50 protein-coding genes and 4 pseudogenes are annotated in these 50,737 nt (G+C 45.8%); 19 read left to right on the top strand and 35 right to left on the bottom strand.

The window, feature by feature from the left end:
* The first annotated feature begins 119 nt into the window (after window positions 1–119).
* Together RIG27_RS05660 and RIG27_RS05655 are read left to right on the top strand one after the other, a co-directional pair.
* Window positions 120–293: a hypothetical protein gene (locus tag RIG27_RS05660; protein WP_446343228.1), complete on the top strand. Its 174-nt coding sequence runs from the start codon at window positions 120–122 to the stop codon at window positions 291–293.
* An 86-nt stretch (window positions 294–379) separates the two neighbouring features.
* Window positions 380–1,462, top strand: a complete 1,083-nt coding sequence (locus RIG27_RS05655; protein ID WP_446343226.1) for an ATP-dependent 6-phosphofructokinase — start codon at window positions 380–382, stop codon at window positions 1,460–1,462.
* A 136-nt stretch (window positions 1,463–1,598) separates the two neighbouring features.
* Here the strand turns inward: RIG27_RS05655 and RIG27_RS05650 are convergent, their stop codons facing one another.
* From RIG27_RS05650 to RIG27_RS05640, 3 genes are all read right to left on the bottom strand, one after another.
* Window positions 1,599–1,889: an RNA recognition motif domain-containing protein gene (locus RIG27_RS05650; RefSeq protein ID WP_446343224.1), complete on the bottom strand. Its 291-nt coding sequence runs from the start codon at window positions 1,887–1,889 to the stop codon at window positions 1,599–1,601.
* A gap of 462 nt (window positions 1,890–2,351) precedes the next feature.
* The gene (locus RIG27_RS05645; RefSeq protein WP_006103018.1) at window positions 2,352–2,570 is read right to left on the bottom strand and encodes a hypothetical protein; all 219 of its coding nucleotides are present in this window, start codon (window positions 2,568–2,570) and stop codon (window positions 2,352–2,354) included.
* 120 nt (window positions 2,571–2,690) lie between these two features.
* Complete coding sequence (locus tag RIG27_RS05640) at window positions 2,691–2,852, bottom strand: hypothetical protein (protein WP_006102969.1); 162 nt, start codon at window positions 2,850–2,852, stop codon at window positions 2,691–2,693.
* 164 nt (window positions 2,853–3,016) lie between these two features.
* Between RIG27_RS05640 and RIG27_RS05635 the strand changes: the two genes are divergently transcribed.
* Both RIG27_RS05635 and cysE read left to right on the top strand, forming a co-directional pair.
* The gene (locus RIG27_RS05635) at window positions 3,017–3,484 is read left to right on the top strand and encodes a hypothetical protein (RefSeq protein WP_446343221.1); all 468 of its coding nucleotides are present in this window, start codon (window positions 3,017–3,019) and stop codon (window positions 3,482–3,484) included.
* A 59-nt stretch (window positions 3,485–3,543) separates the two neighbouring features.
* Window positions 3,544–4,302, top strand: coding sequence for a serine O-acetyltransferase (cysE, locus tag RIG27_RS05630; RefSeq protein ID WP_446343219.1), 759 nt, complete (start codon window positions 3,544–3,546; stop codon window positions 4,300–4,302).
* Between the two features lie 175 nt (window positions 4,303–4,477).
* Here the strand turns inward: cysE and sds are convergent, their stop codons facing one another.
* Entirely contained in the window at window positions 4,478–5,449 is a 972-nt protein-coding gene (gene sds / locus RIG27_RS05625; RefSeq protein ID WP_446339872.1) for a solanesyl diphosphate synthase, read from the bottom strand.
* A gap of 1,096 nt (window positions 5,450–6,545) precedes the next feature.
* Here sds and minC point away from each other — a divergent pair.
* The 3 genes from minC (at window position 6,546) to minE (ending at window position 8,502) form a co-directional block, all read left to right on the top strand.
* Window positions 6,546–7,331 carry a septum site-determining protein MinC gene (gene minC, locus RIG27_RS05620; protein WP_446339868.1) on the top strand — a complete coding sequence of 262 codons (786 nt, stop codon included), beginning with the start codon at window positions 6,546–6,548 and terminating at the stop codon, window positions 7,329–7,331.
* Window positions 7,328–8,125, top strand: coding sequence for a septum site-determining protein MinD (minD, locus tag RIG27_RS05615; RefSeq protein ID WP_044208809.1), 798 nt, complete (start codon window positions 7,328–7,330; stop codon window positions 8,123–8,125). Before minC ends, minD begins: the two co-directional genes overlap by 4 nt.
* 83 nt (window positions 8,126–8,208) lie before the next feature.
* Window positions 8,209–8,502: a cell division topological specificity factor MinE gene (gene minE, locus RIG27_RS05610; RefSeq protein WP_446343216.1), complete on the top strand. Its 294-nt coding sequence runs from the start codon at window positions 8,209–8,211 to the stop codon at window positions 8,500–8,502.
* A gap of 308 nt (window positions 8,503–8,810) precedes the next feature.
* Here the strand turns inward: minE and RIG27_RS05605 are convergent, their stop codons facing one another.
* Both RIG27_RS05605 and RIG27_RS05600 read right to left on the bottom strand, forming a co-directional pair.
* Complete coding sequence (locus tag RIG27_RS05605) at window positions 8,811–9,626, bottom strand: phosphatase PAP2 family protein (RefSeq protein WP_446343214.1); 816 nt, start codon at window positions 9,624–9,626, stop codon at window positions 8,811–8,813.
* 194 nt (window positions 9,627–9,820) lie between these two features.
* Window positions 9,821–10,624 carry a class I SAM-dependent methyltransferase gene (locus RIG27_RS05600; protein WP_446343212.1) on the bottom strand — a complete coding sequence of 268 codons (804 nt, stop codon included), beginning with the start codon at window positions 10,622–10,624 and terminating at the stop codon, window positions 9,821–9,823.
* A gap of 334 nt (window positions 10,625–10,958) precedes the next feature.
* Between RIG27_RS05600 and RIG27_RS05595 the strand changes: the two genes are divergently transcribed.
* Together RIG27_RS05595 and RIG27_RS05590 are read left to right on the top strand one after the other, a co-directional pair.
* On the top strand, window positions 10,959–11,273 hold the full coding sequence (locus RIG27_RS05595; RefSeq protein WP_446343210.1) for a hypothetical protein: 315 nt from the start codon (window positions 10,959–10,961) through the stop codon (window positions 11,271–11,273).
* An 82-nt stretch (window positions 11,274–11,355) separates the two neighbouring features.
* The gene (locus RIG27_RS05590; RefSeq protein WP_446343208.1) at window positions 11,356–13,764 is read left to right on the top strand and encodes a VIT domain-containing protein; all 2,409 of its coding nucleotides are present in this window, start codon (window positions 11,356–11,358) and stop codon (window positions 13,762–13,764) included.
* Window positions 13,765–13,989: 225 nt separating this feature from the next.
* Here the strand turns inward: RIG27_RS05590 and rpsU are convergent, their stop codons facing one another.
* From rpsU to RIG27_RS05570, 4 genes are all read right to left on the bottom strand, one after another.
* Complete coding sequence (gene rpsU / locus RIG27_RS05585) at window positions 13,990–14,181, bottom strand: 30S ribosomal protein S21 (protein WP_006103066.1); 192 nt, start codon at window positions 14,179–14,181, stop codon at window positions 13,990–13,992.
* Window positions 14,182–14,449: 268 nt separating this feature from the next.
* A complete protein-coding gene (locus RIG27_RS05580; protein ID WP_446343206.1) occupies window positions 14,450–14,602 on the bottom strand; it encodes a hypothetical protein in 153 nt (50 codons plus the stop codon).
* A gap of 118 nt (window positions 14,603–14,720) precedes the next feature.
* Window positions 14,721–15,011, bottom strand: a complete 291-nt coding sequence (locus tag RIG27_RS05575) for an RNA recognition motif domain-containing protein (RefSeq protein WP_446339857.1) — start codon at window positions 15,009–15,011, stop codon at window positions 14,721–14,723.
* 787 nt (window positions 15,012–15,798) lie between these two features.
* A complete protein-coding gene (locus RIG27_RS05570) occupies window positions 15,799–16,746 on the bottom strand; it encodes a putative 2-dehydropantoate 2-reductase (RefSeq protein WP_446343204.1) in 948 nt (315 codons plus the stop codon).
* Window positions 16,747–17,421: 675 nt separating this feature from the next.
* On the opposite strand from RIG27_RS05570, the gene RIG27_RS05565 reads away from it, so the two are divergent.
* Window positions 17,422–17,556, top strand: a complete 135-nt coding sequence (locus RIG27_RS05565; RefSeq protein ID WP_446343202.1) for a hypothetical protein — start codon at window positions 17,422–17,424, stop codon at window positions 17,554–17,556.
* Window positions 17,557–17,661: 105 nt separating this feature from the next.
* Here the strand turns inward: RIG27_RS05565 and RIG27_RS05560 are convergent, their stop codons facing one another.
* From RIG27_RS05560 to RIG27_RS05530, 7 genes and pseudogenes are all read right to left on the bottom strand, one after another.
* The gene (locus RIG27_RS05560) at window positions 17,662–18,282 is read right to left on the bottom strand and encodes a restriction endonuclease subunit R (RefSeq protein WP_446343199.1); all 621 of its coding nucleotides are present in this window, start codon (window positions 18,280–18,282) and stop codon (window positions 17,662–17,664) included.
* 192 nt (window positions 18,283–18,474) lie between these two features.
* Entirely contained in the window at window positions 18,475–21,327 is a 2,853-nt protein-coding gene (locus RIG27_RS05555; protein ID WP_446343197.1) for an NACHT domain-containing protein, read from the bottom strand.
* Between the two features lie 458 nt (window positions 21,328–21,785).
* Window positions 21,786–22,076, bottom strand: a complete 291-nt coding sequence (locus tag RIG27_RS05550; protein ID WP_446343195.1) for a GIY-YIG nuclease family protein — start codon at window positions 22,074–22,076, stop codon at window positions 21,786–21,788.
* Window positions 22,077–22,403: 327 nt separating this feature from the next.
* Window positions 22,404–23,039, bottom strand: coding sequence for a hypothetical protein (locus RIG27_RS05545; RefSeq protein WP_446343193.1), 636 nt, complete (start codon window positions 23,037–23,039; stop codon window positions 22,404–22,406).
* 445 nt (window positions 23,040–23,484) lie between these two features.
* Window positions 23,485–24,096: a hypothetical protein gene (locus tag RIG27_RS05540; protein WP_446343191.1), complete on the bottom strand. Its 612-nt coding sequence runs from the start codon at window positions 24,094–24,096 to the stop codon at window positions 23,485–23,487.
* 235 nt (window positions 24,097–24,331) lie between these two features.
* Window positions 24,332–25,516, bottom strand: coding sequence for an NAD(P)H-quinone oxidoreductase subunit H (locus RIG27_RS05535; RefSeq protein WP_446341215.1), 1,185 nt, complete (start codon window positions 25,514–25,516; stop codon window positions 24,332–24,334).
* A pseudogene (locus RIG27_RS05530) lies at window positions 25,497–25,775 on the bottom strand (hypothetical protein); the annotation flags it as partial. The pseudogene RIG27_RS05530 and the gene RIG27_RS05535, both read right to left, overlap by 20 nt.
* A 77-nt stretch (window positions 25,776–25,852) precedes the next feature.
* On the opposite strand from RIG27_RS05530, the gene rsmH reads away from it, so the two are divergent.
* The 4 genes and pseudogenes from rsmH to RIG27_RS05510 form a co-directional block, all read left to right on the top strand.
* Window positions 25,853–26,752 (top strand): 16S rRNA (cytosine(1402)-N(4))-methyltransferase RsmH, encoded by a 900-nt coding sequence (gene rsmH, locus RIG27_RS05525; protein WP_446343188.1) that lies wholly within the window; start codon window positions 25,853–25,855, stop codon window positions 26,750–26,752.
* A gap of 458 nt (window positions 26,753–27,210) precedes the next feature.
* A complete protein-coding gene (locus RIG27_RS05520; RefSeq protein ID WP_446343186.1) occupies window positions 27,211–31,392 on the top strand; it encodes a PAS domain S-box protein in 4,182 nt (1,393 codons plus the stop codon).
* A gap of 733 nt (window positions 31,393–32,125) precedes the next feature.
* A complete protein-coding gene (locus tag RIG27_RS05515; RefSeq protein WP_446343184.1) occupies window positions 32,126–32,356 on the top strand; it encodes a hypothetical protein in 231 nt (76 codons plus the stop codon).
* Window positions 32,353–32,505 (top strand): annotated as a pseudogene (locus tag RIG27_RS05510) (type II toxin-antitoxin system VapC family toxin); the annotation flags it as partial. The gene RIG27_RS05515 and the pseudogene RIG27_RS05510, both read left to right, overlap by 4 nt.
* A gap of 41 nt (window positions 32,506–32,546) precedes the next feature.
* Here the strand turns inward: RIG27_RS05510 and RIG27_RS05505 are convergent.
* The 12 genes from RIG27_RS05505 to RIG27_RS05450 form a co-directional block, all read right to left on the bottom strand.
* Window positions 32,547–33,545 (bottom strand): CobW family GTP-binding protein, encoded by a 999-nt coding sequence (locus RIG27_RS05505; RefSeq protein ID WP_446343182.1) that lies wholly within the window; start codon window positions 33,543–33,545, stop codon window positions 32,547–32,549.
* Window positions 33,546–33,646: 101 nt separating this feature from the next.
* A complete protein-coding gene (locus RIG27_RS05500) occupies window positions 33,647–34,690 on the bottom strand; it encodes a CobW family GTP-binding protein (protein WP_446343180.1) in 1,044 nt (347 codons plus the stop codon).
* A complete protein-coding gene (locus RIG27_RS05495) occupies window positions 34,665–35,036 on the bottom strand; it encodes a DUF1830 domain-containing protein (RefSeq protein ID WP_446343178.1) in 372 nt (123 codons plus the stop codon). The genes RIG27_RS05500 and RIG27_RS05495 overlap by 26 nt, the downstream gene beginning before the upstream one ends.
* A 21-nt stretch (window positions 35,037–35,057) precedes the next feature.
* The gene (locus RIG27_RS05490; RefSeq protein WP_446343176.1) at window positions 35,058–35,960 is read right to left on the bottom strand and encodes an energy-coupling factor ABC transporter ATP-binding protein; all 903 of its coding nucleotides are present in this window, start codon (window positions 35,958–35,960) and stop codon (window positions 35,058–35,060) included.
* An 8-nt stretch (window positions 35,961–35,968) separates the two neighbouring features.
* Window positions 35,969–36,766, bottom strand: coding sequence for a cobalt ECF transporter T component CbiQ (cbiQ, locus tag RIG27_RS05485; RefSeq protein WP_446343175.1), 798 nt, complete (start codon window positions 36,764–36,766; stop codon window positions 35,969–35,971).
* Window positions 36,767–36,770: 4 nt separating this feature from the next.
* Window positions 36,771–36,950 carry a hypothetical protein gene (locus tag RIG27_RS05480; RefSeq protein ID WP_446343173.1) on the bottom strand — a complete coding sequence of 60 codons (180 nt, stop codon included), beginning with the start codon at window positions 36,948–36,950 and terminating at the stop codon, window positions 36,771–36,773.
* A gap of 29 nt (window positions 36,951–36,979) precedes the next feature.
* A complete protein-coding gene (locus RIG27_RS05475; RefSeq protein WP_446343171.1) occupies window positions 36,980–37,282 on the bottom strand; it encodes an energy-coupling factor ABC transporter substrate-binding protein in 303 nt (100 codons plus the stop codon).
* Window positions 37,279–38,037, bottom strand: a complete 759-nt coding sequence (locus RIG27_RS05470) for an energy-coupling factor ABC transporter permease (protein WP_446343169.1) — start codon at window positions 38,035–38,037, stop codon at window positions 37,279–37,281. Before RIG27_RS05470 ends, RIG27_RS05475 begins: the two co-directional genes overlap by 4 nt.
* A gap of 15 nt (window positions 38,038–38,052) precedes the next feature.
* Window positions 38,053–38,310 carry a hypothetical protein gene (locus tag RIG27_RS05465; RefSeq protein WP_446343167.1) on the bottom strand — a complete coding sequence of 86 codons (258 nt, stop codon included), beginning with the start codon at window positions 38,308–38,310 and terminating at the stop codon, window positions 38,053–38,055.
* A 100-nt stretch (window positions 38,311–38,410) separates the two neighbouring features.
* Window positions 38,411–39,487, bottom strand: a complete 1,077-nt coding sequence (locus RIG27_RS05460) for a hypothetical protein (RefSeq protein ID WP_446343165.1) — start codon at window positions 39,485–39,487, stop codon at window positions 38,411–38,413.
* Window positions 39,475–40,446 (bottom strand): CobW family GTP-binding protein, encoded by a 972-nt coding sequence (locus RIG27_RS05455; protein ID WP_446343163.1) that lies wholly within the window; start codon window positions 40,444–40,446, stop codon window positions 39,475–39,477. The genes RIG27_RS05460 and RIG27_RS05455 overlap by 13 nt, the downstream gene beginning before the upstream one ends.
* Before the next feature lie 117 nt (window positions 40,447–40,563).
* On the bottom strand, window positions 40,564–42,258 hold the full coding sequence (locus tag RIG27_RS05450; protein ID WP_446343230.1) for an iron uptake porin: 1,695 nt from the start codon (window positions 42,256–42,258) through the stop codon (window positions 40,564–40,566).
* A 129-nt stretch (window positions 42,259–42,387) separates the two neighbouring features.
* Here RIG27_RS05450 and RIG27_RS05445 point away from each other — a divergent pair, with 129 nt between their 5' ends.
* Complete coding sequence (locus RIG27_RS05445) at window positions 42,388–43,623, top strand: FAD-dependent oxidoreductase (RefSeq protein WP_446343162.1); 1,236 nt, start codon at window positions 42,388–42,390, stop codon at window positions 43,621–43,623.
* On the opposite strand, the gene RIG27_RS05440 is transcribed toward RIG27_RS05445, so the two are convergent.
* Window positions 43,602–44,708, bottom strand: a complete 1,107-nt coding sequence (locus RIG27_RS05440; protein ID WP_446343161.1) for a metal ABC transporter solute-binding protein, Zn/Mn family — start codon at window positions 44,706–44,708, stop codon at window positions 43,602–43,604. The genes RIG27_RS05445 and RIG27_RS05440 overlap by 22 nt on opposite strands.
* Before the next feature lie 32 nt (window positions 44,709–44,740).
* Between RIG27_RS05440 and RIG27_RS05435 the strand changes: the two genes are divergently transcribed.
* The 4 genes from RIG27_RS05435 to RIG27_RS05420 all read left to right on the top strand — a co-directional run bounded on the left by RIG27_RS05435 (window position 44,741) and on the right by RIG27_RS05420 (window position 47,937).
* On the top strand, window positions 44,741–44,905 hold the full coding sequence (locus tag RIG27_RS05435; protein WP_446343160.1) for a hypothetical protein: 165 nt from the start codon (window positions 44,741–44,743) through the stop codon (window positions 44,903–44,905).
* Between the two features lie 74 nt (window positions 44,906–44,979).
* A complete protein-coding gene (locus RIG27_RS05430) occupies window positions 44,980–45,699 on the top strand; it encodes a metal ABC transporter ATP-binding protein (RefSeq protein WP_446341230.1) in 720 nt (239 codons plus the stop codon).
* Window positions 45,700–45,954: 255 nt separating this feature from the next.
* A complete protein-coding gene (locus RIG27_RS05425) occupies window positions 45,955–46,842 on the top strand; it encodes a metal ABC transporter permease (protein ID WP_446343159.1) in 888 nt (295 codons plus the stop codon).
* A 282-nt stretch (window positions 46,843–47,124) separates the two neighbouring features.
* Window positions 47,125–47,937, top strand: coding sequence for a YtxH domain-containing protein (locus RIG27_RS05420; RefSeq protein WP_446343158.1), 813 nt, complete (start codon window positions 47,125–47,127; stop codon window positions 47,935–47,937).
* Between the two features lie 68 nt (window positions 47,938–48,005).
* On the opposite strand, the gene RIG27_RS05415 is transcribed toward RIG27_RS05420, so the two are convergent.
* The 5 genes and pseudogenes from RIG27_RS05415 to RIG27_RS05395 all read right to left on the bottom strand — a co-directional run.
* Complete coding sequence (locus RIG27_RS05415; RefSeq protein WP_446341232.1) at window positions 48,006–48,197, bottom strand: element excision factor XisI family protein; 192 nt, start codon at window positions 48,195–48,197, stop codon at window positions 48,006–48,008.
* 82 nt (window positions 48,198–48,279) lie between these two features.
* Window positions 48,280–48,546: a hypothetical protein gene (locus tag RIG27_RS05410; protein WP_446343157.1), complete on the bottom strand. Its 267-nt coding sequence runs from the start codon at window positions 48,544–48,546 to the stop codon at window positions 48,280–48,282.
* Window positions 48,533–48,809 (bottom strand): annotated as a pseudogene (locus RIG27_RS05405) (BrnT family toxin). Before RIG27_RS05405 ends, RIG27_RS05410 begins: the two are co-directional and overlap by 14 nt.
* Before the next feature lie 130 nt (window positions 48,810–48,939).
* Window positions 48,940–50,580: an ArnT family glycosyltransferase gene (locus RIG27_RS05400; protein WP_446343155.1), complete on the bottom strand. Its 1,641-nt coding sequence runs from the start codon at window positions 50,578–50,580 to the stop codon at window positions 48,940–48,942.
* A gap of 31 nt (window positions 50,581–50,611) precedes the next feature.
* A pseudogene (locus tag RIG27_RS05395) lies at window positions 50,612–50,737 on the bottom strand (RNA-guided endonuclease InsQ/TnpB family protein); the annotation flags it as partial.

Here is a 50,737-nt window from a genome sequence, read left to right as displayed (position 1 = left end):
GTTTTTCCTTGACCCTTAAACTCAAAAACCAGCATTTGACGTGGAAAACTTATGCATCAACATTGTAGCACATAAAAGTCGTCCTGGAAGGTGTTCCTGAGCATGTCGAAGGACGAGGCTTGAGACCCATTTTTTCGGTCACCTTCAGTGTGTCAGGTGTCCAAGTGCATGATGCGCGTCTGGTTGCGGCGATGAAATCAAATGGTCTGACTCACATTCTGACACTCAATTCAACTGATTTTGTTCGCTATGCAAGTGAGGGAATTGTTGCTGTTGATCCGACAACAATTTAGCTGATTCGGCAAGAAGCCCCACGTCCTCATGCTACGTCTGGCACAATCAGGATAAACCGATTCAACGAACCAAACGATAAACAAGTATGGCAGAACACAAACGGATTGGTATTCTCACCAGTGGTGGGGATTGTGCGGGGTTAAATGCGGTGATTCGAGCGGTGGTTCACCGAGCCGTGGGCACCTATAATTGGGAGGTTTGGGGCATTTATCGCGCCACCCAAGGCTTGATGCAGCGTCCCCCCCAAGCGACTCGCCTAGAACCCAAGCAAGTTGATGCGGCGCTAACTTTAGCAGGAACGATTCTGGGAACAACCAATAAAGGCAACCCGTTTGCCTTTCCCCAGTCTGATGGAACCGTGCGCGATCGCTCATCGGAAATTATTGAAGGGTATCATCAGTTAGGACTCGATGCCCTGATTGGAATTGGTGGTGATGGTAGTTTGGCGATTCTGCGTAAACTGGCGGAAGCTGGGGGGATAAATTTGGTGGGGATTCCCAAAACCATTGATAATGATGTGGGGATTACGGAGCGTTCCATCGGATTTGATACGGCGGTAAATATTGCCACCGAAGCCCTAGACCGTTTACAGTTTACCGCTGCGAGCCATGATCGGGTGATGATCCTGGAAGTCATGGGGCGCGATGCGGGTCATATTGCGATTAGTGCCGGAATTGCAGGCGGTGCTGATATTATTCTCATTCCGGAAATCCCTTATACTCTAGAACGAATCTGCCAGCAAATCCAACAGCGCAAACAACAGGGCAACAACTACAGTGTAGCGATAGTTTCCGAAGCGGTTCGCACAGAATCCGGGGAAGTGGTGCAGAATATGCTCAGTTTTGGTGAATGTCGCTATGGCGGGATTGGTCATTATTTGGCAGAACGAATTAGCGCATGCAGTGGTGCAGAAACACGAGTGACGGTGTTGGGACATACCCAGCGAGGTGGAACTCCCTCACCCTTAGATCGTCTCACCGCCTCGGCGTTTGGTGTCGCGGCAGTGGATTTAATTGCTGACAAAGACTACGATAAGATGGTCACCTGGCAAAATCGACAGGTTGTCAGCGTACCGATTTTAGACGCGATCGGTCAGTATAAAGCGGTGGATTCCCAAGGGACTCTGGTGAAAACCGCCAGAGGTTTAGGAATTTGTCTAGGAGATTAATGCACGTTAGAGTCCTGACGTTGTAGCGGCAAATACGGCACTAGAAAAGGGACACAAGGCAAAATCAGGCTTTATGTCCCTTGCTGCGTATAATTTTTTCTGGTTCAAAGAGGGTTAAATCGGGTTCGCTTTAGCGCTACCACGCATTATTTGCGGTATTGCGGCGAGATCCACCACGATTATTCTCCCGGGGTCTGGCTTTATTAACTTTGAGCTGCCGTCCCATCCACTCAGCACCGTCTAGTTGGGAAATAGCAGATTCTTCCTGAGCTTCGTCTGTCATCTCGACAAAAGCAAAACCTCGAACTCGACCTGTTTCCCGATCTGTGGGTAATACGACTCGCTTGACAGTGCCATAATCAGCAAATACTGTTTGTAAGTCGTCTTCGGTAGCTTGGTAAGACAGGTTTCCGATGTAAATGGTCATTTGAAATCGATAAGGCTGAACGAAAGGCTAAAGTTCAGAGCCACAGACGAAAACTCGAAAATGCAAATAGCTTAAAGTCTTGTCTGATAATCCGTGGTTAGTTTCCAGGGTGATCAACTAGGAATGTAGCTGCCCAACCAAAAATCTCACCAAAGGTAGAACTGAACTTACAGATATCGTTAATGATAACCTAGAAATGGTTTTATGTTCGGTTATCTAGCTTACATCCTGGACAGAACGCGATCGCGGCTTAACCCCTAAGTGGTACGATTGTGCATCGGAGCTCTAAGTAGGTTGGTGGAAATAAACTCAACCTTATGAAGTTATGTTAAAAAGCCTCAAACCCTTACGAATGACGAATGACGAATGACGAATGACGAATGACGAATGACGAATGACGAATGACGAATGACGAATGACGAATGACGATCCCCACCGTTAACTTTAATTGTCCCCACCTACTTATTCAATCGAGATAGATTGAGGTCCACTTGTCCTGCCATTGTCACTTCCTGTGGGAGTCGTCGTATAGCTGGTGGAACCCGTTTGCTGATCGAGCCAACTTTTAACGGGGTCATCTGAAAGATTAAGTCGAAACACTCCCGAACAAAATCCGCCTAAGAATCCTACAGGCTGTTGGAACAATTCTTTAACGATAGGGGTGAGTTCATCAAGAAACATTGGTGAAATTATCCTCCGGTCAATCAAAAGTTTACTTATGGGTGGAATGGACAAAACCCAACCCTCTATTTGCCAAAACTGACGTCCCTAATTTATGGGCAGAGTGGCATTACCATTATCTTACTCGCCAAAGCACCACAAAAAAGCGAGTAAGGCAACAATCAGGGTTAATGAGGTGAACGGTTTCAATGAATTTAAGATATCCACCGGAAACAAGACGAGAACCTCTGAAAATAGCCAACTCATCATCAGCAGCAGCGAAATCAAGATAATTAAAGGCACAGTACCTCCAGAGCCAAACGAGTGTGGCAGATGTCAAGGTGTCACCTCTTCAACACTATATAAGCGGGAAATCAGATAGAACAAGAGTAGACAGTCTGATCAACTGGTACTCAAGGGGGATAGGGAAAGACGTTAACAATCAGTGTTTCCAGGAGAGTTAAGCTATGTTACGGCAAAGGGGTTCTCAAGTATTAATCGCCATGGTGATAGCGCTAACGGCTACACCCGTTTTATCCCAGTCAGCCAATTTTGGCACGTTAACCTTATCACCCGGATTTTCTTCGGAGGAGGGAGCGGCGATAGGTACGACAGGGGGTTCATTTTCATTGCCGTCGCTAGTGAACCGCGATCGCGAAAATAATCCTTGTTTGGGTTACGCCGAAGAAACTCCCGATCACATCATAAACTTAGAAGCAGATTTTAATCAGCTCCAGATTGCCGTTGATAGTGGCGGTCAAGACACCACCGTATTGATTACTGGACCCAATGGCTTTGTCTTGTGCGGTGATGATACGGGCGCAAGCAAAGATGCTAGCGTAACCCGCTCAAACTTTGAGGCAGGAGAGTATCAAGTTTGGGTGGGAACCATCAATCCCAATCAAGCCTGGAACTATACCCTGACTGTGCGATAGTAGCCAAGAACGATAAGATAGTCAAGGAGTTGTTTACGTTTGTTTGTCTTAACTCGCTTGTGCTATCTACGTTTTTAGCTGACTTCCGCATCATCTTTGAGCGCGATCCCGCTGCTCGCAACTGGCTCGAGGTTTTATTATGCTACCCCGGTCTACAGGCACTCCTGTTTCACCGCCTCTGCCATTGGTTACATACTATCGGGATTCCATTCATCCCTCGTTTTATTTCTCAGTTTTCTCGCAGCTTGACGGGTATTGAAATCCATCCCGGCGCCCAAATTGGTCAAGGTGTCTTTATTGATCATGGTATGGGTGTTGTCATTGGTGAGACGGCAATTGTGGGCGATTACTGTCTTATTTATCAAGGCGTCACCCTAGGGGGTACAGGAAAAGAATGTGGCAAACGCCATCCCACCTTAGGAGAAAATGTTGTCGTTGGTGCCGGTGCCAAGGTTCTCGGCAACATTCAAATCGGCAACAATGTCCGCATTGGTGCAGGTTCAGTCGTTTTGCGAGATGTTCCGTCTGATTGTACGGTTGTTGGTATTCCAGGTCGCATCGTTTATCGTTCTGGAGTGCGCGTTAATCCCCTAGAACATGGTAGTTTGCCAGATTCCGAAGCCACTGTGATTCGATCATTAGTGGATCGGATTGAAATCCTGGAACAAAAGTTGGCAGAGTTAAGCGAAAAGCCGTCATCGACACCTGTGCAAAATTGGCGTGATTTGAATTCTGATCGGGTTGGGATGGTTCCGGCGGATAGCTGCCAACTTCGAGATAAAGCGATTCAGCAATTTTTGGATGGAGCTGGAATTTAAGAGTTTTACTGGAATTCACCTCCCGCTAACCAAGCGCGGGTATAATGGGAGTCCCCTTGCCGCATCCAAGATGGAGGATGGAGGAGGGAACCAGGATATTCTAATCCTTCATCCTTCATGCTGCATTAAGCTGATCTGCTTTTCAATTGGATATTCCATTCCCTGTTCCCTTTGATTAGTACATACGACTCAGGACGTAATCAGTTAGCTCGACTAAAGCTGTCGTAGCGGGTGAGGGTTTCAAGGGCGTCAGATTGTCTAAGGCGAGACGAGCATGGTAAGCCGCCAGTTCACGCGATCGCTCAATACCCCCACTCTCCATCACTAATGCCAAGGCTTGATTAATGTCATCCGGTTGGGCAAACTCTCGCTCAATCAAGACCTCTAGGTAGGGTTTTTCTTCCATAGCATATAAGACAGGGGCAGTTAGATTTCCGCTAATCAAATCAGAACCCGCTGGCTTGCCCAACACCTCTGTGGATGCGGTGAAATCGAGGATATCATCAACAATCTGGAAGGCTAAACCCAGATGATTTCCATAGCGATACAGATTTTCAGCTACCTCGGGACAGACGCCACTCAACAGTCCGGCTGACTTGGAACTGTTGGCAATCAGGGATGCTGTTTTCTTGTAGGTCTTTTCTAGATAGGTATCAATGGTGGTACTCGGTTCAAATCGCGTCAGTCCCTGCTGAATTTCTCCCTCCGCCATATCCTTTATCACTTGGGAGAGTAACTTGACCACCTCTAAGTTGTTGAGATTAGCCAGATACCAAGCCGATTGACCAAACAAAAAATCTCCAGCTAGTACAGCGACGCGGTTATTGAACATATTATTAACCGTGGGGACATTGCGACGGACTGATGATTCATCCACGACATCATCGTGAACGAGAGAAGCGGTATGAATCATTTCGGTAATTTCCGCTAGACGTCGATGACGGGGGGTAATATCCGAATCCAGCACCGTCGATCGCGCAATCAATAGGACAATGGCTGGTCTTACCCGCTTGCCCCCAGCCCCAAATAGGTGTTCTGCTGCGGCATAGAGGATGGGGTGACGGGCACCCACTAGGTTCTTTAAGTTCTCGGTCAGCAGATAGAGGTCTGCTTCAACGGGGGCAAAAAGGGAAGTCACTGAGGTCATGGATTGGGCGACTCAGAAATTAGGTTACGAAAGTTTACATATTCTTCCCTTAATTTTAAGCGAAGCGTCCCAAGTAGGGAAATCTGTTTGACCAATAACCTGACTGAGGGGACTCCCTGGAATTGTATCGACTTATTAAGTTGATAAGAAAATTCCTAGAAATTGCTGGAACTCTTATGTTAAGCTAAATATTAAGGATTTCAAAAGATTAATCGACCGATTGACTCCGAGATGGTAGGGACAACTAGCTTCCTTACCTTTAGGTTAAGGTGCCGTTAGGTAGGCAGAGATAGCCTCAAGGTTTTGGATGACGGCTTGGTAGTTTAACTAAGTGTCGTCCTCTATTTTACATAAACAGGAGCTTTCCGGTAGGAAACCTGTCAAGCTTCATCCAACTGAGTTGGGGAAAGGCTTGTACACATCACCTTCAGTAGTAGTGAAGCAACCGAAAAGCTGGGGAAGTCTTCCCCGGGGTTCATGGTGTCAGGGTTTATTGCTCCCTGGTCAGCTAGTACCGTTGCCTCAGCTTCTATGGAATCTTACATAATTTTGCTGTTCGTTCATACTATGATTTACACTGATATGCCTTTGATTATTCCTGTTCTGGCAACTGTTTATTTGGTCGCGATTTACTTGCTGTTAATGGTAGCTCAACGCACAAAAAAGAGTTCGCAATACTTAGCTAACTCTTTGACCGACATTTATGCTACTTCAGCGGGTCTGACACAAAACACTACATCTTCAAGGGATGAAGTAGAACAATCGCCAGCTTCAACGGTTCAAGAGGTGAGTAGTCCACCACTGACTTAAACATACCACTCTACTCTACAGGGGTCAGACCTGATAAGGGGGGAGATGTTGATATCCACCAGAGAACTGGTGAAAACGCTTGACTCTGGACGTTAGCGTTTAGCCCAGTCTCTCTAACCCCCCATTCAAATAATTCTTATTATTACTATTTATTAGCATCTCAGGGAACTTGTCGGAAGTTCTAGGTTGAAGGAACACCCTTGAAGAAATTCTCGACCAAGACTTGCGCTTAAGGTACGATGTCGTTTAATTTAGATTGTTTGCCGATAAGAACGCCTGTGGTTGCATGACTTCAGATTCTGACCAACTATTATTTATGTCAACGGTTGCCGAGAGCGACATGGCAATGGATTGCCAGTCTCAAGTCCGTCTGAAACAGACCGAGGAAGGGCTACAGCTTATATTACCCTCGGTAGAAACTATGTCCGATGCCAGTTGGGCTAATTTGTGGCAGCAGTTTAAGCATCGCTGTCATGGAAGCGATCGCTTTTGGCAAGTGCCGGGTACGGTACATCTGATGGCAGGTGACCAACTCTTGGATGGACTGAAGTTACAAGCGATCGCGGATGTATTGAACGACGTTGGGCTGCGAATCTCACGGGTGTACACCAGCCGACGCCAAACAGCCGTTGCTGCGGCGACAGCCGGGTATTGTGTCGAGCAACAATCGGCGACTTATTCTCTCCATCAAACCCCTGAACTCTCTCAGGAGTTAACTGAACCCCTATACTTACAAATGACCGTGCGATCGGGTGTAGAAATTAGGCATCCTGGTACTATTGTTATACTGGGAGACCTAAATCCAGGGGGTACAGTGATTGCAGCCGGAGACATCTTCATTTGGGGGCGTCTACGCGGGGTAGCTCATGCGGGAGCTGATGGCAATCGTTCCTGTCGGATTATGGCTCTGAAAATGGAACCCACCCAACTCCGAATTGCGGATGCTGTGGCTAGGGCACCGGAGACGCCACCGATTGAGTTTTATCCAGAAGTGGCGTATGTCACACCCCAAGGTATTCGTATTGCTAGAGCTGCTGATTTTGCTAAGACCCAGTTATTGTTAAATTCATGAGTCGTATTATAGTGATCACCTCTGGCAAAGGAGGGGTGGGGAAAACAACGGTTACGGCGAATTTAGGCGCGGCGATCGCGAAATTAGGTCGTCAGGTGGCACTTGTTGACGCCGATTTTGGATTGAGAAACTTAGATTTGCTCCTGGGGCTAGAAAATCGGGTGGTGTATACCGCCATTGAAGTATTCGCAGGGCAATGTCGCTTAGAACAAGCGTTGGTTAAAGACAAGCGCCAAGAGGGATTGGTACTGCTTCCGGCTGCCCAAAGCCGTAACAAAGAAGCGGTTAGCCCTGAGCAAATGAAAAAACTCATCGCTGTGCTATCTCAGAAGTATGAGTACATCTTGGTTGACTCTCCAGCCGGAATCGAAATGGGATTCCGTAACGCGATTATTGCGGCGTCGGAGGCGTTAATCGTGACGACGCCAGAAATTGCGGCGGTGCGAGATGCTGATCGCGTTGTGGGTTTACTGGAAGCTCAAGGCATAAAGCGCATCTTCCTGATTGTCAATCGTCTCAAACCCGCCATGGTGCAAGCTGACCAAATGATGTCTGTTCAAGATGTCCAAGAGATTCTGGCAATTCCCTTAATTGGCGTGATTCCTGATGATGAGCGCGTGATTGTTTCTAGCAATCGGGGTGAACCCTTAGCCCTGGCGGAAAATCTCACTCTCCCCGGTATTGCCATTCACAATATTGCTCGGCGTTTGGAAGGCGATAAAGTTCCCTTCCTCGATTTGATGGCAGAACATGACACCTTAATTAATCGTATCCGTCGCATGTTCCGCAGTTGAAGTATTGAAATTTTGAGTGTTGAGTTTTCAATTAACCCAACTCATCACTCCTCACTCCTCACTCACCACGGATGCAAAACCCCATGATTAGCGAACTTCTAGAACGACTTTTTCCCTGGACAAGTGCCAGTAACAGTCGAGCGGAAGTCAAACGCCGCCTACAGCTGGTTATTGCCCACGATCGCGCCGATCTCAGTCCCCAGATGATTGAGTCAATGCGTTCCGAAATCCTAGAAGTAGTGTCTCGTTATGTGGAGATTGATCAAGAGGGTTTGGAGTTTACCCTAGAAAGTAACCAACGGGCAACAGCGTTAATTGCCAATCTTCCTATCCGCAGAGTTAAGGAAGAAGACCCTCCCTTACCGTCGGTTGACTAAAGAAAATCCCTTTTTGCCCTGGTGACTGGAAGTCACGCCTATACAAACAAAGTCCGCAAGGCAAGGACTGAATTATGAAGGGGATAGTAAGTCCAGGTTTGGTATAACTCACATTTTGCACCAGTCTCAATACATCGATTTTAGGTAGGGTGGGTAAGAGTTATAAACATTGCAACCCTTATATTATCGTTCGTTGCTCTTGCCCACCACACGGTAACTTGGGATTTATTACCAGTGCGGCAATATCTCAGCACAATCAAATTTTTCCTATTCTTAGATAAATTATTCTGGGCAATAAGATGAGCCACTTACCAAGTTTTGCGATGAAGAAGTCTAGGTACAACCTCAGTAGCGAATAGGGTAAGCAGACTATAGCGCCAATAAGTAACCCATCCTTGATTTCGCCAGTCCCCTAACACCCATCTCGAACCGATGAAAAGGGTTAATACTAAGATTAGACCGATTCCGCCCAAAAGCAATCGCCCTTTCCACGTTGAAGGGGATGTAAACTTAGGTTGAGTGAGGAAAAACCCAGTAATGACCCCCAAAGAACGCGCTAAAGGTTCCCATACACTGGCTATAAAAAACGTCACGATGACAACTGTAACCTGAACGATAAACCTCGGTTTTACCGGAATAGACCAGATTGTACCTATCCCCGCAAAAAGAATACCTACCATCAATCCAGCGACTACATCGAGAGGAAAGTGAACCCCTAAGTAGAGGCGTGATATGGCAATTAAGGGAAGAATTATGAGACTCCACACCCATAGCCAGAGACGGCGGTGGTGTAAAGATAGGTAAATCCAAAAGGTGGCTGAACCTTGGACATGTCCGCTGGGAAACGATGCATTTTCACTCGTCGCGATCGCGTCAGCCGAGGCGATATCCGGATTTAACTCGAAGGGACGAGGCATATCAAGTAGTTCTTTGAGGATTGTATTACACCCATAACTAATCCCCAAGAATAGTCCTAACTGACGACCTGTCCACGGATCAATTAACCAGTAATAGAGGGTGAGGAAGGCGATGTAGGCATACTCTGAACCGAGATTGGTAATCGCAAAGACTAAAGGCTGCAAGCGCTGTCCTAGCAGTTCCTGAATCCATTCAATAGTTGTCATCACGCCTTAAAATTTGGTAGAATTATCATAACGCTGGTAACTCATTACATTAATACTATCAAGAACAGAAGGTTTTGAGGCTTTTGCACAACATTAGAGACACTCTACATCAAAATATTTTGAGGATTTAGAAGCAACAAAATTAGGTGATTAGTTTTTATCTAAACAATTGAATAACCCATCTATTATTTTTTTCAAAATATAGCATTTTGGGGCTTAATCCCAGACGTTACTTGATGAATCCATCCCACATATTCAGTTCGCACCTGTTTAAAAAAAGCCGCTATCATCCAATCTTCGACACTATGAGCAGCATAGTCCTTGGAATAAGGTTCTCGAAAGAGTTCTATCAACCAGTGAGCATAACGAAGTTTTCGTTGATTTCCATCTAGAATAATCAATTGTCCTCCAGGTTCTAGCAAGCGAAAGCATTCTTGCACAATTAACTGAGAAATCTGAGGTGGCGTTTCGTGCAATACCATGGAGACTGTGACTAAATCAAACGAAGTATCATCAAAAGCCGCAGTTTCAGCTAAACCATGCTGCCATTTTATATCTAACCCTGCTTGCTGTGCTTTGTAATCTGCCACAATCAGCATATACGGAGACAAATCCAATCCGATAACAACGGCTTCCGGAAACGCCTGCTTTAACATCAACGTTGTTGAACCTGTACCGCAACCCAGATCAAGAATTCGACTGGGTGGCTTTTCAATAGTCGTTATTAACTGTTCGCGAATCCGAGTTTCATTGGGTGGGGACGCATAAGCTGTCACAGTATCATAGGTGATAGCCGCTATAGGATTCAGATAGCCGCTTTCAATACCATGAAAGTCGGGCTGGCTATAATAGTCGGGATAAATGAGATTAGTTTGTCGGAAACGTTCACTCTGCTTTTGCCAATCAATGGTTTCATAGAACTGGAGTTGATCCTGACCAATCAGGACGCTTATGATTGGCTTTAACAAAAGCTCTCCTATGTTATTACGGATAGACATGGTAATCTCTTCCTCTCATCACTTGTCTATAATCAAAAACAACTACTGGACGACCCGCTGCACAAATTAACATAACCAACCTATTAATTTTATCGGGGAAATCCTGAATCGGGTATCGTAAATTAAAGGTAAACACCGCCTACATTAGACGGGGGCGAGTCGAGACAAGTTAATTGGAGACACCGCCACATTTGATCAGCGACTCGCCCCTACAATCCCAATAATCCCAATAATCCCAATAATCCTTACAATCCCTGACCTTGCGGCAGGACTAGGAAATCTTGAGGAAGTTTTGTGGTAAGCTAATGAACATTCAAAATGCTTGACTCGGATTATGCAGTTAAAAGTCTATCAAACCAAAAAAAAATTTTTCAACGCCATAAAAGTTATATCCACCAGTCTGATCAGTGGCGCAATTGCACTAGAAGTCTGGAATATTTATGCTTTATTCAGTGATCTGAGTGTCCCAAAAATCCTGGAACCCGTTGTTTGGCTGGGGCGTTTTGCTATTACCATTCATTTAGTTGAAGCGATTATCGCGGCGGCTTATGCGCCTTCTAGACAAAAGACACCCATTGTCTATGCTACATACACATTCTTTGTGGGGACAGTGGGTTTGTTAGAATTATTTGATCAGGAGGATGAGTAGATGGGGCGAAACTTTCCATCCTTGTTATCAGTCTGGATTACCTGGTAGTCAGAACTCAAGACTCTCGCACTTTTAACAAAATATGAAGCTTGTCTATGCTATACCCATAACCTTATGCCTAACCAGTACCTTTGGCATTGTTGTCCCTATTGCCTTGTGTCAAGTTCCGGCTAAGATACCGACACGAGTGATTAGCCAAACTCTCGCCAACAATCAAGAAGAACGTCCTATGGGCGGGTTATACATTCAATCGGAAGAGGGACAACAGCAAGTCTTTCCCCTCAAGCATACCGAGGTGAATGCCAAAGTTACAGGAAATGTCTCTCAGGTTGAAGTAACCCAGACCTTTGAAAACCCCTTTGCGGAACCCTTAGAAGCCGTCTATGTCTTCCCCTTGCCTGATGAGGCTGCGGTGTATGATATGGAGATTAGAATCGGCGATCGCACGATTAAAGGGGAGATTAAAAAACGTGAGGAAGCCCAAGCCATTTACGAACAGGCGCGTCAGGAAGGGCGAACGGCGGGACTCCTGGAACAAGAAGGGGCCAATATTTTTACTCAGTCTCTCGCCAATATCAAACCCGGAGAACAGATTGATGTCACGATTCGCTACACCGATAGCCTAAAATTTCAGGGCGGTGACTATGAATTTGTGTTTCCCATGGTTGTCGGACCCCGCTATATTCCCGGTACTCCCATGGATAATAGTGGAAATACGAACCAAGTCCCCGACGCCTCCCGCATTACTCCCCCAGTTCTCAAGCCGGGAACTCGTTCGGGACATGATATTAATGTAACCGTAGAGATTAATGCTGGTGTACCGATTCAGGATGTGCGTTCCCCTTCCCATCAGATTCGCAGCCAACGCCGAGGTGAAACCGTACAAGTACAGTTAGGTGGGGAAGACACAATTCCCAACAAAGACCTAATTTTACGCTATCAAGTCGCAGGCGATCGCACGCAAGCTACTATCCTTTCCCAAGCCGATGAACGGGGTGGACATTTTGCCCTTTACCTCATCCCCGCCCTAGACTATCGCCCTAATGAAATTGTCCCCAAGGATGTCGTCTTTCTTATGGATACATCGGGTTCTCAACGGGGTGAACCGTTGCAGAAGTCACAGGAATTGATGCGCCGCTTTATTAATGGGTTGAATCCAGAGGATACGTTTACTATTATCGATTTTGCCAATACGACGACTCAACTGTCGCCGCAACCTTTAGCCAATACCGCCCCAAATCGCACTCAGGCACTAAATTATATTAATGCGTTGCAGGCAAATGGCGGTACAGAATTAATGAATGGGATGCGGGCGGTGTTAAACTTCCCGCCATCTGCACCGAATCGCCTGCGAAGTGTGGTTTTACTCACCGATGGCTATATTGGCAATGAATCGGAGGTAATTGCTGAAGTACAACGACAAATCAAACCGGGTAATCGTCTCTATAGTTTCGGTGTCGGGAGTTCGGTGAATCGCTTCTTGCTGAACCGTTTAGCGGAGGTGGGGCGGGGTACAGCCCAAATTCTTCGTCAGGATGAACCCACGGAGGCGGTGGCGGAAATATTCGTCCGCCAAATTAATAATCCAGTATTAACAGATATTCAGGTGACTTGGCAAGGAGAGGGGACATCGACGCAAATCTATCCCCTAGCTGCACCCGATTTGTTTGCTAATCAGCCTTTGGTTTTGTTTGGACGGAAATCAGACCGTCGTAATGGCACGATTAAGATTACCGGGATGGCGGCGGGGGGTCAACGGTATGAACGAACTCTATCGGTGAATTTTGATCAAAGTACCGATAATCCGGCGATTGCTCAATTGTGGGGACGCGCCCGGATTAAAGACTTGATCAATCAAATGTTTGGCGGTGAAACTAAGTCAGGTGTAGAGGCGGTAACGCAGACGGCGTTGGATTATCGCTTATTATCCCAATATACGGCATTTGTGGCGGTGAGTGAAGAAGTCCGAGTGGAAACCGATGGAACGCGGCGACGGGTACAAGTTCCGGTGGAGTTACCAGAAGGGGTGAGTTATGAAGGGATTTTTGGTGCGGATGATGTCGGGAATATGAGTGGAACCGCTAACTTGGCACCTACCTCCCCTGCTGCAATACCCCGGATTAGACAAGCTGGGGGAACTAGAGGCGGTGGGGGAAGTATGCTTGAGTCGGAGTCTGCTGACATAACCCACCAAGGTTCTGCTCAACTTGAGGTGATGAAGATTGAAGGGTTAGAACCGGAAAAAGAAAAAGATGCGATCGCGTCTCTGACTCAACATTTACAATACTTGAATCTCCCAGAGGGTTTCACTGGTGAAATTATCTTTGAGTTGCAGATTCGCGATGGTGCGGTTCAACGAGTGATCCTCGACGATATCGAGTCAACCTTACAGGATAACGCCATTGTCGATCCAATTCGGCGATCGCTCTTAGGATGGTCTACTTTAGAATCTGTTACTGGAACGATTCGAGTTACCTTGCGAGTTCCATAGGTACGCTAAAACGTCGGTTAAATAACTCAGGGAAACGCGAACACTCCTACGAATACGTTAATGAGGGCGGGTTTTGTTGAGAGGTTATCATTAACCCGCTTACCTGAGTAGCTAAACCCGCCCCTACACTTGACGCTTCACCACCTTTGAGGGAAAGCTTTTGACTTTTAAGGTCTGCGAAGCCTTACTAACATAGTGGAAAAGGTCAAGAACACAAGCAATTTATCACCGCCGTTTGCGATATCTACGTTGTTGTCGGTGTCTGGCTATTTCCTTGCGTTTGTGCTTTTCCAAGGGAGTTTCAAAAAAGCGGTTCTTCTTCATGTCTGAGAAAATCCCAGCACGAGATACTTTGCGCTTAAATCGCCGAAGTCCAGATTCAATTCCTTCATTTTCTCCAATAATAACTTGAGCCATGCTTATCTCCTTTGAAGCTCAACACAAAAAGGGCAGACATTTACCTGCCCTCAAATTTCAAAAGCCATAATAACTTAATTCCTTATCGTTCCTAAATTTCAGGGAAAAATAAGGAAATCAGCTTTTGACACTCCCACCGCTAAACATTTAATGCTATAGCGGTGAACAAGTTTTTTCACAAGGCGCGATTTATATATATCACCGCTCTCATGGAGTGTAGTGATATCAGTATGACACACGTGACATCATCCCAACATCGAATCGAAGATTACAATAAGGGCTTCCTAATATCGCTATTAGGCATTGCTCCCCTACGCCAGTTATCTAGGCACATTGCCCCCGATACCTCGACTTGAGAGCCAATTTCTTGCTTCTCCAGAGTCCCTGGATACGTTTTTAGATCATGGTTCAACTCTAACACGATTCAATCAATTGAGTAGGGGTTCAATGCCCCGAAGTTGGGGAGTCCATGTATCCCGACACTGACCTCACGGGTACAGTTCGGGACTTATAGCTCCCCAAACCCCTCGCCAGTTAAGTTAAAAAGAGCCACGGTTATAGCCGCCACCGCGATTCCCATTGCTTCGTTCCCGTGGTCTTGCTTTGTTAACCTTCATTGAGCGTCCCATCCATTCAGCACCATCAAGGGTTTCAATAGCACTGTCTTCGTTAGACTCAGACTCCATCTCCACAAAGGCGAACCCTCGTGGACGTCCGGTTTCACGATCTTTTGGTACACTCACGCGAGTGACGCTACCGTATTCTGCAAATACTTCCGTCAAATCCTCTTGAGTGACATCGTAGGACAAATTACCAACGTAAATAGACATAAGGCACTTCCTTTTTACTGAACCTGTAGCGAGTTACATCGGAGAAGTGCCTGCGGACAAAATCGAAATCGAAAAAATCGAAACAAGCTTACTCTACCGAAAATCAACCGTATATACTCTAACATCGATGGCGGGAGTTTGGCAAGATATTATCAGGTTCAAATATTAGTTCAGTATTTTGCCCATGATTATAGTCAGGCAAGTCAATCTTAGAGGATGTCAGAGGATGTCAGGAACCCCACGACTATAAGTCGGGGGCTTGAAAAACCCAAACCTGACCAGTCCGGTTCGGCGGGGGAACAGAGGAATGTGTAGAGACGTGCTTTTGAAGCGTTTGGCTTTACCGCTTACGTCGAGAAACCGTAGGGGCGCAAGGCTTGCGCCCCATTTAACGTCAAATCTATTCCACAATTTTAGCTGTGTCACGCCGCAATTGTGGGCAAAAATCAAAACTTAGTCAGGGCGGGTTTTGCATAAAGGTTATCAGCAATGGCGACATAAAATTCCCTAAACCCGCCCCTACAAATATATAGGGTCTGCTGAATAAGTTTGGGGGTGAGGGGAGGGAACAGGGAACAGGGAACAGTAAGGGTTTGAGATTTGTTTCCATAACTTAATCTAGTTAAGTTTATTTCCACTAACCTACTTACGCACTAAGGTTAGGACAAATGAATAAAAATTTAAATCGCTCAATCCCTGGTAAGGTAAGCTTTTGTCTTCACTATTGCCCATTCACTATTCCCTGGCGTGTAGCGCTATACTTTTGAGCGAAAGACTTTGCCAATTCCTAATCCTCAATCGTGATATTTCTGGCATCCAAAAATTTTAATTGTTGGTAGAGCATGGTTATTTTGGGAACCGCCACCCCAACCGCTTGCGCCGCCCGCATTGGGTTGCCAAACATGGCTTCGACTTCCAAGGGGCGATGACAATCATAGTCAATTTTCATACTGGTACGATAGGGTTTCATTTTCATCGTATAATCCAACATCTTTTGAATAAAGCTCTCCTTTATCTCTAAACTATACCCCGCCGCCCCGGCTACAACCTCTCGCATCAGTTGTTCCGATAGCTGATACCCATGACTATCTTTCATCATCGCATCAGTTGTGGCATCTAAGACGACAGATAAACCATTATAGGGAATATTCCACACCAATTTTTTCCACCGGGCGAGGAGTAAATTCTCCGCAAGCTGAATCGGAATATTGGCTTGCTCAAAGTCAGCCGCAATCTGACGCATTGTTGGCGTAATTCCTTGAGGTTGGTGGTTATTTCCATAAGCACCTAGCTGGATTTGACCATAATCGAGATGGTGAATTTGACCCAAACCAATTTTATTAGAACAGACAAAGCAGAGTCCCCCTAATACTTCCACCGTTTCCCCGACTATGGCGGCAATTTCAGGTTCAACCCCTAACCCATTTTGTAACGTAATCACCACAGTTCCAGGTTTGAGCAGAGGCGGAAGCAGGTGCGGGAGGAGATGATTTTGGGTGGTTTTGAGGGCGATTAAAACGACATCACAAGGGGGCATTTCTTTGACCTGGTTATAGGCATTAACCTGGGGTAAAGTGAAGTCTCCCCAGGTTGACGAAATTGCCAAACCATGCTGCTTTACATAGTCATAATCACGCCGGAGGAGAAAATGGACATCGAGTCCAGCTTTTTGCAAGCAAGCGCCGTAAAATCCTCCGATCGCGCCTGTACCGATGACGGCGTATTGTCTTCCCATAGGCTGAATCCTTTGATAATAGTAACGGAACCCGCCCCTACAAGAATCCGGGCGGGTTTTGTGGGTAAGTTATCGGTATCCCCATTTATTTATTGTATCCCTAAACCTGCCCCTACAAGTGAATGATTATTTATAAATTTGCTGTTGAATCGCGTTAATTAAAATATTAAACCCCGATTCGCTGTGAATATCGGGGGTGAGGGTGTTCATGTTTTGTAGAGTATCGGTGAGTCCATCGATTGTGGCGCGAATCTCGGTGTATTCGTCAATCGAACTTCGTAAACTGGGGAGGTTGGCGGAAGAGGTGATTAGTTTTATTTTGTTTTCAAGTTTATCGATTTGTTCTTGCCAGTGAATGATCTAATCAGCACGGTCAATTGGGTCATAAATCTTGGCGTCAGATAGGACAATTGGGAAGATTCTGTTGTAGAATTCGCCATTGTTGGCAATCTGTACCAGTTCATACATACAGTTTTCGGATTTGAGATAGCGATCCCCTATTCTTATCTATCTGTATCTGAAGACGCGATCGCACATCCATTCAACCCCAATAACCGAGGGTGCGATCGCTAGAACAGGGCGACCCGATCGCATTAAATGGAATAGTATTGTTAATTAAACCAAGCGGGTCGCCCCTACAGGAGGATGATTGGGGTTTTGGTTTGGGTATCAGGGATGAATCAAGGTTGGCTTCCCATCTATCTGTATCTGGAGACGCGATCGCACATCCATTCAACCCTGATAACCGAGAGTGCGATCGCGAGAATAGGGCGACCCGACCTAATTGAATGGAGTGGTGTTGTTAATTAAGCCAAGCGGGTCGCCCCTACAGAATTTGGTATTACGTAGGGGCGGGTTTCACGATTACCGTTTTTGACTTCACCTATAAATAACTAAACCCGCCCTGACTAAGGTTTAAAATCGAGCCAACTGCTTTAAAATCTTCAGCACCGTATATAAATCATTACCCGGATTCAGCAGCGAGAATAACCGGGACAACCCATACTGGGGCGACTCTCCAGGTATCACTTTCAGAAAAATAACACTCCCTCCGGTAGTAATCATGCCAAAACTCGGCTGTTCCTGATTAGGATTTGCCAACATATAAGACAAAATTTGTGCTAATCCCGCTTCAATCGAAAACTCCACTTGTTTAGATTCAATCACCATCACCCAGACGGTATCCTTTAAAACCAAAACATCCAGAGTTCCCGTAATAATTGTCTCCTCATCTTCTGTGGCAATCTTTACCGATTTTTCCGCTTTGATATGAAAAGGGGCTAAGTAAAATCCCCCAATAAACAGCAAGGGGTCAAGAATTGCCATTCTCACCACGCCTTCCAGCATGGGCGGATAATTGAGCAAGTTAAAATATCCAGCTTTCACCTGATCAAGCTGTTGGTGTTGCAACTCAGTAATTTCGGGCAGATTCCCTTGCCACTCTGGAAAAAATTGCGGAGCATGGGTGAGTTGCAGACCAAAATTAGTCCTTAGTTCTCGCAGGGTAACATCTCTGGATTGAATCGTTTGAACCATCTGTCTTTCCCCCTACTTAGTCGGCTAATCTTATCCATTGGTATCCTGCGATCGCGAATTGGTTTGAGACGGGGCGAATGACGTAGAGGCGGGTTTCACGATTAGGGTTTTTGACCCCAATACCACTAAACCCGCCCCGACTACGTTCTAAATTCTATCCCCTCCGCCCCTCTGCACCTCTGCACCTCGGCTTCATCGCTTCCCACTCAATTTCCGCCCTAACCGACGGAATCCCCCCATAGCTCCCACCAACTCCGGATACACCGGCACCAATGGGGACTTCTCCCGACTAAACCGCACCGCCAACGTGCGAATCAAGGTCAAGATTTCCGGGCGTTCAATCTCAGTTGTCGGGAATTGCAATAACGCCTCCAATGTCTGCGGTGTACCAATCCGACTTAATGCCATTGCCGCTTGCTCCCGGACAAACCAATCATTATCCTTAAGCAAGGGCATTAATGCCTGCAATGCGGGTGCAGTACCTATACGTCCCAAGGCTGTCGCCGTTGCGCCTCGGATATCGCCATCGCTATCTTTTAATAGGGGAATTAACGCCTGTAGCGCCGCTGGAGTACCAATTCTCCCCAATGACTCAATCCCCTGTTTTCGCACTCGCTTATCCTGATCCTGAAGAATCGGGATTAACGCGGTTAACGCCGGAGTTGTCCCCATCCGCCCTAACGCCGCCGCTGCTTCCTGACGCACCACCGGATCAGTATCCTCTAACGCCGGAATTAACACCTCCAACGTCTGAGGATTCCCCGATCGCGCCAAAGCCTCCGCCGCTTCTTCTCGCACCACCGGATCAGCATCTTGCAGTGCTGGAATTAACGCCTCCAGGGTTTCCCTTGTGGCAATTTTCCCCAATACCATCGCCGCTTCTTCGCGAATCTGATTCTGGGGATGATTCAAAGCCTGGATTAACGCCTGCACTACCGTGGGATTTTCCAGGTGAATCGCGCCACTGGCTTGCCAACGAACAAAGCTATCCGGGTGATTGAGCACCTTAACCAATTCCTGCAAGGCTTCTGGTGTACCAATCTGCGCCAACGCCATCGCCGCTTCCCCCCGGACATAACTATCAGTATCATGGAGGGCAACAATTAACGCCTGTATCGCCGCCGATGTCCCAATTCGCCCCATCGCCGCCGCTGCTTCACCCCGAACCACGGTATCCTCATCCCGGAGGGCGGGGATTAAGGCTTTCACGGTTTCGGCATCGCCAATATAACCCAAGGCGGTAGCGGCTTCCCCGCGCACATACCAAGGTCCCTGATTTAGGGCTTTAATTAACGTAGCGACGGCGGAGGGACTACCAATTTGACCCAAGGCGGCAATTAACGCAGCGACGAAATCCTTGCGGGTATAATACTGTTTCTCATCCAAGTCCTGCTGCAATTTTTCCGCCATCTGGGAATTGGTTTGTCCTAAGGCGACAACGGTAGAAGCAATGAAGCCGACGAAGGGGTAATGGTGCCACAAGTCATAAATGTGGTCAATCACCTCTGTGATTAAGGGATGAGACAATTGATCACATTCAGCGATCGCACGTCCAGTTAATAAGAGTAGCGTCGAGAATATATCATCTTTTTCCTGAGTAATGCAGGCGAGTAACGGAATCGGATCATCCATTAATCCCGCCAGGAGACTGATGCTTTGATGCCAATCATAATCCCACAAATGGGCTTTCACCAATGCCATACCCTGACTGGGATTCTCTTGAATCACCCGCTGCAAATAACAGGCGGTTAAATAATCCTGGGTAATTCGGTGAATAAACACATAACGATCGCCTTCTTGAGTCAATCGATGCAGAATCCCCTGTTCTCCAGACAGTTGTACCAAGAGTTGGGCGGGGGTTTGTTGGCTTAAGGGTTCTAACGCCTGATCCTGGTTTAGGGCGTTAGCGATTTCCTGTTTCAATTCCTGGGAATCAAACACATCTTGCCCTTTACAGGTAAACTGATAAGCTAGGTCTTCCAATAAGCGAATTTTAACCCCACTCTCTTCCGCCCGATGATGCGTCCATTGACTCAGGAGATACTCGACAGTTTTCTGATAAATTTGACTGCGACGGGCGGGTAAGGTGAGGACTTGCTCATAATATAAGCTGCACAGTAAATAAAGTAATCGGGGATTTTGTGCCAAGCCGCGCAGTTGGGGATTTTGTCGCAGTTGTTCAATTAAGCTGTCAGCGGAAATCCCGTCTTTTTCTGAATCCGTGCCATGTTTAAACCAGGCGTGAATAAATCGTTCAATCTGGGGTTGACTCAGTGGAATAATTTCCACTTCCTTTGCCCCATTAATAAACGCGCCACCATACCCGACAATCCGAGAGGTACAAATAATCGGACAGGGATGGGTTTCCAGGAATTGGTTCAGTTTCGTGGCTAACGCATTGCGATCGCGTTTGGGAACTTCATCTAAAGCATTGAACAACAACAGACATTTTCCCTGACGCAATTTTGCCTGTAACCAGGGTTGAATATCCGCCCAGGTTGTGGGATAATCCCGTTGAACCAGGGATGCGATCGCGACCGTGATATCATCTGCGGTTTCATGTAAATCCACTAAGCGGATAAACAAGGGAAAAACAACATCCTCGACGGTAATTTGAGCATCCACCAATTTTTGCCGTTCACTCGCCGCCATCCATGCGGCTTCTCGTCGCAATAGCGCACTTTTCCCCATTCCCGGATCAGCCAAAACCATCAGGCGCTGATAGTTTTTCTTTGCCTGTTCCCAGGGAACGCGATAACGCTTTGCTTCTACGTCGCGATTTTTTATCGCATAAGCGCGTTTCAGTTCAGCTTCTGATTCTGCGTAGCCCCAGAAGGTTTCCACCTCATGGCGATAATTGCGTTCGCGGGTAACTTGAATTGGGATATAGAGAGATTTACGGGGAATCGGGTGTTGGGTATGTAAAAGGGTTTTATATTTAAAATGGGATTCGATATCCTCCAGAAACTGGCAAACGGATTCGATTTTCGGATCACGGTTCAGTGGGCGAGTGTCCTCGGTTTGGGTATCTTGAGAACTTATCATATTCGTACCCCTGTTGATTAAAGCGGTTTTGTATCAAGCTGAAAAGTTATAGCGCTGACTTGATGGCACGCTTCGTGCCGACTACGAACGAATCTGGGTGAAGTCAGGATCTATGTAACTTATGGAAGTTGCGATCGCGTTTAGTCTGGATTGTCTTAACTCACGACTCAAAGCAGATCGCTATACTATGATCCTATAATTATATCCGTTAGGATTCCAGCTTTTCATCCCTGAACCCAATACTGTCATTCTGAGTGGAATCCAATACTGTCATTCTGAGTGGAGCGAAGCGGAACGAAGAATCTCTACAAATGTGTCGCGTCCCATCCGAGCTTACCCCCAAAGGAAGTGAATAGCAAAGCCTAACCTATTTTAAGTCGAATCGTGTCATTCTTGGGGGAGCGATCGCACAATGAAGACTTTCTGGCAAAATACATCACTGATCACCCTCATGTTCTCTACGTCTCAAACCAATCTGCACTCAAATCACGCCATTGAGGATTGATCGATTCAATCAAAGCAATCTTTTTAGCACGTAACCACCCTTTAATTTGCTTTTCACGGGTGATTGCTTCCCTAACGTCAGATGTTTCCTGATAATAAACGAGTCGATTAATATTATATTTTTGAGTAAATCCAGGAATCAACTTTTGTTTATGTTCGTATACGCGACGATATAAATCATTTGTTACGCCAGTATAAAGCGTCTTTGAACGATTCGTCATTATGTAGACGTAATAAGTATTCACCTTGTTTTATTGAGTTAGTAAATTTTGGGCGACGTGAAAACTCTCCCTCTTGAACTAAGTAATGAGATGCTTCGTTCCGTTCCTTCGCTTCGCTACGGACTCCACTCAGCATGACATTGTTATATCAATATACAGCGCTTCGCGCTCTTATGGAGTACAGTATTAGCCCGCTATCCCTCAAACTGCTAGATTGATGTTGTACCTCATAGCAGAGGAAAGCGCTGTATTAGTGTCATTCTGAACGTAGCGAAGCGGAGTGAAGAATCTCTGCAAATGTTTCAGCATCTACCTCAATTCACTTGAGATAAAAGATGATAAAAATAAAGGTTAAGTCAAATCTCGTCTAATTTGCGCGATCGCAGAATTCAACCCTTCACTGTGAATCCAGCCTACATAGCCCCCGTACACCATTCTGTCATGACTATCCGCCACAAAAACATGGTCAACACCCAAGGGATTTTTCCATGTTCTCAACGCTGCACCATCCCTGAGTCGAATAATCGGATGAGATTGCTTAAAATCCCGGTGATGTGCAGGAGTCATACCTGGAACCCGTTCTAAAATTGCGATCGCGTCTTGAGTCACATCGGTTAAGTAAGCATCCACCACAGTATCACAACCACACCCATCCGTTATTGTCGCTTTTAACCTATCCTTAATATCCCCATCAAAGAGTGACAGCGCTTCAATCTCCTCAATCAACCTCCCATGAGGTTCACGCTGACGCCGCTGACAATAAATCGCCGTGAGTAAATCCTCAAGCCCCACCTCAGCTAACGCATCCGTAATCAATCCCGTCAATCCCAAAACCGCAATTCCGCCTAACATTCCCGCCGGACCCCCCAGCAATGCTAAAGCTGCCGTAATCGCCGCCGCCCCCGTCAATCCTGTCGCCGCCATTGTTACCACCAGAATCACCCCAGGTAATCCCAACGCGGCAATTTTTTTGACAACTTCATCCATTTTTATAACCTTCTTTATCACAGAAACGAAAAGTGTTTAGGCTTTCTATATCAAGTCTAACCCGCCTCTATCACTCGACTCGGAGCTACGGGATTAAATGTATAAAACTATACCAAACAAGGTTTAGCGATCGCATAAAAGCTGGCTCCAATTTGGTAATAAGGTTGACGGCTCACCTTCCGGTCACTTAGGATTATTGCCAATGCTATGTTATCTCAGTTATAATAAAATTGCCTAATTCAAAAATCATAATAATATAATGAATGATTTATTCAAAAATGCTTTCATACAAGCATTAGGAGTGGCTGCATTAGAAACAATAGATTTTACGGTTAAAGACGTTTCGTGCATCGCGTCTGTAGGGGCGGGTTTAGGGAATTCTGTTTCGCTATTGATAATAACGTCAATTCAAAACCCGCCCTGATCATCTGTCGCTGTCTTTTTATTACGGGTCAATCACTTGTAATTGACATTGCTCAAAAACGTAATTAACGGCTTTAAATAATTGCTCTAATTCGTAAATTGTGTAAGATTTAATATTTTTTGTAAATAACCGATCGCTCAATTTGCCAAATTCCCATATTTTGCCGTTGGATACTATCCCAAAAATCGTCTGCCCTTCAATTCCATTAATTTTTTGGCAAGCTACCATTTCCGCCCCGCATTGTCCCCAACCAGCGGTAAAATCATCTTTTTTTGCCTCTATAGCCACAAAAAAAGGCTGTTCAAATACTATCTTACCGAGAGGAGATTTATGAGCTAAAAGATAATCGGGTACTCCTGATAAATCTTCATTATAAATCAAACTGTGATGACTCCAAAGCAACCACTTTTCCTTATACTCTAACCAAACTTCGGTTAAAATTGGTGCGATTAAGTTTTCGCAAATCGCTGCTTCTGAATTATCAACCACGCCTTCTGTTAAAAGGATTTCAAGCCTTTGCTTGAAGTAATCGTTTACTATAAATTCAGATTGTACAATAAAATTGTTTTCTTTGTAAGTTAACTCAAAAGCTTTGATAACCATTGCCAGGTTTTGATAACCAGTGAAAGGCATTTATCATCTCCATTGTTAACTTGATGTTTCTCAAAAATACTATAGCATCAACTGATCGCCTCAACAACACCATTATCTAGCAATCGCCATAGCGGTTAAGACACATCATTGTAGAGACGCGCCATGGCGCGTCTCTACAATGGTGCCGAAAGTCCTAAGTAGTCAGACAAAAGAAAACAACAAGCCTCAAACCCTTACAAAGGACAAATGACATAAGACAAATGACTATAACGAATCAGCGGTCTACTGAACCCATGATTACGTCAACACTACCGAGAATCGCCATAATATCTGCTACCTTGACTCCCCGCAAAATCTGGGGCACAATTTGCAAATTATTGAAATCCGGTGGACGAATCTTCCAACGCCAAGGAAAGATATTATCATCCCCGATAATGAAAATTCCCAATTCTCCCTTGCCACTTTCCAAGCGAACATAGTGTTCACCCTGGGGAATCTTAAAGGTTGGCGGAATTTTCTTACCACTATACTGATAATCAAAATCATTCCACTGGGATTTCTTTCCTTCAGCCATACGTTTGGCTTCCAGATTTTCGTAAGGACCACCGGGCAATCCTTTTAATGCCTGACGAATAATTTTCAGGGATTCCCGCATTTCCCGAATCCGAACTAAATACCGGGCGAGACAATCCCCAGCGGTTTCCCAATGGATGTCCCAATCAAAGTCGTCGTAACATTCATAGTGGTCAACTTTCCGCAAGTCCCACTTCACGCCTGAACCCCGTAACATCGGACCTGAAAGTCCCCAGTTAATTGCTTCGTCACGGGTAATCGTACCCACCCCTTCAACACGACGGCGGAAAATGGGGTTGTTGGTAATTAGGCGTTCGTATTCATCGACTTTGGGGGCAAAATAATCGCAAAAGTCTTCACATTTGTCAACCCATCCATAAGGAATATCAACCGCTACTCCACCAATACGGAAGTAATTATTATTAATCAGCCGTTGTCCGCTGGCGGCTTCCCACAAGTCGTAAATTAATTCCCGTTCCCGGAAGATGTAGAAGAAAGGAGTTTGCGCCCCCACATCAGCCAGAAATGGTCCTAACCACAGCAGGTGATTGGCGATGCGATTCAACTCCAGCATAATCACGCGGATATAGCTGGCGCGTTTAGGTACCTCAATATCCGCTAACTTTTCTGGGGCGTTAACGGTGATCGCTTCGTTAAACATTCCCGCTGCATAGTCCCACCGACTCACATAAGGGACATACATAATATTGGTGCGGTTCTCGGCTATTTTCTCCATACCGCGATGCAGGTAGCCGATAACCGGTTCACAATCAATCACATCCTCCCCGTCTAAAGTGACGATTAAGCGGAGAACGCCGTGCATGGACGGATGATGAGGACCCAAGTTGAGAACCATTGGGTCGGTTCTAGTTTCGATTTGTGCCATAGTGATGTATTTTGGTTTCCGTTACATAAGACATACCCAAATCTGCCCACTTGTGGACATATCTGGTGCTTACTTCCTGTTTCATTCTGGCGGTGTCGGCACCTTCCCAGTCCACAGGCTCTCCCCCACCTAACTGGCGGCTTGCTCGCTTCTTAAACGATGACTGGTGATTAGCCATCATGCCTAACACATTAAGATTTTCTATTCCTATCATGCTGTGGTTTTTGGCTAGATAAGATGTGAGCTTGTGTAATGGGTATAGCTTAATTGACAGCCTTTATTGCTCATCGCTGATTGCTTCGCTTATGTTTACTTTTATTGCATTTATTTAATTATATGGAGTTTGACGCACCAGCGACGCAGTTTTTTCATCGTTCAGTACTAAGTCAGGAGTTAATCGCCGGATTAACGATTCGTCCAGGTGGGCATTATTTGGACGCGACGGTGGGTGGCGGTGGACATAGTGAGTTAATTCTATCGGCTAACCCGGATGTCCGTGTCACCGCTATTGACCAAGATGCTCACGCGATCGCAGCAGCAGAAGCCCGGTTAGCCCCCGATCGCGATCGCATCCAATTTTGGCGGGGGAATTTTGTGGACTATCAACCGCCAGACTCGTTATTTGATGGCATTGTTGCTGATTTAGGTGTTAGTTCGGCTCAACTGGATGTTCCCTCGCGCGGCTTTAGTTTTCGCCATCCAGCTAATCTGGATATGCGGATGGATCAACGCCAATCCTTAACCGCCGCCCAGATTGTTAATCACTGGGATGAAACCCAACTGGCAAACATTATTTATGAGTATGGTGAGGAACGCTTATCCCGGCGGATTGCCCGGGCAATTGTGGAACGCCGCCCCTTTGAGACAACCACCCAATTAGCCGAGGTGATCGCGCGATCGGTTCCCAAAAAATACCGTTATGGTCGGATTCACCCCGCCACGCGCACCTTTCAAGCTCTCCGCATTACCGTTAACCAAGAGTTATCTGCTCTGGAAAAATTTCTCAATTCTGCGCCAACTTGGTTAAAACCAGGCGGCAGAATTGGTATTATTAGTTTTCACAGCTTGGAAGACCGTCTGGTTAAACACCACTTGCGGGATTCACCAATATTGCGGGTGCTTACCAAAAAACCCATAACTCCACAACCCTCGGAACGGGATGAAAACCCCCGCGCTCGTTCTGCCAAGTTGAGATTGGCTGAGCGTCTTTTAAGGGACAAGAGACTACAGGGCTAGAGTCAGTCGAGTCATCCTATGGGCGCTGGTACTGGATTGGGAAAATCAGACTAGAATACTCTGCTTTTTCAATGCATAGTATGACTATTTTGTCAACGGCAAAGACGAAGTTAGTGTTCTAAGATACAAACAGGTGGCGACGTCCTTATCGTCACCAATCTACTGTTCTTTTTATCCCCAAGTTGGTGTCAATAAGCAGATGTTGCTGAAAAATTGCTGAACATGTCACTCTGGCGAAGAAATATCAGGGCAGATGCATCCAGCCAAACTTAATCTGACACCAGGGAGTTCTACTCTGAGGCAGCTTAAGGTGAATGTTTGGTGTTATTTCATTTTTAAGAAAACATCTGGCAAACTTTTGGATCTTCCAAAATAGACTGTTCCTTTTGTTGATGACTCACGCTTGCCCTAAATGAATTATGAGGGAAATTGTAATCGGGAGCCTCAGGGTGTCCCTAATGATGCCTATTCTTGGTTATTTGTGGTGGATCGGCTCAAAATCACAGATTGAACGACAACCGGGCTGGTTCTATATGCTGGCGGGTTACGCTTTAATTTGTCTGGATGGGTTTATGGATTTAGTTAACCGTACTATTGGTTTGACCACCCGAAACCCGAATCCAATCGATACGCTGATTCTAATGACGCTGGTATATCTGGTGGGATTTGGACTGTTGGTTATCGGCTTATGGCAATGGTTACCGTTTGTTGCCAAGGTCAAGAAGCTAGACATTTTGTCCCCTTCATACCCTAACTCGGAAGAGTATTATACCTGCAAACAGTATGCTCAAGTCGGTGCGATCGCCCAGTCGGATGAAGGGCAGCAAGCGATAGCAGACTGTCTACACACTAAAGCCGAACTGCAACAGCAAGAAGCACAATTTCGGGCAATTACTCAAGCCCTTCCTGTACCTGTCGCGATCGCACGAGTCTCTGATGGCACGATTGTCTACGGGAATTCCCACGCTAAGGTAATGTTTGGTGTCGCTACCTCAGAGTTAGTCGGCAACTCAATGCCCGATTTTTATGAAAATCCTGCCGACTGGCAAAGACTGTTAGCCACATTAGACCAAAAGGGTGTTGTCCAGAATGATCAAGTTCGTGTCCATAAAATTAATGGCACGCCCTTGTGGGTAACGGTATCAATGCAGGTGTTGACCTTAAATCAGGAAAAAACAATTTTGAGTGTATTCCATGATATCAGCGATACCTATCAGCAAATTACCCAATATCAGCAAACAGAAGCCGTTTTCAAAGACAGTGAAGCTTGCTATCGGACGTTGGTTGAACAGTCTCCCGACGCGATCGCGCTCTTAAGCCAGGGAACCCTGGTTTATATCAATCCTAAAGGGGTCAAACTACTGGGAGCCATTAGTCAAAACCAACTTATCGGTAAACCTTGGTCAGAGTTTAGCGCTAAGGATCAGGGAAATCAGAGAAATAGGAGAGATCACCAAGTTGTTGGTTCTGAACATATAGAGAAATTCTCTGATCAGAAACGAAGGTCGAATCCACCTAACACCCTAACATTACCCACAAAATTCGTTCCCGAACAACTGGTAAAGTTAGATGGTCAGATCATTGATGTGGAAATTGCCCGTTTACCCGCTATTTATCAAGGTCAAGGGGCAACCCAACTGGTGATTCGAGAGGTTACCCATCCAGAACAGCCAAACCGAGAACTGAGAGTACGAGCGCGTCAGCAAGCAACCTTGGCTAAATTGAGCCAACGGGCGCTTTCGGGGCTGGATTTAAATACCCTGATGGACGAAGCGGTGAGTACGATTGCTCAAACCTTAGAGGTTGAGTATTGCAAAGTGTTAGAACTCCTACCCAATGGTAATGTGTTTTTACTCAAAGCGGGTGTGGGTTGGTCGCCGGGATTAGTTGGGTATGCCTTGGTTGGTGCCAACCGGAATTCCCAAGCGGGTTATACTCTGGTATCTCAAGAACCTGTCGTGGTTGAAGATCTACGGGTGGAAACTCGCTTTAGTGGACCCCCTCTGCTTTTCAATCATCGCGTTGTTAGTGGTGTGAGTGTGGTAATTCCGGGTCAAGAGCAACCCTTTGGAGTTTTAGGGGCGCATACCACCAGCCAGCGCCGTTTTAGTGAAGATGACATTCACTTTCTCCAAGCGGTTGCCAATGTTTTAGCCTTGGCGATTGGACATCAGCAGTCAGAGGCGAATCTCTATCTGATGCAACGAGCGATCGCGGCGAGTAATAATGGAGTAATTATTACAGACTCCAATCAGCCGGATAACCCAGTTATTTACGTCAACCCCGCCTTCGAGTCAATGACCGGTTATACCAAAGAGGAGGTGATTGGACACAACTGTCGTTTCTGGCAAGAACCTGATTATCATCAAGCCGGGGTGACTAAGTTAGCGACAGCGATTCAAGAGCAACGAGAGTGCCATGTCATTTTACAGAACTATCGTAAAGATGGCAGCACGTTCTGGAATGAACTCTATGTGTCGCCGGTCTTTGATGGAGACGGCTATTTAACTCATTTTGTCGGGATTCAAACCGATATTACCAAACGGAAGCAAGCAGAGTACGCCCTGCGACAGAGTGAGGAAAAGCTGGAGAGTATTCTCAGGTCTCTAGACGATGTGGTCTGGTCAGCGTCCCTGGAGACTCAAAAGTTTATTTACCTGAATCCGGCTACAGAACGAGTTTATGGTCGCCCCGTATCCGACTTTGTGGATTGTCCCAGTCTCTGGCAGTTAGTCGTTCATCCTGATGATCGCCAACGGGTGGAAATAGCATCTCAAACGCTGATGCACCAGGGGAGTAAAGATATAGAATATAGGGTTGTACGACCCGATGGCGAAGTGCGTTGGCTGCGCGATCGCGCCCGCCTAATTTACGATCACAGGGGTACTGCCATTCGTATGGATGGAATTGCTACCGATACGACCAAACGCAAACAAGCAGAGGCGGCTTTACTCAAAAGTGAGGAGCAATTTCGCCTCACCTTTGAACTTGCTCCCATTGGCATGGCAATGACTTCCCTTGAGGGTCAATTCCTCAAGGTTAATCAGGCATTGTGTGACGCCTTGGGGTATACGGCTCAGGAACTGTTGGCTCTCACGTTGACAGAAATTATCCACCCGACTGAACGGACACTCGACGATACCCAACATCAATCGTTGCGGCGGGGAGAACTCTCCCATTTGCAAACTGAACGGCGTTTTAGATCAGAATCTGGCAGAATTGTCAATGCTATTTTGAAGGTTGTGTTAGTTAGAGACTCTCAAGGTCAACCCCTGCACTACATTAGTCAAGTGGTGGATATTAGCGATCGCAAACGCATGGAGGAACAGTTACTCCACGATGCTTTCCACGATGTATTGACCGGATTACCGAATCGGGCATTATTCATGGATAGGCTCGAGTATGCGTTGCGACGGGCAGGGCAACGCTGGGACTATTTATGTGCGGTGATTGTCTTGGATTTAGACCGTTTCAAGGTGATCAATGATAGTCTGGGTCATTTGGTCGGCGATCGACTCCTGAGTGCGATCGCCCAGCGATTAGAAGGGTGCTTACGCCCCAGCGATACCTTAGCTCGGTTAGGGGGAGACGAATTTACAATTCTACTGGATGATATCCCCAATACGGGAGCAGCCACAGATGTGGCAAAATCGATTCACAAAACGTTGGAATCCTCATTTAACTTAGATGGGTATGAGGTGTTTACCACAGCCAGTATCGGGATTGCCCTGAGTGGTATGGGGTATAACCGAGCGGAAGATTGGCTCCGAGATGCAGATACCGCCATGCATCGGGCAAAGCTTCAAGGCTCCGCTTGTTATGTCATGTTTGATACCGCCATGTCCGGTCGCGCCCTTGCTCAGTTACGCTTGGAAACCGAACTGCGATGGGCAATTGAACGCCAAGAACTAGAGGTTTATTACCAACCGATTATTTCCCTGGCGACAGGCAAGATTACCGGGTTTGAGGCGCTGGTGCGTTGGCAGCATCCAGAACAGGGAATGATTTCACCGGGCGCGTTTATTCCGTTAGCCGAGGAAACGGGTTTAATTATTCCCATTGGTCAGTGGGTGTTGCGAACGTCCTGCTATCAGCTACGCCAATGGCAACGACAATTTCGCCACTATCCCCCGTTAACCATGAGTGTTAATTTGTCGGGAAAACAGTTTTCCCAAGCGAATTTAATTGAGCAAATTGCCCAAACTATTCAAGAGACGGAGGTCAATCCTAACACTATAAAGTTAGAAATTACGGAAAGTGGCATTATGGAACATTCCGATTCGGCGTCGGCTTTATTGGAGCAACTTAAGGCATTGAATATTCAGTTGTACATTGATGATTTTGGCACCGGATATTCGTCGTTAAGTCGCTTACATCAGTTTCCCATTGATGCCTTAAAAATTGACCGTTCCTTTGTCAGTCGCATGGGTGATGCGGGAGAAAATGGGGAGATAGTGCAAGCGATTGTGACCTTGGCTCACAATTTAGGCATGGATGTTGTGGCAGAAGGGATAGAAACGAATATGCAGTTAGCCCAACTGCGAGGGCGGCGATGTGAATATGGTCAGGGATACTTTTTCTCTAAACCATTAAATCGGCAAGCCGCAGAACAGTTAATGATTAATTTACCCCAGTGGTAAAGGATGAGAGGGGGAGATAAGCTTTCATCCAGGATGGTGTTTCCCAGGAAGTCGAATCTTTCATTTATGAGCATAGGCGTTGATGTTAGTCAAGGTCAGCTCCAATGTGAAAGACTCTCGATGCTCCAATCTTAGCTGCTGCGGTAGTCGGTCATGTCAATCGTTTGCTGACACTAAACACGAAAGATTTCACGCCAGAAGTCTCGGCTCCAGGTAAACCAGCGACAGCATTAATAGAAAATTTTGGTAATGATTATCATTATGATAATCTAAAGGGGTTACTCTTGCCGTGCTGTCCTGGAAAAGGAAAGTGGCTCTGGGCATAGCGATAACCCCATCAGGATTTCGCACCGATTGGTCGGGAGCGGTCATGTTTGTCGTGACGGCTTGACTTCCTACTTGCTCACGTCAACGTTTTGGAGAATTAGTGATCATGCCAAATTATCGCTGCCTAGTTACAACAATCCTGGCTTTAGGAATCGTGTCTTTAGTCGGCTGTGGACAAACAAGGGAGACCAGATTGTTTCAGTAGAGTCTTTCCCGTTTAATCTGAAGTTCCCCCAGCCAAAAAATTGAAATTGCCTCACCGTGCGGCTTTGCGCGATCTACTCCTTGCTGGATGAAAGCATCCCCTTGACAAGTGGCTGGGAAATCTAGCAAATGAAATCGATCTAGTCGCCGGGGTTATAATTATTTCAATAGAACCCAGACTATCCAGCCCTGAGAGGTGTCTATGCTACTGCAAAACTTAAAGGAAGAAGCTGTCAAGTTATCACCGAGCGATCGGCTTGCGCTGGTTAGTGCCATCATTGAGTCCTTGCAGAGTACCCCAATTGCCAAGCCTGGTCGTTCTAGTGCAATTCGACGAATGCGTGGCTTACTCAAAACAGACCAACCCGCACCAACCGACCAAGAAGTAGCTGCGATGTTGGAAGAGCGTCGGGTGGAGAAATATCTTCAGTGAACGTTTTAGTTGACACCAATATTCTCCTAGATTTTCTATTACAAAGAGAGCCATTTTTCCACGATGCAGAGCGACTGTTTCAGGCGATCGATTCTGGTCAGATCGTTGGGTATGCCACAGCTACAACGCTCACAGGCATTTTTTACATTGAACCATAATTATCAACAGGATTAATCGTTTATTTCGGATCTTAACTTGCCATGCACTCTGCTAATTCTTGTCGAATCCACTCTGCATTTAAATTTCGTCCAATGAAAACGAGTTGATTCCAACGAGGAGGGTGAGAACGTTCACTTTTTATATCACATCGTTTACCACTTAATTGAAACAGATGGCGTAACTGACTCCCCTGAAACCAGAGAATGCCCTTACCCCGATAAACATTGGTGGGTAGGTTATCGATAAAGGTTTGAAATTTGGGCAGATTTAAGGCGCGATCGCTCTCAAATGAGACTGCCATAAACTGATCATGTTCCAGATGGTGAGACTGATGATCATGAGCCAAATGATGCTCGGCTGATGCTGCACTTTTATAGGTGCTAGGCTCATTAAGGTTCACATTCAAAATCAGTGGCAATGACACCTGTCCATACTGGGTTTGGAGGACTCTAGCTCCAGGTTTAAGGGAACGAATATAGTCCTCTAGTTGATTAATTCGTTTTGGCGCAACTAAATCGGTTTTGTTCAACAGAATAATATCAGCAAAAATGAGTTGATTCCGTGCCGCTTCACTGTCATAGTGATTCGGCGTTAACGACTCCGCATCAACAACCGTCAATATGGAATCAATGTGAGTAACGGTTTGTAATTCTGTGGTGATAAAACTCAGCATAATTGGCAACGGATCTGCCACTCCCGTGGTTTCAACCAGGATGTAATCCACCGGATCATCACGGTGAATTAACGCCTCAACCGTATCAACGAGATTTTCATTAATCGTGCAGCAAATGCAACCATTACTCAGTTGCACCATATTTTCATCAATCGATACCAAGAGTTGGGAGTCGATATCAATGTCGCCAAATTCATTAACAATAACGCCTATCTTCAAGTCCTGACGATTATGCAAAATATAATTGAGCAGCGTGGTTTTGCCGCTCCCCAAAAAACCCGTGATAATGGTAACAGGTATTCCCCGCCCAGAAGCGGTGACAGACGTGGGACGAACTTGTTTGACACTAGGGGTCATAAAATCCCTCCGGTTGAGTAATGACAAATTGGCGGATTGAACGATCTGACTCGCCCTAAACCAATTGTATAGTAATAATTAATTGACTATAATTTTACCGATTAAACTAGACAGTTGTTCAGTATCGTTTTGATTTCATCTAGATCGAGATGACGCCCAATCAAGACAAGCTGATTTTTAGGCGAACCTATCCAAGGCTCAGGGTTTAATTCAAACCGAGGACCGCTGAGTTGAAAGATATGGCGTAAAGGGCTATCACTAAACCAGAGAATGCCTTTTGCCCGGAACACAGCATTCGGCATCTGTTCAGTCAAAAAATACTCAAATTTGTGGACATCAAAAGGGCGATCGCTCTGGAAAGACAGGGAAACAAATCCATCATTTTCTAAGTGATGGGAATGATGGGAGTGATCATGATGGTGATGGGAGTGATCATGATGGGAATGATGCCCATGATCGTGGTGCTGGCTTTCCTCCAACTCCTGCTGGTAGTTCTCTATCTGGGTTAATCCCACATCCAAAATTAAGGGTAATGGCACTTGACCATATTGACAACGGATGAGTCTTGCTCCCTGTTTAATTAGGCGGATATAACTCTCTAATTCATCCAGCTTTTTCGGCTCAACGCGATCGGTTTTATTCAGCAACACGATATCACCATACGCCACCTGTGCAAACGCGGCTTCACTGTCAAAATGCTCTGGAGTGAACGTTTCAGCATCGACTACCGTTAAGATCGAATCCAGCCGCGTCAGGTTTCGCAGTTCCGTACCTAAGAAGGTGATCGCAATGGGTAACGGATCAGCCACTCCAGTGGTTTCAATGACTAAATAGTCAAGCCGATCTTCTCGTTCTAAAACTCGATAAACAGCATCAACTAACCCATCATTAATCGTACAGCAAATACAACCATTACTCAACTCCACCATGTCTTCATCCAAAGAAACGAGAAGCTGGGAGTCAATATTGATATCTCCAAACTCATTGACTAAAACAGCGACTTTTAAATTCTGCTTATTTTCGAGAACTTGATTAACTAAGGTGGTTTTGCCACTCCCCAGAAATCCGGTAATAATCGTGACAGGCATCCCTCGTTTGGGAAGGTTTACTATTTCCGATTCAGTTTGTTTTGTTGTCTGTATCATGGTTATCTTTTAGTATGAGAGTCTCGGTTGGTGTAACTACAATTAGAACTGGGAGTTTTTTTAAGTCTTTGTTGGGCGCTTGGATGAATTCCTGTTGAATGCATAACCGATCGCAGCCAATTCTATCTAGAAGAATTCCTTGGCTCATTGCCCCTGTATAAATTTCCAGTTGAGCCTCAGAACAAGCTTCAAATAAGAGATGTTGCCGAGGAAATACGACTCGCTCAAAGTACCAATTAGGAATATTGACAATCCGCACAACCTGAACTTGTCTCGTCTGATTGAAATAGCCACATAAAATTTTCGATGGGAAGTCTGGGGGCAAAGCATCAAGAATTTGAGTCATCGTTATAATTGCTTTGTTTAATCAACGTCTAGATTGAGATAGATGTTGCGTCAGAGTTCCTGACAATTTCTCGTTCAATTCACTCACTGTTCGAGGAACAGACGTATGTTCTGAACGACAAAAGTGCTTGAGTAAGGCTTGCCAGATTTGCCATACGGTTGGCAAACCTAGTTGTAACTCTTCAATTAATTCCCGTTGCGAAAAAACCGCTTCCGCCTCACCTTCTATAACCAATTGTCCTTGATGGAGAACCAAGAACCAATCTGCCCATTGATAGGCAATATCTAAGTCATGGGTTGCCAAAACAACCGTGGTTCCTGACTCATGAATTCGATCTAATTCCTGCATAAAATTCTGAGTTTGCCTCCTATCTAAATAAGCCGTCGGTTCGTCTAAAAGGAGTAATTTTGGCTTCAACGCCATCACACCCGCTAAAGCAACGCGCCGCTTTTGTCCTAAGCTGAGATGATGTAGGGGTAGGTTGACTAATTCCTGCAAAACAAAGTCCGCGATCGCGTCATCAAGTCTCTGTTCAAATTCGGCTTTGGGTAATTGTAAGTTAGCTAAACCATAAGCGATATCCTCTATCACTGTTCCGGCGACTAATTGTTGTTCAGGATCTTGAAAGGCTAAGCCAATTCGTTGTCGCCATTGATTTAGAGATTTGCGGTTGTATTTTAATTCTTCGTTTTTCCAGTAGATTTTTCCTTGCTGAACTTTATGTAACCCATCTATCAACAGGAATAGGGTAGATTTCCCCGATCCATTTTGACCAATAATCGCCGTTTTTTTCTGTTGAAAAACTCTCAGGTTTAATCCCCGAAACAAAGGATTATCTTGACCTGGATAAGTATAAACGATGTCTTTGAGTTGTAGCAATGTATGGGTCATAGATGGGGGATAGGGTAAAAAGGGCTGAATCAACAGTTTTTCTAGTTAATTTTCAGATAAATATCTAATCCTGACAAACTTAAACACCCAATCATTCCTTCTAAGGCATAGCGCTGGGAATAGTTCCGATGTTGCCCATTAAACCAATAGAATCTATCGGTAAATCCTCTAACGGCTAACCCTACACAAAATTGCTGATAGCGAATTATTGTCCGTTGCAGCAATTGACTAACGAGCAAACTTGTACTCTTAACCGCTAATTTCCATGTGCGATATCCTCCTCTCGCTTGTTGTGCTAATCGTAACTCAATCACGGTGTTGATCAGCATAAAAACAAAGCGGTACATTAACATCAGCAAATCACCGATCGTTTCGGGGAGTTGACAACGACGTAGGGTTTGCACAATTTCGAGAAATGGAATAGTCAGCAGCATAAAAAGTAAGCATGAGATACAAGCCAAAGATCGGATAATAATTTTGACCCCTTCTTGCCAGCCACTGTGACTGAGATAGAAATATAATCCTCCTAACTTAATACCTCCGAGTTGATCACTGGCAACTAAATCGATTTGGTTCGCCCCTATTATATTAATCATTAATGCAGGCAAACCCATCCCCAAAAATAGACTACTTACCCCTAGAAGCTTTAAATAAGATTGGATAGGAATTTTGGCATAACCGATTGTCCAAATTGCCAGCCAGAGACTAATCAAAACTTGAGTTAGAGGGGAAGCGATGAGAGCAATTCCTAAAACGACTAACGCAAACAGTAATTTTTGCTCTGGGGGTAGGGTTCTCAGGTTATTTTTATAAGAAAGCGTATCAATGGGGAGAGTCATGATCTCATTTAATTAGGGTTTGCTGAATCAGTATTGTGGTGAGTAGAGACGTGACCGTGGAACGTCTGGAAGCCGGGGGAGCAATGGTAAATTTTCCCTGATTTGGTGATGCCCTAATTTTGACAAAATTGACCCGATAAAATGTAAAGAAAACAAATAACAAATGACGAAGTACAAATGACAATTACCGCCGCTAACTTTCATATTTTACACCTACTTAAAGGTAGAATTACGCTCAGTTTTTCCTCGATATAAACCAATCGCGTAACCGATTGTCCCCGCACCAATCCCAGATTGTAAGGCAAATAACAGCGATTCAGTTTCACCACCTGGAGGTACTAACAAAGGTTCAAACCACGGTTCATACTCAGGCTGAATGTCTCCAATCACGGCTTCGGCTTGTCCATCAGCACCGCTAAATTCAGAATCTCGAATGGTAAGTAAAGGGATAACCGCGAGAAGGATTACGCCTGAAATTAATAACCAATTATTCCAGCTTTTTCTTTGTCGTTTCATAGTGATTTCGGTTTGATCAAGTTTAATACCTGTAATTGCTCTTGGCTATAGGTAACCAGCCAATTCCAAACTAACACCGTTAACAATCCTTCACTAATCGCCAGGGGAATTTGGGTGACAGCGAAAATGCCAGCAAATTTGATAAATGAGCTTAAAATACCGCCTTCTGGTGCAGGAAATGCCAGGGCTAACTGTAGAGACGTGACCACGTAGGTGATTAAATTAGCTACAGCGGCGGCGAGAAATATGGCAACGGTTTGCCTTCCACTTACTTGCAGCACTAAACGATACAAACCATACGCCACAATCGGACCAACAACTGCCATGGAAAATGCATTAGCGCCTAAGGTTGTCAACCCCCCATGAGCTAATAATAAAGCTTGAAAGAGAAGGACAAAACTTGCCAAAACGGTCATAATTAAGGGACTAAATAATACAGCACCAAGTCCTGTACCTGTCGGATGGGACGAACTACCTGTCACCGAGGGAATTTTTAACGCCGACAAGACAAAGGTAAAAGCACCTGCTAAAGCCAACAGCAGTTTTAATTCGGGATAATCTTTCGTGATCTGATTAAGGGAACGTAGTCCCAGCAAAAAAAAAGGCAGGAAGAGTATCCACCAAAAAATCGCCCAGGTTACGGGTAAAAACCCTTCCATAATGTGCATCGCTTGAGCGGGTGGTGCGGCTAAAATGGTTACAGTTACACTTGTGGCAGTGATTAAACCTAGAGAAATAAGTTGTTTTCGTTTCATGGATATTCTCAAAAATTAGGATTTATCTAGCAAGTTTTGAATGTCAATTTGTTCTAGTTCTGCAATAGGTTTGTGGATTTTATACTGTCGCTGGGGTTTGTCCAAGATGGCAATAACGGTTTCAATGGGTGGACATCCCGGTTCAGTACAGCGCAGTTGACTCAGAGACACGGAAATTTTTGCATTAATCTCTAAAACATCATAAATCCACTGTTTAACTTGCTGGATTTTTTCGGGATGCGTTTGTTTATCAGTACGAGAAAATAAATCCATTACTATTGTCAGTTATTGATTGTTTATTCTCTTCGCCAGATTTTTAGACACGCCATGGCGCGTCTCTACATGTACATACTTCTTATTCAGCAAACTTTCATTAACCAAATCCTTTACCCCGCTGGGATTCTGACCAAACCAAAACCTCCCCATTTTGACCGCCAGCCGCCAATTGACGTCCCCCAGGATGCCAAGCCAAACAAGAAAAACCCTGGGTAGCACCGTTTAAGATTTGGGCAATTTGCTTGGCTTTTTGCCACAGACAAATCCAGCCATCATTACTCGCTGACGCTAACAGTAAACTCTTGGGTTGAAAGGCGATATCCTGGATAATTTCAGTATGCAGATCTAAAACCCGTGCATCCCAACCCTGACGATCATCCGTTTGTTTTTTCCAGATCACAATCCCCTCACCACTGGAAGCAGCTAACAATGGTGCAGTATTTGACATGGATTTTGACCATCTCAAGTTGCGAATTTTGCCAGGAAATCCCCGCATCACCCAAGGATGAGGATTACCCCATTGGACGACTGTAATCGTTAAGTCGAGATTACCAGAAGCGAGATACTTGCCATCCGGTGACCAAGCAATCGCCACACTCGCCGCCGGCATATTGATAAGATAAGGGTCATCATCCCAATTTCGGCTATCCCAAACCTTAGCACCCTGATCACCCGCGATCGCTAAATGTTGTCCTTGAGGATGCCAAGTCATTCCCAATACTGAGGACGAGTCAAACGGTAATGTAACAATCGTTTCTTGTTCAGCCGCATCCCAGACTTGGACATAACGCCCCAAACTAAATGCCAATTGGTTAGCCGTGGGACTCCAACGCAGGTGGTCAACCCATTTGGGGGCATTCTTGAGAGTCGTGATCCGTTGAAGTTGGGGCTTCACCTGCCAAATTCTCACCCCACCATCTTGTCCTCCGGCTGCCAAAAATTGCCCATCAGGGGAAAAGTCCAGACCATCAATCGACTGTTCACCTGTGTCTTCGGAACCGAGAATTAAACGTGAGTCACCATTCCCGCCATCCCACAGCAGAACCTCCCCCGCCGCTGAACTTACCGCTAAACACCCATCAACTGACCAAGCCACAGCCGTGACATACTCCGAGAGTTGCCCACGCCACTGTTGTTCTAGTAAATTTTTCTGGGTAATCCCTAAACCAGACACGCTCTAAAGTCCTCTCTCAGCTTCGCTTCCTCTAAATTGCGACCAATAAACACCAGTTCGCTTTTCCGGGGTTCTCCAGGTTTCCAAGCGCGATCGCCTCGACCATCAAACAACATGTGTACCCCTTGAAAGACAAACCGTTGGTCTTCTCCAGCCATGTTGATAATTCCCTTCATCCGGAAAATATCAGGACCCTGGGTTTGTAACAATTGCGAGAGCCAATTATTCAGTTTTTCCCCATCTACAGGTTTTGATTCAACCAAGGCAAAGGAATGAACCGACTGATCATGTTCATGAGCATCTTCGCTGAGGAAGTTAGGATCAATCTCCAAAGCACGGTTGAGGTCAAAGGCTTTCACACCCAATAACGCCTCCATGCCTAACTCAGAGTTTTGGGTGCGGTAAATTTTTGCTAGAGCATTCATCCCCCGTATTCGCTTCTCCAACTCATCTAACTCATCCGGGGAAACTAAATCTGTCTTGTTCAGCAAAATTACATCAGCAAAAGCAATCTGTTCTTGCGCCTCATCTGCTTCCCAATGCTGCCAAATATGCTTGGCATCCACCACTGTTACCACGGCATCTAAAAGCAGTTGCTGCCGCATATCTTCATCAATAAAAAAGGTTTGAATCACGGGGGCGGGGTCAGCCAGTCCAGTGGTTTCTATCACCAGATGGTCAAACTTGTTACGCCGCTTAATTAGGTTCCCGATAATCCGCATCAAATCCCCTCGGACGGTACAGCAAATGCACCCGTTGTTCATCTCAAAGATTTCTTCATCGGTATCAATCACTAATTGGTTATCAATACCAACTTCTCCAAACTCGTTGACGATGACGGCGACTTTCTTGCCATGTTCATAAGTAAGGATGTGGTTGAGTAGGGTGGTTTTCCCTGCGCCGAGATAGCCGGTGAGAACAGTAACCGGAATGGTACTGGAGGCTTGAACTGTTACCATACGACATTAAAATGATTATCATTCTCATATATTAAACGTTTTTGCCCTAGGCGACAATCCCTTTCACCCAAATAATGTAGAGACGTAGCATGCTACGTCTCTACAGATGGCACGTCTCTAGAATTCAAAGATAGTGCGAAGCGTCCCCACCCAAATCGTGTCATTGTTATCATCGTGTTCTGGGTTAAGAATCACGAACACCCCCGGATTAATCGCGATATTATCCGTGAGTTGATAACGATACTGAGCTTCCAGATGCCAAGACGTATCATCATCCTCAAAACCGCCATCATTATCCGTCACCTTCGGCGGTTGTCCGACAACAAACCCCAGCAAACTCCCCTCTGAACCAAAATCAGGCAATGCCAGCGTCACTGCCCAGTTAAAAATAATGGCGTCATCGCCCTCATCCACTAAGACACCATTATTGAAACCATTATCTTGAGCATGAGCCAGGGTTAAACCGCCCCAACCCGACAGCGTAAAAGCGGGACTGAGACGCAAACTCGCAGAAAGCCCAAACTGATCCGCTGACGTTGCAGTATCTTCCCCAAATGGCACATTTGCCAATTCACTCCCCGTTTCCCCAGAAACCACCACCTGTCCCCCAGGATAATAGGAACGCACATAAGTCAGACCCAAACGCAAACCTTCGCTCGGCTCAATCCCCAGTTGGGCGATGGCAGCATAGCTACCATTAAACAATCCGTTTTTCTGACTCGGATCATTAGCATTGGGAGCCAGATAACCCACGGATAAATTAAGTGCCGAATTGAAGTTATAGGTCATACTAGCACCTGTACCTTCAAGTCCCTGATAATAAATCGGATTAAAACGCCCGAAACGAGAAATCGCCCCCGTAAGTTCTTCCGAGAAAAACTCATTATAGTTGGCAAAGTTCTCATTAAACTCACCACCAACGGCATCAATAATAAAGGAAAGTTTCGCATCTTTAACGGCACCATGCCCATGTCCATGTCCATGTCCATGTTCCTCTTCTTCCTGATTATGTGACGCTGCCATTTCTCCCAGAGAGAAGCGATAAAATAACTTACCAATCGCTACATCATTATCATTGCCTTCATCAAAAGCGAGACGGGTCATGCTAGTTCCGGTAATATTGGGATTATCTCCTTCACCCGGACCAAAAGGAACCGTATTCAATGCATCCAAACGAGTCAGCAACAAGTCCTCCCCTGTAAAACTCGTCTCCAAAAATAGACGCACTCGGTTGTCGAAAACCACTTCATCTTCCAAATCTTCTCCACTACCATCTGCCTTTTCATCCCCAAACACACTACTCAGGGCAAAGCTGACTTCTCCGCGAAGTTTGGTCGTTGTGGAAAACTGATGATCCTCTAAAAAAGCGACTCGACCTTCCAAATTATCGACTCGCGCCCCTAGAGTTGCCAATTCCGCCTCAAATTCTTGCACCAACCGTCGCAAAGTTGCCAAATCACTCCCCTCCAGTTCGCCATTAGGGAGTAAACGCTCAATTTGCTGCAGGCACGCATTCAAACCAGCGGCAAACTCAAATCGGGTTAACGCTCGATTCCCGCGATAGCTGCCATCGGGATAGCCAGCGATACAGCCATAGCGTTCCACCAGACTGCGTAAGGCTTCATACGCCCAATCACCAGGGGAAACATCTCGTAACTGAGAGACACTGGTAACTTGCTCAAGAGCGTTCGTCTGACTGATGGGGTTGTACCCCTCAATTTGTGCCAAAGCATTTGGGGCTGCACAGACTGCCCAAGTACCACCCAACACCACTGGGTTAACGATTAAAGACTGCCACCACATTTTTGCCATAGTCATTCCTCACACCCTATTCAGTTCAAGGTCTTGCCCGATCACCTATCGGTGACTCGGCATCACAATTATGATAATCATTATCATAAGAACGATTATCGTTATTGTAAATCCCGGGTCTGATTTTTCATGACAAACCATTCGGCATCCTTACCCGCGAACATTGACATTGCTATTGTTGGCGCAGGTCCCCAGGCTCTATCCCTAGTCACTCACCTGCTGCAAAAGCGTAAGACAATGAAGGATAGGTTTTGGGTGTTTGACGCCAGTGGCAGATGGATGAATCGGTGGTTCCATCAATTTGCCGCCCTAGAAATCCCTCATCTGAGATCCCCTGCGGTACACCATCCCCACCCCAACCCCTATGCGCTGCGCTCTTTTGCCGAAAACCGGGAGTCGGAATTTTTTCCGCCATACGATCTTCCCGGAACGCAGCTATTTGAGGAGTTTTGTCAGGATGTTATCCATCAGTGGGGCTTGCCGGATAAGCTGGTTCGGGCTGATGTGAGTAGCATTGAGCCAACCACGGTTTTCAAACGCCCTCGATTTCGTCTGGAGTTGTCCAATGGGCAGTCAGTCATCGCTCGTCGGGTGGTTCTGGCTACAGGTGCGGGGAGAAAGATTGTACCGGATTGGGTGGATACGATTGCATCGGCTTATCCCAGTGACCGATTATGCCATGCTCAAAGCGTCGATTTACGCAACGTGCCGATAGCCGATGAGCAGGTGTTGATTATTGGGGGTGGGTTGACGAGTGGACATTTAGCCGTGGGTGCAGCAGCACGGGGAGCGAAGGTGATGTTAATGTCACGGCGCCGACTCCAGGAAAAATGGTTTGATGCTGAACCGGGTTGGTTGGGACCAAAGTATCTCAAGGACTTTTGGGCTGAACCGGATTGGCAGAAGCGGTGGGAGATGATTCAGGGGGCGCGAAATGGGGGATCAATGACGCCGAAAATGATGTTTCAGTTACGCCGCCTGGAAAGGCAAGGTATGCTGAGGTTTTATCCAGAATGCCAGGTGGTTGAGGCTCGGTGGCAGGATAACCAGTGGCAGGTTGACTGTGATGATGGTCAAGGGTATGAATGTCAACGCATTTGGTATGCCACTGGAACTGGCTTTGATGCCACCGTTGACCCGTTACTGAAGGATGTTATTGATGCATATCCGATACCTCTTGTCAAGGGTATGCCCGTTTTAGATGAGCATCTGCGTTGGTCAGGTTGTGAGTTATTCGTGATGGGAGGTTTAGCCGCCCTACAGATAGGACCTGTGGCACGGAACCTGTACGGTGGTAAACTGGCGAGCGATCGCATCGTACCCGCCTTAACCAAACCGACGCTTTACCCTTCCTCTTCAGGCTGATTATCACCTGTCATTACTTTGAACGGAGTACAGGTTCCGCCCAAACCTTCCGCGATCGCACAGGTATTGTGTGTAATCATTCCGATATAGGTTGCCGTGTCACTATTTGCCGCACCTAGACTGCCAACAAACAGTTTTTGTTCAGAAACCTTGACATTCGCTTCCCTCGCAACAGTCTCAATCGCGGTGGAATTAGTTGTAGTTTCCACAAAAATCGTGGGAACCTTGGCTTGTTCAATGGTTCCTACCAATTCCTTTACCCGTGCGGCTGAGGGGGTTTCTTCGGTACTGAGTCCTTGTAACGATTCCGCCGCTTCAAATCCATAAGCGTTGACATAATAAGCTAAGGCGTCATGAGTGGTGACAATTTTACGTTTTCCTGAGGGAATTGTTGCCACTTGTGCGTTGACCCAGGTATCTAACTGGTCAAGTTGGGTGGTTAACTGTTGGACATTTTCCGCATAAAAGTCAGCCTGATCTGGATTAATCTTTGTCAGTTGGTTACCAATGACATCAACTATTGCCATGCTGTTTTGCACATCATGCCAAACATGGGGATCGGGAACGTTTTCTCCCTTATCGGCTCCATGGTTTTCTTCATGATCTGAGTGTTCAACCTGTTCCTTTTCCCCGTGATCATGGTGATCTCCATTATGGTTATGGTGATGTGCTTCTCCCGTTAGGGGATTGGGGACAGCTTCCTCAAATACAGCCACAATAGGGGCTGATGTATTGCTGGCTTCAATTAATCCTTCAACACCGGGTTCCCCATCATAGCCACCATAAAGGATCAGTTGTGCGGTTTCAACAGCTTTGCGATCCGATGGGGTTGATCGGTAGGTGTGAGGATCTTGGTTCGGATCTAATAAACAGTTGACTTGAATGGTGTCTTGGGCAATTTCTGCGGTTAAATCGCAAAGAACGCGATGAGACACCACTACACTGGGTTTCTCACCTGATGTCCCATCCTCTGTTGGTGAAACCGTTGTCTGGTTGGTTTGAACACACCCTGTCAGTGCGATCGCTAATGCCAACACCTTACTATTCCAGCCGTTCAAGGTTTGGCTGAATACATACTTTAGCATAGTCAAGCTCCTGAAACCGAGAGACAATTATAATGATAATCATTCTAGTATTAGAGTTGAAACGGATGCCTACAGCTATATCCCCTATACGGCTAGCAGGGAGTTCTCATGTATTTTCCTCTCCCCCAGCTTCCAGACGTGCCATGGCACGTCTCTACATTGCTCCCCCAGCTTCCCTATCCCTTCTCAAAGCGTGAAATCATGGCAATCATTATCCGATAAGCTGAAAGCAGAATTTGTTAATGGTAGTCATTCTCACAGACAGGTTGTAATGCTCGAAGTTCATGATTTGGCGGTCAACTACCGAAATACCTGGGCAATCTCCGGTGTTTCCTTTTCCATCCAACCGGGACAGTTAACGGTACTGTTGGGACCTAACGGTGCTGGCAAAAGTACGATTATTAAGGCGATTCTGGGACTCATTCCCCTCACCAGAGGAGAAGCAACCTTTCACGACAAACCCCTGAAAAGTCAACGGAAACGAGTCGCCTATGTACCACAGCGCACCCAAATTGATTGGAATTATCCGGTTACAGTCTGGAATGTCGTGATGATGGGGCGCACTATCCACACAGGTTGGTTTAAACATCCGTCTCGTCAATCCCAGGAGATTGTTCAGGATGCATTAGAACGGGTGGGCTTGTTTGAGTATCGTTATCGTCAAATTGGTGAACTTTCTGGAGGACAACAACAACGAGTATTTTTAGCTAGGGCACTGGCGCAACAGGCGGAGTTATTTTTTTTTGATGAGCCGTTTGCTGGCATTGATCAAAAGACGGAAGAGATTATTTTTGAGATTTTTCAAGACTTAAAGTTTCAAAATAAAATTCTATTGGTTATTAGTCACGATCTGGGAGAAACTTTGGCACAGTATGATCAGGTATTATTGTTAAACAAAGAATTAATCGCCGTGGGTTCAAAGTCAGAAGTATTGACGACTGAAAATCTTAAAAAAGCCTATGGGAGACTCATGAGCCTTGTTGTCGCCTAATCTCAAAGCAGTAGGAGTGGGTTTAGCTACTGTAGGGGCGGGTTTAGCCATTAAAGCTTGCGTATGACTGATAGCTGAAAAACAAAACCCGCCCTGGCTTGTGACTCACCGAAACCTGCCCTAATTTGATGCTTAAGTTGCCAATTATAGCAATCATTAAACATCAACATTCGGAAAGAATAAAGGTAGCATAATACAGATTTTTATGAAATATTAATAGTAAATAATAAATCAAAAATAAGTGAGGTGGATAGGATGTGGGATTGGTTAATTGAACCGCTGCAGTGGGGATATATGCGGGATGCCATAGCGATTGCGGTGTTGCTGGGAATTTTAGGGGCGGTTGTGGGGAGTTATTTGATTGTGCAACAGATGATCATGATCGCTCATGTGATCGCCCATGCTGTTTTACCGGGATTATCCATCGCCTTTTTTGTGGGAGAGCAATTTCTGTCTTTGGGGGCATTTATTGCTGGGACATTGAGCGCTTTAGTGGTGGCTGGTATTCATCAGCGATCGCGAGTGAAAGTTGATGCAGCGATGGCGTTAACTTTAACCAGTTTTTTAGGCTTGGGAGTCATCCTAATTACCCTCTTAGAAACAAATCAATTTGACCTCAGTTCTATTCTCTTCGGCGATATTTTAGGCGTCAGAACCAGCGATGTCTGGCATACACTAATCATTACCGTAATTATTTTACTGTTAACCAAACTGTTTTACAAAGAACTCCTTTTCTACACCTTTGACCCCCTCGGCGCTCAAGCCAGTGGTTTACCCGTCACCACCATGTATTTCGGCTTTGTCTGCGCCATTACCTTGACGATTGTCGCCAGTATGCAAACCGTGGGTGTGCTGCTGGTTATCTCCCTCCTGGTTGGTCCTGCCATTACTGCCTATCTTTTAGTCAAAGAATTGCATCAAATGATGGGATTAGGGGCAATAATTGGTGTAATGGCGGGTGTTACGGGTATGTATTTAAGCTATCACCTGGATTTGCCATCAGGACCCGCGATCGTCATGGTTGTCTTTAGTTTCTTTATTCTGGCATTTCTATTCAGTCCCACCCAGGGAATTTTAACCGAACCCGGAACCCTCCGTTGGATTGCCAAAATCCTGCAACCCCTCAAACTCTGGAAACGCTGAGTCTCTCCCTGTTTTAACCGCTAACTGGGTGTTCTATAAGTTATAATCCAGTCCGCGCAGGCGGACTTTGTTTGTGTAGCAGCGATTTCAATCGCCATGACAAAAAAGGGTTTTCAAAGCGGATTTGGTATGAAATATATCTATCGACTGACTCAAGGTAGTGTCATATCCTCCTTTAGCTTGGCGTCAGCGATAACGGCGAATTGGTAAGTTTGTGAAAGATACAAGAAAGCCTTAAACCTTAGAAAAACATTCAATATCAGTAAAGGAGGACAACTCTACATGGATAGTAATAAGCAATTTTTGGATAAAAATAATCAACCGATTGAACCTACTGCCAATCAACCCGATGAATTTTCGTCCAATAAAGACAATCAAGATAATCAAGATAATCAAGGCAAGGGTTTAGTCGGCGCTGGCGTAGCTGGCGCAGCCGTTGGTGCTGTAGTTGGTAGTCAAGTGGCTGGCAAACGAGGCGCAGTTGTAGGTGCTGTCACAGGTGCAGTAGCTGGTGGTTTGACGGCTAAGGCTACCCCGGAAGATGCACCGGATAAACTCAAAGGTGCTGCGGAAAAGGCAGCCGATAAAGTGCAAGGTGCGGCGGAACAAGCCAAGCCAGCGATTGAAAGTGCTGCTAACCAAGCCAAAAGTGCTGCGGAAAAAGCAGCCGACAGGATTCAAGATGCGGCTGAGAATGCTAAACCAGCTATTGAAAGTCAAGCCGACAAAGCCAAAAGTGCTGCGGTTAAGACAGCCGACAGGATTCAAGATGCGGCTGAGAATGCTAAACCTTCTCTCCAGAGTAAAGCCGATCAAGCCAAAAATGCGGCGATGGGTGCAGCCGATAACGTTCAAGACAAGGCAGAGAAAGCAAAGCCATCGAATCAAAATAATCAAGATGGCGAGGTAGAGACAGAACAAGAACGTATTATTGTGGAACCCGATCCAACTGCGGTAGTCGTGGCAAAACCTGTCACTGCTGTGGGAAAAAACGTCGCAGAAACGGAAGTGACGCAGGTTGAGGTTAAGCCAGAAACACCTGAAATACCTGAAGTTGACAAGCGAACATCCTTCAGAAAGAATACCGAACGGTAAAATAAAGATTCCTAATACCAAGTTGTGTTCCGACGTGTCATATTAACGCTTTGAGAGGCAACTTGGTACTACAAACTCATTCGTGTTGTACCTAACTTCGACGAATGACAAATGTTTAGGCACATCAGGGTGAGCTCAGAAAGGATAGTAGTAAAACCCGCCCCTACAACTGTCATAACTTTTCCCATCTTACCATCCCGTTGAATCCAAATTTTACCATCAATAATCTGAACATGGGTAAGGCAGCCGTGGACTTGCATCTACCATTCCAAGCCAGATCCCCTACTCCTCCAAGAAATTGGGGATCTATGTACCTCACCTACCACCAAAAGCGCTGTCAAATTAAGGACTTTCGTCTGTTCGATCCAACGAAGTGCTAGACTTGATTTCGGGAGCAATGGCTTGATTGTCCTGCATAACCCTAATCAGAAATCGCAGAGCTTCATTGACTGCCTCAGCATTAGGAAACATCTCTGCAACATCAGGATCTAAGCGTACAGTTTTCCCGGCAAAACTTTTTCGTCCAGAACCCAACTTTCTGACTCGTAAACTCTTTAAGTCGTATTCTGCTCGCAGATCATCTTCCATATCTGGCTTAACCCTCTTCATAAGCTTCTCGTTCAGCTTGTGTTACAACTCTTGCACTAATCAGACGAATCAAATCTCCTCTTTCTGTATACGATACAATGAGTAAACGTCCCCGGTTTGATTCTCCAACAATAAGATAACGCTCCTCATCCTCAGAATGATCGGGATCGTAGAAGTCAACATAAAGCGGATCATCAAAAACGGTTTTGGCTTCCTCAAATGAAACTCGGTGCTTTGACAAATAAATTTATTGCCGCTTTGTTATCGTCCCAGTCAAAATTCATAGGATGATTATAACATCAAGTATTTGAAGGAATTTTTCGTGCGATCGCCCATCGCCGTAGGTTGGGTTGACGTGCCGAAACCCAACATCCACTCCCATCCAACATCAATGCCAAATTTAGCGATCGCTCTTCAATCAAGTCTAAGGCGATCGCATGTCAATAATGGCGAAATCCTTGTCGTAGTGTGAGCATCTTGCTCACGACTAATACCCAATTTAAATGCATGACAGCTGAAGCACATTAGGGTGAAGCCTTCGCTACTATCAAAAACCACGCGATCGCGAACGGGTAATACTGCCAACGTTGACTCATCAACCAGTAAATACGACGGCGTTGACGCCAACTGTTTCAACCTAGTTGTATCCGCCGGAATAACTTGGCGATCGCTATAAAAATCTAAACTGGGACGCCGATAACCATAAGACGTATAAACCACAGTTTCTGGGGAAGTATGTTCCTGAATCAACTCGGCAACTGGTTTCACCGCAAAGGCTTCATTTAATTCCCAAACCCAGGATGTAGACATCATTAATAATAACAACGCCACGTAAGTTCCACCCAATAAAATCGGGATAAATTGACGATTATCCTGGTAAACCTGCCAAGCCGCTAAACCCATTGTTAACGCCACAACCACGCCCATCATAATCAACACAGGCTGCGGATCTGCCAGGATAAAATAAACACATCCCCCCACCCCTGCAACTGCCATTAACCCCAAAAGCCAGACTAAAATCTGGTGGTAATGCTTGCTTTTTTGCCACAACTGTGTTAGATATATGCCAACAGCTAGGGCAAAAAAGGGATACAGCGGCATAATGTACCAAGGCAACTTGGTTCCCATTAGGGAAATCGCCCCCAGATAGCCAATCGTACCAATCAGTACCAGTTTGCCCCAACTCCTTTGACGATGATGCCAAGCTAGCGCCAATCCGCTAAACCAAAATAGGAACCAGGGAAAACTGTATTTAAGTAATTCCAGGAAATAATACCAAGGCGCACCTTGATTTCCCTCCACAGACTCCGAGATGCGGTTCAACCCCTGCGCCTGAAAATGCACCTGCCAAAAGGTTTCGCTATAATATTGCCACTGAGCAGCATACCACGCGATCGCAGGTGTACTTCCCAAGAGAATACCTAGCCAAAAATAGGGACTCTTTAACTGCGCCCATTGTTTATCAGCTAAGAGAAACCCAAACGCGATCGCACCCAGGAGGATCACCAAAATCCCTTTAGTTAACGTAATCAATCCCAGGCTAATCCCAATCCCAACCGCCCAACGCTTATCCTGACGCGCTTTCAGCAGACATACCAGCAATAGTAGAAAAAATGACACCACTGTACCATCCAGCATCGCCAGACGCCCATGACGCACTACAGGTAACAACGTCAAGTAAACGCTAGCCGCCAATACAGCAGGTAAACGTTGGGCAAAAACATCTCGCCCTAACAAATAGAGTAGTGGAACCCCACAAGCGGAGAAAAACGCTCCTGGTAGGCGGGTGGTAAATTCTCCGATCCCCCAAAATTTATACGACAGAGCAATTAACCAATCCATTAACGGGGGTTTGAGTAGATAGGGTTCCCCCTGAAGTGTCGGATGCAGCCAGTTCCCGGTGCGGTAAATCTCTCTGGCAATCAGGGCGCGAGTTCCTTCATCCCAATCTCGTAGCGGTACATTTCCGAGAGAAATACTTCCCAGGAAAAAGGCGGCTAAGAAAAAACCGATTAGCCAATGGTTGTTAGTGAAATTCAGTCGTCGTTTTGCCATTTATCATTGGTTCTTTTTGACACTCACCGCCCTATAAGGACGGTGATTCTTTCATCGTAGGGATTCCCATGAATTTACCCTCAGAAAGCATCTTGACCGTGTGTCCCACGGCTGCAAGTCCTCTTATACAGACTATTTGTGCGGCTGCTACATCTCT

The organism is Coleofasciculus sp. F4-SAH-05, from assembly GCF_040222985.1.
GTDB classification, from domain to species: Bacteria; Cyanobacteriota; Cyanobacteriia; order Cyanobacteriales; family Coleofasciculaceae; genus Coleofasciculus; species Coleofasciculus chthonoplastes.
This window is presented reverse-complemented; position numbering and strand designations above follow the sequence as displayed.

Coding starts and splice junctions, on each gene's coding strand:
- RIG27_RS05655 (WP_446343226.1), top strand. CDS start 380: ATGGCAGAACACAAACGGATTGGTATTCTCACCAGTGGTGGGGATTGT.
- RIG27_RS05650 (WP_446343224.1), bottom strand. CDS start 1,889: ATGACCATTTACATCGGAAACCTGTCTTACCAAGCTACCGAAGACGAC.
- RIG27_RS05645 (WP_006103018.1), bottom strand. CDS start 2,570: ATGTTTCTTGATGAACTCACCCCTATCGTTAAAGAATTGTTCCAACAG.
- RIG27_RS05635 (WP_446343221.1), top strand. CDS start 3,017: ATGTTACGGCAAAGGGGTTCTCAAGTATTAATCGCCATGGTGATAGCG.
- sds (WP_446339872.1), bottom strand. CDS start 5,449: ATGACCTCAGTGACTTCCCTTTTTGCCCCCGTTGAAGCAGACCTCTAT.
- minC (WP_446339868.1), top strand. CDS start 6,546: ATGACTTCAGATTCTGACCAACTATTATTTATGTCAACGGTTGCCGAG.
- minD (WP_044208809.1), top strand. CDS start 7,328: ATGAGTCGTATTATAGTGATCACCTCTGGCAAAGGAGGGGTGGGGAAA.
- minE (WP_446343216.1), top strand. CDS start 8,209: ATGATTAGCGAACTTCTAGAACGACTTTTTCCCTGGACAAGTGCCAGT.
- RIG27_RS05605 (WP_446343214.1), bottom strand. CDS start 9,626: ATGACAACTATTGAATGGATTCAGGAACTGCTAGGACAGCGCTTGCAG.
- RIG27_RS05600 (WP_446343212.1), bottom strand. CDS start 10,624: ATGTCTATCCGTAATAACATAGGAGAGCTTTTGTTAAAGCCAATCATA.
- RIG27_RS05595 (WP_446343210.1), top strand. CDS start 10,959: ATGCAGTTAAAAGTCTATCAAACCAAAAAAAAATTTTTCAACGCCATA.
- RIG27_RS05590 (WP_446343208.1), top strand. CDS start 11,356: ATGAAGCTTGTCTATGCTATACCCATAACCTTATGCCTAACCAGTACC.
- rpsU (WP_006103066.1), bottom strand. CDS start 14,181: ATGGCTCAAGTTATTATTGGAGAAAATGAAGGAATTGAATCTGGACTT.
- RIG27_RS05575 (WP_446339857.1), bottom strand. CDS start 15,011: ATGTCTATTTACGTTGGTAATTTGTCCTACGATGTCACTCAAGAGGAT.
- RIG27_RS05570 (WP_446343204.1), bottom strand. CDS start 16,746: ATGGGAAGACAATACGCCGTCATCGGTACAGGCGCGATCGGAGGATTT.
- RIG27_RS05565 (WP_446343202.1), top strand. CDS start 17,422: ATGAATCAAGGTTGGCTTCCCATCTATCTGTATCTGGAGACGCGATCG.
- RIG27_RS05560 (WP_446343199.1), bottom strand. CDS start 18,282: ATGGTTCAAACGATTCAATCCAGAGATGTTACCCTGCGAGAACTAAGG.
- RIG27_RS05555 (WP_446343197.1), bottom strand. CDS start 21,327: ATGATAAGTTCTCAAGATACCCAAACCGAGGACACTCGCCCACTGAAC.
- RIG27_RS05545 (WP_446343193.1), bottom strand. CDS start 23,039: ATGGATGAAGTTGTCAAAAAAATTGCCGCGTTGGGATTACCTGGGGTG.
- RIG27_RS05540 (WP_446343191.1), bottom strand. CDS start 24,096: ATGCCTTTCACTGGTTATCAAAACCTGGCAATGGTTATCAAAGCTTTT.
- RIG27_RS05535 (WP_446341215.1), bottom strand. CDS start 25,516: ATGGCACAAATCGAAACTAGAACCGACCCAATGGTTCTCAACTTGGGT.
- rsmH (WP_446343188.1), top strand. CDS start 25,853: ATGGAGTTTGACGCACCAGCGACGCAGTTTTTTCATCGTTCAGTACTA.
- RIG27_RS05520 (WP_446343186.1), top strand. CDS start 27,211: ATGATGCCTATTCTTGGTTATTTGTGGTGGATCGGCTCAAAATCACAG.
- RIG27_RS05515 (WP_446343184.1), top strand. CDS start 32,126: ATGCTACTGCAAAACTTAAAGGAAGAAGCTGTCAAGTTATCACCGAGC.
- RIG27_RS05505 (WP_446343182.1), bottom strand. CDS start 33,545: ATGACCCCTAGTGTCAAACAAGTTCGTCCCACGTCTGTCACCGCTTCT.
- RIG27_RS05500 (WP_446343180.1), bottom strand. CDS start 34,690: ATGATACAGACAACAAAACAAACTGAATCGGAAATAGTAAACCTTCCC.
- RIG27_RS05495 (WP_446343178.1), bottom strand. CDS start 35,036: ATGACTCAAATTCTTGATGCTTTGCCCCCAGACTTCCCATCGAAAATT.
- cbiQ (WP_446343175.1), bottom strand. CDS start 36,766: ATGACTCTCCCCATTGATACGCTTTCTTATAAAAATAACCTGAGAACC.
- RIG27_RS05475 (WP_446343171.1), bottom strand. CDS start 37,282: ATGAAACGACAAAGAAAAAGCTGGAATAATTGGTTATTAATTTCAGGC.
- RIG27_RS05470 (WP_446343169.1), bottom strand. CDS start 38,037: ATGAAACGAAAACAACTTATTTCTCTAGGTTTAATCACTGCCACAAGT.
- RIG27_RS05465 (WP_446343167.1), bottom strand. CDS start 38,310: ATGGATTTATTTTCTCGTACTGATAAACAAACGCATCCCGAAAAAATC.
- RIG27_RS05455 (WP_446343163.1), bottom strand. CDS start 40,446: ATGGTAACAGTTCAAGCCTCCAGTACCATTCCGGTTACTGTTCTCACC.
- RIG27_RS05450 (WP_446343230.1), bottom strand. CDS start 42,258: ATGGCAAAAATGTGGTGGCAGTCTTTAATCGTTAACCCAGTGGTGTTG.
- RIG27_RS05445 (WP_446343162.1), top strand. CDS start 42,388: ATGACAAACCATTCGGCATCCTTACCCGCGAACATTGACATTGCTATT.
- RIG27_RS05440 (WP_446343161.1), bottom strand. CDS start 44,708: ATGCTAAAGTATGTATTCAGCCAAACCTTGAACGGCTGGAATAGTAAG.
- RIG27_RS05435 (WP_446343160.1), top strand. CDS start 44,741: ATGATAATCATTCTAGTATTAGAGTTGAAACGGATGCCTACAGCTATA.
- RIG27_RS05430 (WP_446341230.1), top strand. CDS start 44,980: ATGCTCGAAGTTCATGATTTGGCGGTCAACTACCGAAATACCTGGGCA.
- RIG27_RS05425 (WP_446343159.1), top strand. CDS start 45,955: ATGTGGGATTGGTTAATTGAACCGCTGCAGTGGGGATATATGCGGGAT.
- RIG27_RS05420 (WP_446343158.1), top strand. CDS start 47,125: ATGGATAGTAATAAGCAATTTTTGGATAAAAATAATCAACCGATTGAA.
- RIG27_RS05415 (WP_446341232.1), bottom strand. CDS start 48,197: ATGCAAGTCCACGGCTGCCTTACCCATGTTCAGATTATTGATGGTAAA.
- RIG27_RS05410 (WP_446343157.1), bottom strand. CDS start 48,546: ATGAAGAGGGTTAAGCCAGATATGGAAGATGATCTGCGAGCAGAATAC.
- RIG27_RS05400 (WP_446343155.1), bottom strand. CDS start 50,580: ATGGCAAAACGACGACTGAATTTCACTAACAACCATTGGCTAATCGGT.